This window comes from Sphingomonas suaedae, from assembly GCF_007833215.1.
GTDB lineage: Bacteria > Pseudomonadota > Alphaproteobacteria > Sphingomonadales > Sphingomonadaceae > Sphingomonas > Sphingomonas suaedae.
In genome coordinates this window covers 2,417,178-2,473,044 of the sequence record NZ_CP042239.1, presented here as the reverse complement: position 1 = coordinate 2,473,044, position 55,867 = coordinate 2,417,178, and the positions used below count along the sequence as shown (strand labels likewise).

Here is a 55,867-nt window from a genome sequence, read left to right as displayed (position 1 = left end):
TTGCTCACGCCATAGGTCGAGGCGAGCCCCGGTACGCCCGATTGCAGCCGGATCGCCTTGTACCCCTGCCGCTGGTACTCGAGCGCGGCCTCGATCGTATCCTCGATCGTCGCGCCATTGGCATGGCCATAGACCATACACCCTTCGCGCATCGCCCCGCCCAGCAGCTGGTAGAGCGGCAGCCCGGCGATCTTGCCCTTGATGTCCCACAGCGCGGTGTCGACGGCGGCGATCGCGCTCATCGTCACCGGCCCGCGCCGCCAATAGGCGCCCTTATAGAGATACTGCCAGATATCCTCGATCCGCTGCGCGTCGCGGCCGATCAGGCACGGGATCACATGGTCTGTGAGATAGCTCGCGACCGCCAGCTCGCGCCCGTTGAGCGTCGCATCACCCAGCCCGGTGCTGCCGTCGTCGCAATCAATCTTCAACGTGACGAAATTGCGCCCGGGGCAGGTGACGATGACGCGTGCGGAAACGATCCTGGGCATGGAACCTCAGATGATGGTGAGCAGGGTGGACTTGAGCGATACAGAATTGTTGCCGACGCGGATATCAACGTCGCCGGGCTCGACCGTCTCGCGCATTTCCGCATCCCATAGCGCGAAAGTTTCGGCGGGAAGGGTGAAGCGAACGGCGCGCGTCTCGCCCGGCTGGAGTGACACCCGCTCGAATCCCTTGAGCTGCAGCACCGGCTGCGTCACCGATGCAGTGCGGCGGCTGATATAGAGCTGCACCACTTCGTCGCCCACGCGCTCGCCCGTGTTGCGCACCGCGACCTCGACCGTGACGCTGCCATCACGTGCCATCGTCGGCGAAGACAGCGCCGGCGTCCCGATGTCGAAGCTGGTGTAGCTCAGGCCGTGGCCGAACGCGAACAGGGGCGACTTGTCGGCGAAGAGATAGCCCCGCCGAGCCGAAGGCTTGTGATTGTAGAAATAGGGCACCTGTCCTGAATCGCGGATCACCGTGACCGGCAGCTTGGCGCCGGGATTGACTCGACCGAACAGCGCCTCGGCCATTGCGGCGCCACCCTCTTGCCCGGGATACCAGCATTCGAGCACGGCGTTGGCCTTGCCGACCACTGCGGGCCAGCTTGGCGGGCGGCCGTTGATCGCGGCGATCACCAGCGGCTTGCCCAGCGCGGCCATCGCCGCGACCAGTTCATTCTGCTCGCCGACGAGATCGACGCCGGTGCGATCGCCGAGATGGGTCTTGGCGAAACCCTCGCGGCTGGTCTGTTCGGTATCGCCGATCGCCAGCACGATCGCGTCCGCGCCCTTCGCGATCTCGACCGCCTGCGCGATCAGCTCGCGGTTCTTCACGGGATCGGCGAGCAGGATCTCGTCCGCCGACCGGTCTTCGCTCTGCGTGATGAACACGCCCTGCGCGGTGAGCAGTTCGACGCGGTCGCCGACCAGCGTGCGCAGCCCCTCGATCAGGCTGACGGTCTGTTTCGGCACGCTCGAATAGCCGCCCAGCCGCGCGATCGCGTGGTTGGGGCCGATCACGGCGAGCTTGCGGACCTTGTCTTCCGCGAACGGCAGCGTCCCGTCATTGGTGAGCAGGCACAGCGACTTGCGCGCCGCCTCGAGCGCCAGCGCGCGGGCTTGCGGGTTGCCGGTGATGCGCTCGGCGAGCGTCGCGTCGCCATAGGGATTTTCGAACAGCCCGGCGCGGAACTTGAGGGCGAGCATCCGCGCCACCGCGCGGTCGATCGCCGCGACCGCGACCTTGCCTGCCTTCACCTGATCGACCAGCGTGCGATAGGCCGCGCCGTCGGGCAGCTCGCTGTCGACGCCGGCCGCCAGCGCGAGTCGCGCCGTCTGTTCGAGATCGGCGGCGATATGGTGGATCGTTTCCAGCTCGTTGACCGCGCCATAATCGCTCGAGATCAGCCCGTCGAAGCCCCACTCGCCGCGCAGGATGTCGCCGAGCAGCCAGGTGTTGGCATGGCTCGGCACGCCGTCGATCTCGTTATAGCTCGGCATCACCGCGGCGATCGACGTGCGCTTCACGATCTCGCGGAACGGCGGGAAGAAATATTCGCGCAGCTCGCGCTCGGACAGTTGCGCCGGGCCGACATTGACGCCGCTCTCGGGCTGGCCGTGGCCGGTCATGTGCTTGAGCGTCGCATAGACCTTGCCGGGGGCGAGGCGATCGAACTTGCCCGGCCCTTGCAGCCCCTCGACCGCCGCAACGCCCATCTCCGCGACGAGATAGGGGCATTCGCCGAACGTCTCCTCGATCCGTCCCCAGCGCGGGTCGCGCACGATATCGACCACGGGGGAGAGGACGTAGGGGACGCCGCGCGCGCGTGTCTCGCGCGCGATCACCGATTGCACGCGGCGCATCAGGTCGCGGTCGAACGTGCCGGCGAGGGCGATCGCCTGTGGGAACATCGTCGCGTCGGTCGCCATATAGCCGTGCAGCGATTCCTCGTGGAACAGGACCGGAATGCCGAGCCGGGTATCGTTGAGCGCCCAGCGCTGCATCGCGTTGACGAACTCGACCGTCTGGCGCGGGGTGCGCCAGCGCGCGGCGGTGCCGCCCGAAGCACCGGTGATCCCCGGCACGCCGCGCTTGTCCGACGGGCGGGTGACATGGCCGATGCCATGCGGATAGGCGGCGCTCGCCTTGGCGGGGTTGAAGGCGAGCTCGTCGATCACCTCCGCCTTGCGCGCCCAGATGGCGATCATCTGGCCGACCTTCTCCTCCAGCGTCATCCGTCCCAGCAGATCGGCGACGCGCGCCGGGATCGGGGCGCGCGCATCCTTGTAGAGCGGGGCTGCGAGGGCATGGGCAGCGGGGGCGAAGGCGATGGCGACGGTCGCGGCGGAAGCCTGTCCCAGCAGGCGCAGAGCGGCGCGGCGATTCATGGGGCCACCGTGAGCGTCACGGTCTGGAGGTTTGCGGAATCGGCACCGGTCATGATGTCGAACTCCCCGGGTTCGATCACCCGTTTCATATCGATATTCCAGATGCGGAAGGCATCGGCGCCGAGTGTGAGCTTCACCGTGCGCGTCTCGCCGGGCTTCAGCGTGATACGGCGGAATGCCTTCAATTCCTTCACCGGCCGGGTGACCGATGCGATCTTGTCGCGCAGATAGAGCTGCACCACTTCATCGCCCTCACGTGCTCCGCTATTGGTCACATCGACCAGCACATCGACGCTGTCCCCCGCCTTGATCGACGACGCGGAAAGGCGCGGCGGCGACAGAGTAAAGCGGGTGTAGCTCAGCCCAAAGGCGAACGGGTAGAGCGGCGCGGTGGTGTCGAACAGATAGCCGCGCTGTGCGCTCGGCTTGACGTTGTAGGTCATCGGTAGCTGGCCGACATGCCGCGCAACCGTCACCGGCAGCTTGCCGCCCGGATTGACCCGCCCGAACAGCGCGTCGGCAATCGCATGGCCCTGCTGCTCGCCGGCATACCAGGTTTCTAGGATCGCATCGGCCTGCTCGGCGATCCTGGGATAGGAGGGGGGGCGGCCGTTGACGAGGACGACGACCAGCTTCTTGCCCAGCGCCTTCATGGCATCGAACAGTTCGATCTGCTCGCCGACCAGATCGAGGCTGGCGCGGTCGCCGAGATGCGCGTCGGCCCAGGCTTCGCGGCTGGTCTGTTCGGTGTCGCCGATGAACAACAGGATGGTGTCCGCGGCGCGTGCCGTCTCGACCGCCTGGGCGATGCGCTCGCGATTCTCGGCCGGGTCGGCGCGCTTGACCTCGTCGGCCCACCAATCGTCATCCTCGGTGATCTTCACGCCCTGCGCATGGACGATCTTCGCCTTGTCGCCGACCAGCGCGCGGATCCCCTGAAGCGGCGTGATCTTCTCGGGCGGAATGCCGTAATAGCCGCCCAGCCGCGCGACATCCGCATTGGGACCGATCACCGCGATCGTCTGCTGGCTGTCGAGCGCAAGCGGCAGTGCGCCGCCTTCATTCTTGAGCAGCACGAGCGACTTCTCCGCCGCCTTGCGCGCCAGCGCCACCGCCGCAGCATCATGGTTGATCCGGGTATCCTCGACCCGTGCATAGGGATTTTCGAACAGCCCGGCGCGGAACTTGATGCTCAGCATCCGCGCAGTCGCGGTGTCGATCGCCCCTTGGCTCACCTCGCCCTTGCGCACCGCGTCGATCAGGGTCGAATAGGCGGTGGCATTGGGCAGTTCGCTGTCGACGCCCGCGGCAAGCGCCAGCTGGGCGGCGGCGGCATTCGACGGCGCGATCCTGTGGATACTGACCATCTGCTCGATGGCATAATAGTCGCTCACCACCGCGCCGGGAAACTTCCATTCGCCGCGCAGTACGTCGCCCAGCAGCCATTGGTTCGCATGGCTCGGCACGCCGTCGATCTCGTTATAGCTCGCCATCAGCGCCTCGACCCCGGTGCGGGTGACGACCGCCTCGAACGGGGGAAAGAAAATCTCGCGCAGCGTGCGTTCGGCGATCGGCGCGGGGCCGATATTGGTGCCGCTTTCGGGCTGGCCATGGCCGGTCATGTGTTTGAGCGTCGCAAATACCTTGCCCGGTGCCAGCGTGCGGGCACGGTTCGGGCCCTGTAGCCCCTCCACCGCGGCGACGCCCATTTCGGAAACGAGGTGCGGGTCCTCGCCGAACGTCTCTTCGATCCGCCCCCAGCGCGGGTCGCGCGCGACATCGACCACCGGCGAAAGGACGAGATGCACGCCCCGCGTGCGCACTTCGCGCGCGACCATCGCGTTGATCTCGCGGACCAGATCGGGGTCCCAGGTCGAGGCAAGCCCGATCGCCTGGGGGAAACTCGTCGCATCCTGCGCGGCCAGCCCGTGCAGCGCCTCTTCATGGAACAGCACTGGGATGCCGAGCCGCGTGCCCTCGACCGCCCATTTCTGCACCGCATTCACATAATCGATGCTCTCGGCGATGCTGCGCGGTGGCGCGACGCGGGGCGAGACTGGCCCCTGGCGATCCGACGGGCGGGCGAGCTGGCCGATGCCGTGCGGATGTTTCGCCTTCGCCTTCGCCGAATCGAACCGGTCCTGCGCATCCTGGATCTCGACCTTGGTGTCCCAGACCGATGTGATCTGGGCGATCTTTTCCTCCAGCGTCATCCGCGCCAGCAGGTCGGCGACGCGCTGTTCCAGCGGCAGCGCCGCGTTGCGATACGGCGCGTCGGCGGGGGGGCGGGCGGTAGGGTCCGCTTGCGAAGCTGAGAGCCGCGACCCCGCAACGGCATGACCCGCAATCGCATGAGATGTGACGGATACGCTCGCCAGCAACAGGGCGACCCAGGCCTTTCGCATCATTTCATCCCCTCGGGTCGTCAAAACGACACTTTATTGTTAGCGCTAACATGATATGACGGGACGGAGCTTGTCAACCCGCGACCGGCCAGCAATGGGTTTCGCGCGCGGCGAAAGGGTGAGGATGATGATCGCGCGACTTTGCGCCCTGTCGTTGATTGCAACGTCGCTTTTCTGCGCAGCTGCTGCCCATGCGGAGGACGGCTATCGCCTGTGGTTGCGCAATGCGCCGCTCGCCGATGCTGCGCAGCATAAGTCCGCAACCGTCACGCTGATCGGCAGCGATTCACCGACTGCCCGACTGGCGCGCGACGAATTGCAGCGCGGCCTTGCCGAGCTGCGCCTTGCTTCCACCGCCGCAATCACCCTGCGCAAACTGGCGACCCCAGCGCAGCGTGAAGGCGCATTCCGGGTCAATGGCGCAAAGATCAGCTCGGCCAGCGATATCGGGCTGCTCTACGGTGCCTTTGCGCTGCTGCGCGAACTTGGGCAGGGCAAGCCGCTGGCGTCCATCAAACTCGACGAAGCGCCTGCCTACACGCTGCGGATGCTCAACCATTGGGACGATCCCGACGGGCATGTCGAACGCGGCTATGCCGGTCGCTCGATCTTCGACTGGTGGCATCTGCCCGATCGGGTCGATGTGCGGATGACCGATTATGCGCGCGCCAATGCGTCGGTCGGGATCAACGGCGTCGTCATCAACAATGTCAACGCGCGCGCGATGATGCTGGAGCCGCGCTACATCGCCAAGGCAAAGGCGCTGGCGGATAGGTTCCGGCCTTGGGGCATCCGAGTCTATGTGTCGGCCCGCTTCTCCGCGCCGCGCGACATTGGCGGGCTCACCACCGCCGACCCGCTCGACCCGGCGGTGCGCGCCTGGTGGAAGGCGAAGACAGACGAACTCTACGCCGCGATTCCCGATTTCGGCGGCTTTCTGGTCAAGGCGAACTCCGAGGGCCAGCCCGGCCCGCAGGATTATGGCCGCAGCCATGCCGATGGCGCGAACATGCTGGCCGCTGCGATCGGCGCGCGCGGCGTGGTGATCTGGCGCGCCTTCGTCTATGCCGCCGAGAACAAGGAAGACCGCGCGAAACAGGCGTTCACCGAATTCCAGCCGCTCGACGGAAAATTCGCATCCAATGTGATCGTACAGGTCAAGAACGGACCCATCGACTTCCAGCCGCGCGAGCCCTTTCACCCGCTGTTCGGCGCGATGCCGAAGACGCAGCTGGCGATCGAGTTCCAGATCACCAAGGAATATCTCGGCTTTGCCTCCCACCTCGCCTTTCTCGCCCCGCTGTTCGAGGAGGTGCTCGACGCCGATACCGGGCGCGGCGGCACGGTGGCGGAGAAGGTGAGCGCGATCGCCGGAGTCGCCAACACCGGCAGCGACCGCAACTGGACCGGATCGGATTTCGACCAGGCGAACTGGTACGCCTTCGGTCGCCTCGCCTGGAACCCCCGCTTGCCCAGCGATCAAATCGCGCGCGAATGGGCGGCGCTGACCTTCAGCCGCGATCCTGCGTTTCTCCGCGCGGTGGTGCCGATGATGCTCGGCAGCCGTGAGGCGGTGGTCGATTACATGACCCCGCTGGGCCTCGCGCATGTCATGGGGACCGGCCATCATTACGGCCCGGCGCCCTGGGTCGCCGACCTCGACCGACCCGAATGGAACCCGGTCTATTACCACCGCGCGGACCGGGACGGCATCGGCTTCGACCGCACCGGCACCGGCAGCGACGCGCTCGCCCAATATGCGCCTGACGTCGCGAAGCGGCTGCTCGCGGATGAGGAATTGCTCTTGTGGTTCCGCCATGTCCCGTGGGACTATCGCATGTCGAGCGGACGAACCTTGTGGGAGGAGCTTCCGCGCCGCTACGATCGCGGCGTCGCGACGGTCGATCGCATGGGCGTGACCTGGGCCGAACAGGCGCCGCACATCGATGCACAGCGCCACCGCGCCGTGGCGGATTTCCTGAAAATTCAAGCGCATGAGGCACGATGGTGGCGCGACGCCAGCCTCGCCTATTGGTCCGCGATATCCGGCCGCGCGCTGCCCCCCGGCCATGCCGCGCCGACGCATCCGCTCAACTGGTATCAGGCGCAACGTTTTCCCGAGGCGCCGGGCCAATGAGGGGGCCGAAGTTCGAGATGAGTAGCGCTAACATCGCACGCTTGCCGCTGCAGGCAAACGGGGCGTATGTGCGATGACCATGCCTCCTGCCTCATCCGCCAAACCCCGTTCGTCCCGCCGCCGTGGCGGCGCTCCCACCATCGCCGATGTCGCGGCCGAGGCGCGCTGTTCGCCCATGACGGTCAGCCGGGTGATCAACGGCGAAGGCAATGTGCGCGAGACGACCCGGGAGCAGGTGCTGGCGGCGATCGCCAAGCTCAACTTCGCGCCCAACCGCGCGGCGCGCAGCCTGGCCGGCGGCGAACAGCTGCGCATCGCGCTGATGTTCGACAACCCCTCCGCGTCCTATCTCAGCGAATTCCTGATGGGCGCGCTGGAGGAGGCGAGCCGCGCTGACGTCCATCTGGTCGTCCAGAATTGTGAAAATGTCGCGGAAGCCAAGTCGCTCGTCCATCACCTGATCGATGGCGGGATCAAGGGGTTCATCCTTCCGCCGCCCTTGTGCGACGATCAGAGCGTGCTCGATCTCGTCACCAATGCCGGGGCGGTGGCGATTGCGGTGGGACCGGGCAAGGCGAGCGGATCGCACGCTGCGGTGCTGATCGACGATTTCCAGGCCGCGTACGACATGACGCGCCACATCATCGACCTTGGCCACAAGCGTATCGGCTTCATCATCGGCAACCCCGAACAGGTGTCGAGCGGGCGCCGCCTCAACGGCTATAAGGCCGCGCTGGAGGCCGCCGGAATACCGATCCGCGAGGAGCTGATCGCGCAGGGGCGCTTCACCTATCGTTCCGGGATGCAGGCGTCGGAGCAACTGATCTCGGTCGATCCGCGCCCGACCGCGATCTTCGCGTCGAACGACGACATGGCCGCCGCGACGGTGGCGGTCGCGCACCGGCTGCATCTGGATGTCCCCAATGACATCACCGTCTGCGGCTTTGACGATACCGCGATGGCAAGCACGATCTGGCCCGAACTCACCACCATTCGCCAGCCGATCCGCGCGATGACCGCCTGGGCGGTGTCGGCCACGGTGCGCATCCTCAAGGCCAAGCGCACCGGCGAACGGCTCGAGGTCGAGCAGAAAACCCTGCCCTATACGCTGGTCCGTCGCGATTCCGATTCGGCGCCGACGCTGGTCAGCCGCGTTGCGCGCAATCGGAGCCCTGATGACTGACGGTAACTGCGTGCGCCTGCGCTCACGCGACTGGTTCGACAATCCCGAACGCTGGGACATGACCGCGCTCTATCTGGAGCGGTTCATGAATTATGGGGTAACGCCCGAGGAGCTTCAGTCCGGCAAGCCGATCATCGGCATCGCCCAATCGGGCAGCGACCTGTCCCCGTGCAACCGCATCCATCTCGACCTCGCGAAGCGGGTGCGCGACGGGATCCGCGACGCGGGCGGCATCCCGATCGAATTCCCGGTCCATCCGATTTTCGAGAATTGCCGCCGTCCGACCGCCGCGCTCGACCGCAACCTCGCCTATCTCGGTCTGGTCGAACTGCTCAACGGCTATCCGATCGACGGCGTGGTGCTCACGACCGGCTGCGACAAGACCACGCCCAGTCAGGTAATGGCGGCGACCACGGTCGACATCCCCGCCATCGTCCTCTCCGGAGGGCCGATGCTCGATGGCTGGCATGAGGGCGAGCTGGTCGGGTCCGGGACCGTCATCTGGCGCAGCCGCCGCGCGCTGGCGGCGGGCGAGATCGACGAGGCGGAATTCCTGCGCCGCGCGACGAGCAGCGCGCCGTCGGCCGGACATTGCAATTCGATGGGCACCGCCTCGACGATGAACGCGGTGGCGGAGGCTTTGGGCCTGTCTTTAACCGGCTGCGCGGCGATCCCCGCGCCCTATCGCGAACGCGGCCAGATCGCCTATCGCACCGGGCAGCGGATCGTGGACATGGTGCGCGAGGATCTGCGCCCGTCGCGGATCCTGACGCGCGAGGCTTTTCTCAATGCGATCGCAACCGTCACCGTCTGCGGCGGATCGTCCAACGCCCAGCCGCATATCGTCGCGATGGCGCGCCATGCCGGGATCGAGCTGGAGCCGGAGGTCTGGTACGATCACGGCTACCATTTGCCGCTGCTGGTCAACATGCAGCCGGCGGGCAAATATCTCGGCGAGCGCTTCCACCGCGCGGGCGGGGTGCCCGCAGCCATGTGGGAATTGCTGGAGGCGGGGAAGCTCCACGGCGGCTGCCTGACGGTCACAGGGCGCAGCATCGCCGACAATCTGGCGGGAGCGGAGAGCAACGACCGTGAGGTGATCCGGCCCTTTGCCGAGCCGCTTCAGGAGAATGCGGGGTTCCTCGTGCTGCGCGGCAATCTGTTCGATTTCGCAATCATGAAGACATCGGTGATCTCGCCCGAATTCCGCCGCCGCTATCTCTCGCGGCCCGGCGCGGAGAATATCTTCGAGGCGCGCGCGATCGTGTTCGACGGATCGGACGATTACCATCACCGCATCAACGATCCCGCGCTGAACATCGACGCCGACTGCATCCTGGTGATGCGCTCGTCCGGCGTGCTCGGCTGGCCCGGATCTGCGGAGGTGGTCAATATGCAGCCGCCCGACGCATTGATCCGTACGGGCGTGAACTGGCTTCCGACATTGGGCGACGGGCGCCAGTCGGGGACATCGGACAGCCCATCGATCCTCAACGCCTCGCCCGAAAGCGCGGCGGGCGGCGGGCTCGCCTGGCTGCGCACGGGCGACACGATCCGCATCGACTTGAACACGCGCCGCTGCGACATGCTGGTCGACGCTGGCGAGATCGAGCGGCGCCAGGGCGACGGGGTGCCGCAGGTTCCGGCGAGCAACACGCCGTGGGAACAGCTGGCGCGCGAAAAGACCGGGCAGCTGAGCGAGGGCGCGGTGCTCGAATTCGCGCTGGACTATCGCCAGACGTCGAAGACGCTGCCGCGGCATAATCATTGACGTCTGCTCTATCCTCCCCCTGGCGGGGGAGGATTGTTTCGCTACTCCACCGCCAGTTCGAACGAGGTCGGCGTCATGTTCGCCGCGTCGTACAGATTCACCACCGGCGTGTCGGCCCAGCCATAGCGTATCCGCGTCACCGGCTGCCCGTCGCCCAGCACCCGAACGGTCGTGCCTTCGGCGGTGGCGCGCGCGAAGCGACAGCTCTGCGCGCACAGTTCGAACCCGATCGGGGCGCCACTCCACCCCGCCAGCGCGCCCTCCACGCCGTTGAACGATACGACCACATCGCTACCGTCACGCCGCGCCGACACCGCCTGCGGCCCCGGCTTTCCCAACGCCGCGCGGGCAAGCCGCTTGCCGAGTTCGTTCTTGTCCCCCGGATGGATATCGGTGCGCGATCCAAGGTCGATGGCCGACACCAGCGCCGTTCCCGGGGTGGCCGCAACAGCGCGGCGCTGCTCGTCGCGCAACTTCGCCCAGCCGCTCTCGACCGGCATGGGGGCGGGGGCACCATAGCCTGCCAGCCCGACGACCAGCACCTGCAGCGCCGGATCGGAAAACTGGCGGCGATAGCCGTCGATCAGGCCGCGAAGCCGGACATCATAGCCGGTCTGGCCGGAATCGCTTTCGCCCTGATACCAGGCGACGCCCCTCAGCCCGATTCCGCCCAGCGGCGCGACCATCGCATTGCCGATCAGGCCAAGGCCTGCGATCGTATCCCATGGCGGACGGGGCGGCGCGCCCTTTGCGGCCGAAATCCAGTAGTGCCACTGGTCGCCCAGCGGGATGCTCGACCCGTCGGATAGCGTGAGCTTCAGCCGCTCGGCCGGGCCCATGAAGCCGCCGGTGCCATAGCTGTTCCACACCGCGACGACGACCTCGTTCGCCCCGGCCTTCCAGTAGCTTCCCGGAACGATGTAATCGCGCGGGTTGGACCAGCCGAAGCTGTTGCCCACCGGCTTGCCGTTGACGAACGCCTGATCGCCATCGTCGATAATACCCAGCGACAGCGTCGCGCCGCCGCGCGCCTGTTCGGGCGTCAGCGTAACGCTGCGGCGGAACCACACCCAGCCGGTAAAGCCTTGAAGCGGAGCCTCGCCAAGGCTGTCCCATGGTCCCACGCCGGGGACTGGCGACCATTTGACCGCATCGGGCGTACGCCAGGGTTCGACGCTGCCCTGTGTCCGCCACCAGTCGATCCAGCGCGGCGCAAATGCAGTGTTCGCGGCAAGTGGGTCGCGGTCATAGGTTTCGAGCAGCACAGCATCTTCCGGGCCGTAGATGCGGCGTGTCGCAACCGGATCGAGCCAGGCGCGGATCGCGGTGCCGCCCCAGCTTGCATCGATCAGCCCCACCGCGACATCGGGCGCAGCCTTGCGCAAGGCGCGCGCCATATACCAGCAGGCGGCGGAAAATTCGGGCGCGGTCTCGCGCGTCGAGGCCTGCCACGCGGCGGGTTCGCCGAACTTGCGCAGCGGCCGGGTCGATGTTGCCTTTGGCACGGTCAACAGCCGCAGCATCGGATCGGCGGCGCTGTTCATCTGATTGTCGAAATCGAGCGCGCGGCGGACCGGAAATTCCATGTTCGACTGGCCCGAACACAGCCAGACATCGCCGACCATCACGCCATTTGCCTCGACTGCTTCGCCGCCGGTCGCGGCGCGCAGGCGATAGGGGCCGCCTGCCTTCATCGCTGGAAGGATGGCGCGCCATTGACCGCTCTCGTCGGCCTTTGCCTGGGCGATCGTGTCGCTCAGCGTGACGGTCAGGGACGTGCCGGGAGCGGCCTCGCCCTCGATCACGATCGGCTTGTCGCGCTGGAGCACGCCCTGATCGCCGATGGCGGGGGCGAACGCGATCTGCGCGGCGGCGGGCAGGGGGACGAAGGCCGCGGCGGCGAGCAGCGCAGCCACGCCCCTCATGCCCAAGCCCCTCACGCGACGTGCGCCGGGGCGAGCGCGTGGCCGGGCGTATCGGCCTCGAACGCGAACAAATCGCCCGCATGGGGCTGTGCCGCGCGCTGTTCGGCGCTCAGCCCCTTGGCGGCTGTGGTGGCATACAGCGTCTTCAGTCCCTCGCCGCCGAACGCCAGCTTGGTGACATTGGCGACGGGCAGCCGAACGAACTCGATCTCGCGACCGGCGGGGTCGAAGCGTCGCGCGCCATGCCCGGCAAAGAACCCGACCCAGACATTTCCCTCCGCATCGGTGATCGATCCGTCCGGATAGCCTTCGTCGCCGGTAAAGGTCAGATAGGGGCGCGCGTCGCCCAGCGATCCATCCTCATGCAGCGCGGCCTGCCAGATGCGGCGACCGACCGTGTCGGTGAAATAGATGCGATCGCCGCCGGGTGACACTGCCGGGCCGTTGGTGATGCTCACCGGCCCCGGCCCGACCCGGTCGATCTGCCCGGCATCCAGGCGATAGAACCAGCCCGTCGCACCCGCTTCCGAATTGTCCATCGACCCGAACCAGACGCGTCCCTGCGCGTCAGTGCACGCGTCGTTGAGCCGGTTGCCGGGAAGGTCGGGCTCGACCGCGCGCCAGAAGGTGAAGGCGCGGGTGCCGGTATCGAACCAGTGCAGCCCGGTCTGGAGCCCGCACAACAGGCGACCATTGTCGGCGGGGAGTGCCCAGCCGATTTCGCCGGGCGCATCGGTGCTGGCGAGCGCGCCGGTCTCAGGATCGAACCGGTGGAGTTTCTTCCCCTTGATATCGACGAACCACAGGCAGCTGCGCTCCGCGTCCCAGACCGGGCCTTCGCCCAACGTCGCGCCGAGGCGCGCGGCTACCGGTATGTCCTTCATCGCCATCCGGCATCCACCCAATAATTGTGCGCGGTGCACATGCGCGCGTCGTCGGAGGCGAGGAACGTCGCCATCGCGGCGATGTCGGCGGGCTGAATGCGGCCTTTCAGGGCCTGGGCCGCGACGATCTCCGCTTCGCCTTCGGGCGTGTACCAGCGCTCCTGACGGGGCGTCTGGACGTTGCCGGGGACGATGGTGCAGACGCGGATACCGTCGCCGCCCAGGTCGCGCGCGAGGCTGCGCGTCATCCCCTCGATCGCCGCCTTGGCGGTCTGGTACAGGATCAGGTCGGGCAGGCCGAGATGCCAGCTGATCGATCCGAAGTTGATGATGACGCCGCCGCCTGCTTCCTTCATGCCCGGGATCACCGCCTGGGCGGTGAAGAACAGATGGCGCAGATTGACCGCCATCCGCTCATCCCAATAGGTCGGGGTCACATCGCCGATCGCGTGCCGGTCGTCGCTCGCGGCATTGTTGAGCAGGATATCGACCGATCCCTGTTCGGCGATCAGTCCACCGATGCAGGCCTGGAGCGCGGCGATGTCGGTGAGGTCGCACGTGGCAAAGCGCGGAGAATGCGATGCTCCCGGTGTCAACCGCGTGGCGAGTGCCTCGCCCGCCTCGCGCTGGACATCGACGAAGCTGACCCGGCTGCCCTGTGCAACGAATGCCTCGACCAGCCCCTCGCCGATCCCCGAAGCGCCGCCGGTGATCAGGACGTGGCGGTCGCGAAGGCTGGGATAGATGGCGCGCATCGCGGCCGATCCGGTGGACGTCTGCAACAAGCTCAATCCCCCGAATAGACGGTCTTGACGGTGGTGTAGAATTCGACCGCCGCGAACCCCTGTTCGCGCGCGCCATAGCTGGATTTGCGCGTGCCGCCGAAGGGCACGTGATAGTCGACGCCTGCGGTCGGCAGATTGACCATCACCATGCCGGCGCGGATCCGCTTGCGAAAATCGCGCGCGTATTTGTGGCTGGTGGTGACGATGCCGGAGGACAGGCCGAACTCGCCCTGGTTGGCGATCTCCAGCGCGTGCTCATAGTCGCGCGCGCGGACGGTCGAGACGACGGGGCCGAACACTTCCTCGCGGTTGATCGTCATGTCCGGATCGGTGTCCGCGATCAGCGTCGGCGCCATGAAATAGCCGGGCGTGTCGAGCTTGAGCGGGTCGGCGCCGCCGCTGGCGAGACGGCCGCCTTCCTCGACCGCGAGGCGGACATAGCGGAGATTCTGCTCGAACTGGCTCTCGCTCGATGCCGGGCCGACCTGGGTGTCGGAGGCGAGCGCCGCGCCGACCTTGAGCCCCTTCGCGCGCTCGGCGAGCGCTTCGACGAAGCGGTCATGGATCGCATCCTCGACGATCACCCGGCTCGACGCGGTGCAGCGCTGGCCGGTCTGGAAGAAGCCGCCGTCGAGCGCGATGGCCACGGCCTTGTCGAGATCGGCGTCGGCGAGCACGACCAGCGGGTTCTTGCCGCCCATCTCGAGCTGAACGCGGGCCTGCCGCGTCATCGCGCCCATGCCGACCTTGGCGCCGACGCCCTGCGAGCCGGTGAAGCTGATCGCGTCGATGCCCGGGTGATCGACGATCGCCTGGCCGACGCCGCCCTGGCCCAGCACCATGTTGAACACGCCGGGAGGCGCGCCGCATTCCTGGATGATGTCGGCGAGCGCGCTCGCGACCGCCGGGGTGACATTGGCGGGCTTGATCACGACGGTGTTGCCAAAGGCGAGCGCGGGCGCGGCCTTCCAGGCGGGGATCGCGATCGGGAAGTTCCACGGGGTGATCAGGCCGACGACGCCCACCGCCTCGCGATAGGTGGCGACGTCGAGACCCGGCCGCGTCGATTCGAGCGTCAGCCCATGGCGGCGCAGCGCTTCCCCACCGAAATAGCGGAAGATGCGCGCGGCGCGCATCACCTCGCCCATGCCCTCGGCGCGGGTCTTGCCTTCCTCACGCGCGAGCAGTTCGCCGAGCTCGGCGGCGCGCGCCATGATCGTGGCGGCAACCTTGTCGAGCAGATCGGCGCGGACTTCGGGCGAGGCGGACGCCCAGCCGGGCTGCGCGGCACGCGCGGCCTGAACCGCCTGGTCGACGGTTGCAGCATCGCCTGCGGCAAAGGTCGCAACGACCTCGTCGGTGTTGGACGGGTTGCGGCTTTCCAGCGGCGCGTCGACGGCGACGCGCTCGCCATTGATGAGGTGGGTCAGCTTCATGATGCGCAATTCCTGCAATTCAGAGTTCAGATCCGGTCGGCGAGTCCACGACGGACGAGGTCACGAACAAAAACGCTGATTCCAATTTCCCATATGGGCGCATTTTTCGATGTCGTCACCGTATTGGCGAGCGTGCCGAGCCGGGGCGAGGCGATGGTCACCCGATCGCCGATCTTGTGCGTGAACCCGCCGCCCACAACATCGCGATCCTGCGTCGGCGCGAACAGCGTGCCGAGGAACAGCACGAACCCGTCGGGATAGTGATGCTCGCTCATCGCCTGGGCGGCGATGTCGAGCGGGTCGCGGCTGATCTCGCTCATCCGGCTGGTGCCGGTGAGCCGGAAGCCGTCCGTGCCCTCGATCGTCAATCCGACGTCGGCGCTGCGCACGTCGTCGATGGTGAAGTCGTCGTCGAACAGGCGGATGAAGGGACCCAGCGCGCAGGACGCGGTATTGTCCTTGGCCTTGCCCAGCAACAGCGCCGAACGCCCCTCGAAATCGCGCAGATTGACGTCGTTGCCCAGCATCGCCCCGACCGTTTCACCGCGGCTCGATACGGCAAGGACGATTTCCGGTTCGGGGTTGTTCCAGCTCGAATCCGATCGCACCCCGATCGGTGCGCCGTGCCCCACCCCCGACAGAACGGGGGACTTGGTAAAGACTTCCGCATCCGGGCCGATCGCGACCTCCAGATATTGCGACCACATGCCGTCTTCGATCAGCGCGCGCTTGAGTTCGGCGGCTTCGGGCGAACCGGGGACGACCGCGCGGATGCCGCTGCCGACCCGCTCCTCCAGCCGCCCGCGGATCGCCGCCGCCTGGCTGGCGTCCCCGCGCGCGCGCTCTTCGATCACCCGCTCGATCGCAGAAACGGCGAAGGTGACGCCCGCCGCCTTGATGCACTGAAGATCGATCGGGGCGAGCAATGTCGCGCCGTCGGGAAGCTGCGGGTCGCGGGCGTCGAGGTCCGCGATGCGGCGTCCATGCTGCGGGGTCGTGTGGCCGCGTTCGATCGCGCCCGAGACGCTCGCGCTGCTGGGGGTAAGGTCGTGCAGCGCACCATCGGCGATCAGAACCGGTACCGGACCATCGCCCAGATCGATACGGCCGAGGAAGTTCCCCATGTGCCAATCGTCCGGCAAGAGACCCGCAAGCGAGACGGCCATCGTCAGAACCCCTCCGTCCTCATTCTTCTTGATAGCGCTAACATCATGCTCCTATGAAGGTGTCAAGGCCGTCCGCGAAAAAGGGCGGTGCGGATCGGGAAAGAACCGGCACGATAGGTGAGAGGGAGCAGGATGAAGGGTTTTTGCGCGCTGTTGTCGATGCTGATCGCTGCTGCACCGGTTGCTGCGCAGCAGGGAAGCGCACGATTCGACTATGTCGCTTATGCGGCAGAGGCAGAGCCGCGTGAGCTTCCGCCGGGGCATTTCGCGAATCCGGTGCTGCCCGGCTTCCGCCCCGACCCGTCGATCGTGAAGGTGGGGCAGGATTTCTACCTCGTCACATCGACCTTTGCCTGGTTCCCGGGAATTCCGGTCTATCATAGCCGCGACCTCGTCAACTGGCGTCAGATCGGCAACGCGATCGACCGTCCGGAGATGCTCGATTTTAGCGGGCTGGCGCTGGATCGCGGGGTCTTCGCGCCGACGATCGAATATCATGACGGTACCTATTACATCCTCAACACCTGCGTCGGGTGCAGCGACAATTTCATGCTGACCGCAAAGGATCCGGTCGGGCCGTGGAGCGGACCACATTGGCTCAGTTTTGGCGGGATCGATCCGTCGATCTATTTCGAGAACGGCCGCGCCTGGATCGTCAACAACGACGCGCCACCAGGAAAGCCCGAATATGACGGACACCGGGCCTTGTGGCTGCAGGAGATCGACCTCGCGACCTACAAGATGAAGGGGCCGCGCCACCTGCTGGTGGACAAGGGGGTCGACCCGTCAACCAAGCCGATCTGGGCGGAGGGGCCGCATATCTACAAGGTCGATGGCTGGTATTACCTGTCGGCTGCCGAGGGCGGGACGGCGGATCAGCACGCGCAGACCATCTATCGCGCGCGCACGCTGACCGGCCCCTACACGCCAGGCCCGGTCAACCCGATCCTGACCCAGCGCGACCTGCCCGACGATCGCCCGAACCCGGTACAGGCAACCGGTCACGCCGATTTCGTGAAGCTGGACGACGGCAGCTGGTGGGCGGTATTCCTCGCCACGCGCCCGTTCCGCGGGCAGGAGACGTTGCTGGGCCGTGAGACCTTCCTGCTGCCGGTGACCTGGAAGGACGGCTGGCCATCGATCCTGCCGCCCCGCACGCCGCTTCCCGCCAGCGTCGCGCGACCGAAACTCCCCGCCTCGCGCGGCGAGGCGCGCGACTGGCGCGAGGAGTTCGATGCGCCGAAGCTCACCGATGACTGGCTGATGCTGCGCACGCCAAAGGGCGCGCCATGGTGGCGGATCGCGAATGGGTCGCTGACGCTCGACGCACGCCCGGTCGCGGCTGGGGCGCTCGCCCAGCCGAGTTATATCGGCAAGCGTATGCGCCACGCGGAGGCCAGCTGGACGACGCGTGTGGCCTTCGATCCCAAGGGGGCGTCGGATCGCGCGGGGTTGCTTGCGGTCGCCGACGAGAATCACTTGATGTTCGTGGGGCTTGAAGGCGACAAGCTGGTCGTGCGGCGCCGAATCTCAAAGGACGAACCGGAGAATGGCGTGACGATCGCCTCGGTTCCGCGTGGCGGGGCGAGCGAGGTCGAGCTGAAACTGAGCTTCGACAAGGGCGTCGCACAGGCCGACTGGCGCCCGGTCGGCGAAACCGCATGGCGCAGCATCGCGCGCAACATCGACGTGTCGCGGCTCGCCACCATTCATGCCGGGCTGTTCATGGGACTGGTCGTCGGCCCGCACGCGGCATCGGGAACGCCATGATCGATCCGGTGCGCGTCGTCATCGTCGGGGGCGGAACCGCAGGGTGGATGACCGCATCCGCCCTCGCGCGGTTCCTGCCCGGCGTGGCGGACGTGCGCCTGATCGAATCCGAGGAGATCGGCATCGTCGGGGTGGGGGAGGCGACGCTGCCCCACCTGCGCGCGTTTCTCCAGCGGCTCGGCATCGACGAGGCCGAGATGATGCGCGCCACCAACGCCACCTTCAAGCTGGGGATCGACTTCCGCGATTTCGGTGCGATCGGCGACCGCTATGTTCACCCGTTCGGCGCCTATGGCGTCGATCTGGCGGGGGTCGGGTTTCACCATTACTGGCTGCGCGCGCGGGAAGAAGGATCGCGGCGGAGCCTTGAGGACTATTCGCTCCCCATCGTGGCGGCGCGGGCCAATCGTTTCGCCTTCCCCCCCGCCGATGGTGACTTTCTCGCGACCAGCTATGGCTGGGCGTACCAGTTCGACGCGACCAAGTTGGCGCCGATGCTGCGCGGCTATAGCGAGGCGCGCGGCGCGGTTCGCACCGAGGGGCGGGTCATCGGCGTCGAACGCGCCGGCGAAAGCGGCGACGTCACGGAGCTGGTGCTCGACAGCGGCGAGCGGATTGCGGGCGACCTGTTCATCGATTGCTCGGGTTTCCGCGCATTGCTGATCGGGGGGGCGATGGACGCGGCGTGGGAGGATTGGTCGCACTGGCTGCCCTGCGACCGCGCCGCGGCGCTTCCGACGCAGAGTATGCCAGGACCGATCGAGCCCTATACCCGCGCCACCGCGATGAGCGCGGGCTGGCGCTGGCGCATCCCGCTGCAGCATCGCGTCGGCAATGGCTATGTTTTTTCGAGCGCCTTCCTGCCGGAGGATGCGGCGTGCGACGCGATCCTGGGCGCGGTCGAGGGCGCGCGACAAGCCGAGCCGCGCATCCTGCGCTTCCGCGCCGGGCGGCGGGCCCAAAGCTGGGTCGGCAATGTCGTCAGTATCGGCCTTGCCAGCGGCTTCCTGGAACCGCTCGAATCGACGAGCATCCACCTTGCGCAAATGGCGGTGATGCGGCTGATCGAATTGTTTCCGGAGCGCCGGATCGACCCCGCCGACCGCGTCGCATTCAATGCCACGGTCGATTATGAATATGACCGCGTCCGCGACTTTCTGATCCTCCATTATCACGCGACGACCCGCGATGATTCGGACTTCTGGAACCATGTCCGCACCATGGCGGTGCCAGACAGCCTCGCCGAAAAGCTGGAGCTGTGGCGCGAGAGCGGCCGGATCGAGAAATATGGAGAAGGCCTGTTCCTCGAACCCAGTTGGGTCGCGGTCTATCTGGGGCAGGGGCAGCTGCCGGAGCGCTACGATCCCCGCGCGGACAATCCGACCGCCCCGGCCCTGACCCGCACGCTTGACGAGATTGCGGGCAGTATCGCGCAGCGTGTGGCGGCAATGCCCGATCATGCAACTGCCTTGCGCGCGCATGGCGCCTGGAGCGGCGTATGAGCGCGGTCGCGCGCGTCGCGGTCCTGGGCAGCGGCGTGATCGCGCTGTCGGCCGCCATCGCCTTTCGCCGCGCTCTGCCCGCTGCCCGCATCACATTGGTCGAGCGCCCCGTCAGTCCCAACGCGCTGCTCGATCGGATCGGCGCGGCGACGCTGACGATCGACGGCTTTCACCGCGCGATCGGGCTGGACCAGGCGCTGTTCATCCGCCGCACCGGCGCGGTGGCGATCCGGCGGGTGGAGCTCGACGGCGTCCAACTCGCCCCGCCCGGTGCGATCCCGCATGTCGATGGCGTCGCGCTGCACCAGCTATGGCTGCGCAGCGAACGCGAACGCACTGGCCGGACAATGCCATGGCCGACGCTGGCTGCGCGCGACGCGGAACCGTTCGGAGTACGTTTCGACATGGCGGCCTATTCGGCGCTGCTCGCCGAGATGGCGGCGGCGCTGGATATCGCGCGGGCGTCGGACGTGCCGGAGGCGGACCTGCTCCTCGATTGCGCCGCGCCCGGCGACGACTGGACCGACTGGTCCGCCCACCTGCCATCGCTGGTCGCCCAGCCGATCTCGAGCGGCGCGCCCGAGGGCGAGACGATCGCGACCGGCGCCGGGGCAGTCGAGTGGCGCAGCCCGCCCTGGGGCTGGCGCCTGTCTCGGGGGGCCGGCTTGCCGCCGGGGCGTCATCCCGCGCCGCGCGCCGGCAACCGCATCGCGCTGGGCGAAGCTACGCTGGTGGCCGAGCCATTCGACGGCCATGCTCTTTCTGCCGCGCACGGCGATATCCTGCGCGCGATCGAGTTCATGCCGCATGCCGAGCCCTCACCGCGCGAGGCCGCGGAATATAATCGCCGCACCGCCATCGCGCACGGGCGGCTGCTGGACTGGGCGACCGAGCGGTGGAACGGCCTGGCGACGCCCGATCTCGCGAACTTGCGCACCGGCTTTGCCGCGCGGGGGCGTATGCCCTATCGCGACTGGGACCCGGTGACGCCGGGCGAGTGGATCGGCTGGTGGCTTGCCCAGGGGGTGCGCCCCGAGCGCATCGATCCAACCGCCCGCGCAGTCGCCGAAACGAAGATCATCCGTATGATGGAGGGGATTTGATGAAGAAGCTGTTGGTTCTGGCGCTCGGCGCCGCGCTCGCCGCGCCGGTCGCCGCGCAAGAGAGCAAGGTCAATCCCGAGATCTGGCCGTCGCCGACCTGGCCGCAGCAGACCGACAACGCTGTCGAGGCGCGCATCAAGGCGCTCATCGCCAAGATGAGCGTGGAGGAGAAGGTCGGGCAGGTGGTTCAGGCCGACATCTCCGCCGTCACGCCGGAGGATGTGCGTACCTATCATCTAGGTTCGGTGCTCAATGGCGGCAGCAGCGGCCCCTATGGCGACGACTTCGCCCTCGCACCCAAATGGCTGCAGCTCGCCGACGAATTCTACGAAGCGTCGATCGACAAGAGCGGCGGGCGCGTCGGCATTCCGGTGATCTGGGGCACCGACGCGGTCCATGGCCACAGCAACATCATCGGCGCGACGCTGTTCCCGCACAATATCGGCCTGGGCGCGATGCGCGACCCGGACCTGATCGAGAAAATTGCGCAGGCGACCGCGCTGGAAATCCGCGCGACCGGCCAGGAATGGACCTTCGCCCCCACCGTCACCGTCCCGCGCGATTTCCGCTGGGGCCGCGCCTATGAAGGCTATTCCTCCGACCCGAAACTGGTCGCTTCCTATGTCGAGCGGATGGTGCGCGGGTTGCAGGGGCCGGGCAATGGCACCAACCTGCTGTCGGGTCCGTACGTCATCGCATCGACCAAGCATTTCCTCGCGGATGGCGGCACGCATGAAGGACGCGATCAGGGCGATGCGCGGATCAGCGAAGCGGAACTGCGCGACGTCCACGGTGCCCCCTATATCCCCGCGATCGAGCAGGGCGTGGCGACGGTGATGGTCAGCTTCTCGAGCTGGAACGGCACCAAGATGACGGGCCACAAGGGGCTGCTCACCGATGTGCTCAAGGATCGCATGAATTTCGGCGGCTTCCTCGTCTCCGACTGGAACGCACACGGCCAGGTCGAAGGCTGCACCAACGCGTCCTGCCCCAAGGCGATCAACGCCGGGCTCGACATATACATGGCGCCCGACAGCTGGAAGCCGCTGTGGAACTCGCTGCTGGCGCAGGTGAAGTCGGGCGAGGTGCCGATGGCGCGCCTCGACGATGCGGTCGCGCGCATCCTGCGCGTCAAGATGCGGCTGGGACTGTTCGAAGCGGGCAAGCCCTCCTCACGCAAATATGCCGGTGACTGGTCGCTGCTCGGCCATGCCGATCACCGTGCGATCGCGCGCGACGCGGTGCGCAAGTCGCTGGTGCTGCTCAAGAACAGCGGATCGGTGCTGCCGGTGAAGGCGGGCGCGCATGTGCTGGTCGCCGGGGACGCGGCGGACGATATCGGCCGCCAGTCGGGCGGCTGGACGCTGACCTGGCAGGGCACCGACGTCACCAACGCCAACTTCCCTGGCGCGACCTCGATCTGGAAGGGGCTCGAGAATGCGGTTACCGCCACTGGCGGCAGCGCCGAACTGGCGCCCGACGGCAAGTTCGCGAAGAAGCCCGATGTCGCGATCGTCGTGTTCGGCGAGACGCCCTATGCCGAGTTTCAGGGCGACCTCAAGACGCTCCAGCTGCGCCCCGAACTGCGCAAGCCGTATGAGACGATGAAGGCGCTCAAGGCGCAGGGCATCCCGGTCGTCGCGGTGATGGTCACCGGCCGCCCGCTGTTCATGAACCCGGAGCTCAACGTCGCCGATGCGTTCGTCGTCGCCTGGCTGCCGGGATCGGAAGGGGCGGGCATCGCCGACCTGCTGGTCCAGCGCAGAGATCGCCGCGCGCCCTATGACTTCGTCGGCAAGCTGCCCGCAGCCTGGCCCGCGACCGCGCGCGCGGACGGCCCGGTGCTGTTCCCGTTCGGCCACGGCCTGACGCTGGCAGGCGGCGCCATGCCGTGGAAGCCGCTGTCCGAGGAATCGGGCGTGGCGGACGAGGACGCCGGCAACGTCTATTTCGCCAATGGCGTGCCGTCGGCGTCCTGGTCGCTCCAGGTGCTGGGCGGAACCGGCGATTCGACGCGGATCACCGCGGTCCCGGCGGACGCCGCCAGCGGGCGCGTGCGGGTGACGGCGGTCAACCATGTGGTGCAGGAAGGCGCGCGCCGCTTCGCGATCGCATCCGGCCCAGCCGATGTCGCGCTCGCGACGCAAGCGCCGCTCGACCTGACGCGTGAGGTCAATGGCGACGTCCTGCTGGTCGCGACGATGCGCGTGGATGCCAAGCCTGCTGGTTCGGTGCAGTTCCGTATGGGCGATGCCGCTGTGCGCGCGACCCCGATCGAGACGGCGGCGCCGGGCGAATGGACCAGCTATGGCGTGCCGCTCAAATGCTTTGCCAAGGGCGGCGCGAACCTCGGCCGCGTCGCTTCCCCATTCACGCTGCGCAGCGAGGGTGCCTTCACCTTCAGTCTTGCCCGCGTCGCGCTCGGCAATGCGGCGGACAAGGTCATCGCCTGCCCGTAAGCTAACGGATCATCGCCGCGATCTGGTCGGCATGGCCGGGAAGCTCCCCGGCCACCTCGGCATAGGTCGCGGCGATGTGCCGCATCGCGGAAGTGACGCGGCCATCGTCCATCGAATCGACCAGCGGGTCGTGCCCCTGCGGCTCGATCCGCTGGCCTAGCAGTACCGCGACCCAGCTCGGCACGCCGAACAGGTCATGGTCGAAGCGCCGCACCCGCCCGCGCTCGCGCCACAATTCCAGCTTTCCGGCAAGACTGTCCGGGATCGCCATCTCCCCGACATGGCGCCAGAACGCCGTGTCGCGGCGCTCCGTCGCCTTGTAGTGCAGCACGATGAAGTCCCGGACATATTCATAGGCTTCATGCATCAGCCGGTTATATTCGTCGCGCCCGCGCGGCCCCATGTCGCGGTCGGGGAACAGCCACATCAGTTTGGCGATGCCGGTCTGAATGAGATGGATGCTGGTCGATTCGAGCGGCTCGATGAACCCCGCCGAAAGCCCCAATGAAACGACATTTCCCTCCCACTGACGCTCGCGCACCCCGGCGGTGAAGGACAGGCTGCGCGGCGCATCGGTCGCGGGCGCATCGAGATTGGCGAGCAAGGTCTCGCGCGTGTCGTCCTCGCTTCCGAACGCACTCGCATAGACGATCCCGTTGCCGGTGCGATGCTGCAGAGGGATGCGCCATTGCCAGCCAAAGCCATGCGCGGTCGATCGCGTCAGCGGCGTCAGCGGATCGACCCGTTCGCACGGCACCGCGATCGCGCGGTCGCAGGGCAGCCAGTGCGACCAGTCGCAATAGCCGACCCCAAGCGCGTCGCCGAGCAACAGGCTGCGAAAGCCCGAACAATCGATAAAGAAATCGCCCGCGACGCACCGTCCATCGTCGAGCACCACCGCCGTGACATGGCCGCTCTCGCCATCCCGCTCGACGCTGGCGATCCGCCCCTCGACCCGACGGACGCCGCCCGCCTCGGCCCGGCGGCGCAGAAAGGCGGCATAGAGTCCGGCGTCGAAATGATAGGCATAGGCCAGCCCGCCCAGCGGCGAGCGCGGGTCGGCGGCAGGGTGGGTGAAGCGGTCCCGCCGCGCCATCTGCGCCGACATCCAATAGTCTTCGAGCGCGCCGATCCGGTGCTTCAGCCAGAATTGGTGAAAGGCGACGCCCTCGAAGTCGTGGCCGACGTCGCCGAACGGGTGGAGGTAGTGGTCGCCCTGCCGCGCCCAGTTCACGAACTCGATACCCAGCTTGATCGTTGCGCCGGTCTCGCGGATGAAGTCGCGCTCGCCGATGCCCAGCCGGTGGTTGAACTCGCGGATCGGCGGGATCGTCGCTTCGCCGACGCCGACCGTTCCGATCGCGTCGGATTCGATCAGAGTGACGGTGCGCCTGCCATCGTTGAGAAAGCGTGCTGCGGCAGCTGCCGCCATCCATCCGGCGGTGCCCCCACCGACGATGACGATGCTGGCGACGGGTGCGTTCATGGCTTCTCGCTAGCAGGTTGCACGGTCGTCCGCACCGTCGCGATCGACGCGCCGGGCGAGCGCTTCAGTTCGCCGGCACCAGCACCGGTTCTTCGCGGATGACATAAACGGGTCCGATCTCGATCTCCTGGCGCGCGGCCCCGGTATGCAGCGTCAGCTGTGCGGTGCCCTCGGCGATGTCCATGCCGGACTGCGTCCGAAACTGGTAGAGCCTCCAGTTCGGCCCGACCTTGACCTGCTTGTCGAGGAAACCGTCATAGGGCGCGGCGTTCTTCTGGATGCGGACCGACAACAGCCCATGACCGTCCGGCGTCGCCGCGGACAGTGTGCGGGCGAGCACCGCGATGGTCAGGATGTCGCCCTCCTTGATCCCGTTGTTCAGTGCGATGCTGGCACCCGAGACATGCGGTGCGCTTCCCGCGGCGGATACGCTGAACAGCGTCCCCACCCGGCCATAGACGTTGGTGACGGTGGGCTTGGTCGTCTGCCCCTCCCCATAGATCCCCCAGTCGCGATTGGCCGGATCGTTGAGCATCCGCCCCTTGTCCTTCAGCTGCGGCGGAAGTTCGGGGTCGGGGGCGGCGGCGGTCTCGACGCGCTTGACCGTGCGGATGCTGGTCGCGCCCTCGACGATGATCGCCTGGCCGATCTCGATCACCTGCTTGGCGCCGGCGAGCTGAAGCCCGACGATCGCCTGCCCGGCCGGGATCGCCTTGTCGGCACGCGTGGTCACCTCGTAAAGCGCCCAGTCGCTCCCGACCTCCAGCGTCTGATCGCCAAAGCCGGGATAGGGGGCGGCGTTTTGCTGGAATCGCACGCCGATCCGGCCCTTGCCGTCCGCCGCTTCGGATTTCAGCGTCCGGGCATAGAAGGCCACGGTATAGTCGCGCCCGGCCACGATCCCGGTGCGTATCGGCACATTGGCGCCGCTGTCATAGATATTGGCGCCGGCGCGCGCGACGGTCACCTGCACCGCCGCGCCCCCGCCTGGAATGGCAGGGTCCTTCACGTTCCTGGTCGTCTGGTCGGTGCCGTAGAAGTTCCAGTCCATCCGCGACGGATCGTTGATCAAGGTTCCCGGCAACGCATCGTCCAGCGCCTGAAGTTCCGGCGTCGGCTGTGCTTGCTGCGCCTGAGCAGCGCCCGGGACGAGCGCGGCCAGCGCCACTGCGGCGATCAGAGCGCGCTTCATTCGGGCAACCCCATCGCACCGCGAAGACCCGGCAGCCATTGCTTCTTCTCCTTGTCGTAAAAGGGGAAGGTGTTGCTGTACGCCCAGGCGCACATGCCGATGTCCAGCGGGCCGAACGCAGCGGTAACCGCGCGGTGATAGTCGACGCGCTGATCGAGGCTGGTGGTCGTATGCGCGCCGGTTTCGCCCATGAAGGGCGTCTTGCCGGTGCGCGCGACATAGGCGCGGATCTTCGCGACATCGCGCTTCAGCCGTTCCGCGTCCTCGGCACTGCCATAGCTTCGCCCCAGCGGCGGCGCGGGGTTGACCCAGCTCGCGCCCTGATGGGTGAAGTCGAACGGCTCATAATAGTGAAAGGTCGGGACGATATGGGGATCGTCGGGCAGCGGCAGCGTCGCCAGACTGTCGATTCCGCTCCAGAATTCGCCGCCGATGATGACCGGTCGGTCGGGATTGGTCTCGCGAATGGCCTTCAGGGCCGGGGTGAGTACGGCGAGCAAATTGCTGTGGTTGAACTTGTCGTGCGGCTCGTTCTCGATCTCGAACCAGACATGCTCGCGCGGCATGTCGGCGAACCGCGCCGCGATCTGGCGCCACATCGCCGCCAGCTGCGGCGCGCTGCCCAGCGGGTCCTTGTGGATCGCATCGAAATGATGGCTGTTGAGGATCACGTTCAGCCCCGCCGCGCGCGCTTGTTCCACCGCGGTGCGGATGCGCTTCATATAGGCTTCGTCGATCTTGAAGTCCGGCCCCTTCCCGGCATGGGTGTCCCACCGCACCGGCAGGCGCACCGTCTTGAACCCCGCCTTGGCAATGATCGCCATATCGTCACCGGCCAGCGGCTTGCCGCCCCAGGCCGATTCGGCCGGCGGCTCGAACGTGTTGCCGATGTTGATACAGGTGCCGACCGGCAATTTGTCGGTGCGGGCGGGTGCCGCCTGCGGTCCGGCGGCAAGCATCGCGGCAAGCGCAATAAGCCCGATCATAGCTCTCTCCATCTCTGCTCCGGCCACTGGCGGGCGGTCGCGACTCGATTGGTAGCGCTATCAGACAACGCTGGTCAATCGGGTTGATTGTAGGAGCGGGCCAGCGCCGCCGTTCAGCACAGCTGAACCGAACTAGGGCAGCCGCCGTGCTCCCGCCGCGCGCAACGCCGCGATGTTCGGAAATCCGTCGACCGCCATCAGCAGATCGGCCTCGGCCAGGATCGATCGCAGGACATGCGCCGCGCCCTCCGCGCCGCCAAGCGCCAGGCCGTAACAATAGGGGCGGCCCACGCCGACCGCAGTCGCGCCGAGCGCCAGCGCCTTGGCAACATCGCTTCCCGACCGGATGCCCGAATCGAACAGCACCGGCACGTCGCCCGCCGCTGCGACGACATCGGGCAACAGGTCGATCGCGGCGATCCCGCCATTGGCCTGACGCCCGCCATGGTTGGAGCAATAGATGCCGTCGGCGCCCTCATCGATCGCGCGGCGCGCATCGTCTGGGTGGCAGATGCCCTTGAGGACGAGCGGCAATTTGGTCAGCGAGCGCAGCCACTTCATGTCGGCCCAGCTCAGTACGCGGCCGAAGGTCGCGGCCCAGGTCATCACCGCCGCGCGCGGGTCCTCAGCCACGGGCTTGGCCAGCATCTTTTGAAAGCGCGGGTCGGACCAGTAGTTGGACAGGACATGCCCGCGCAGCTGCGGGAAGCTGGCGGTGTTGAGGTCGCGCGGCCGCCACCCGGTGACCCAGGTGTCGAGCGTCACCACGATCGCCTTATACCCTGCCGCCTCGGCGCGACTGACCAGGCTCGCCGCAAGTTCGGGGTCCTTGGGCGTATAGAGCTGGAACATTCCCGGCGTGTCGCCCATCGCCGCCGCGACATCCTCCAGCGGATCGTTGGTCAGCGTCGAGACGGTGAGTGGCACCCCGGTCATCGCCGCTGCGCGCGCGGCGGCGATATCGCCATGCCCGTCCTGCGTGCACATGCCCGTCACGCCGACCGGGGCCATGAACAGCGGGGAGGGGAGCTTCATTCCCAACAGTTCGACTGACAGGTCACGGGTCGCGCAATCGACCATCATCCGCGGCACGATGCCCCAATGGCGAAACGCATCGGCATTGGCCCGCTGCGTCTGCTCGTCCCCGCACCCGCCCTGAACATAGTTCAGCAGCGACGGCGCCATCGCCGCCTCGGCGCGCTTTTCAAGGCTGGCGAAATCGACAGGGGTCGTTGGGAGCACGCCCTGAAGGCCCGCGAAATAGATCTGGTGCTGATAATCGCCAAAGTGCGGCATCGCGTCCTCCCCCCGAAACCCTTCGCTTTGCGCGGCGTGGTTGGCGCCCGCGCAGGATAAACATAACGCGCTTATCTCGCAGTTTGCGCTACCATAAAGCCGCTCGTCGGCGTCGCCCACCTTTCCGTTCGGTCGCAGCCAGACTCCACTGCTACGGCACACTTAGCTCAAGTCGCACCGACCCGTCAGGCAGCGAACGCCTTAACCAGGGTGCGCACCACGGCTCGGGCCATATCCTCGATCGGCAGACCGGCTCGCATGGCGGCTTCGACATGTACCGGGTGCACGAACACCGTGACCGCATCGCGCACCACCCCGGCGGCGGTGGCGACATCGTCGATCCGGAACTCGCCGCGCTGCACGCCGTCGTCGAGGATGCGCTCGACCAGTCCGGTCATGGCGCGCCCATAGGCTGCGATGATCTCTGGCCGCTCCTCCATGATCCGGCGATAGAGCGCGTAGATTTCCGGATCGCCGGCCAGTCGCTCGCGCTTGCGCGTCTGGAGCGCCAGCACCATCGCCTCCAGCCGCTCGGCGGCTGGGCCGTCCGCCTCGACGAAGGCGGATGCCATTGCCGCCTCATCGCGCATGGCCTGCTCGACCACTGCGTCGAAAATCTCGGCCTTTGAGCGGAAGTGGCGATAGAGCGTGGTGTGCGAGGTGCCCATCGCCCGCGCGATGTCGACGACATTTGTCTTCGCTCCGCCATAGCGGCGCAGCTGCTCGACCGCGGCGTCGAGGATGCGGGCGCGAACTGGGTCGTCGGCAATCGGCGCATTGTTCATCCGCCGTACCTAGATCGCAAAAGACAGTGTTGCAATAACGAACAGATTATGAAATTTGTTCGATGTAACGCGGCTCCGCGTTGTCGCCAAAGGAACGCCTGATGGAACAGCCTATCCCAACGATATCCCGTACTGCGTTCGTCACCGGAGGCTCCGGCTTTGTTGGCGTCCGGCTCATCGGTCGGCTTGTCGCCGAAGGATGGTCGGTTCGCGCCCTCGGACGCAGCGAAGGCGCATTGCGCAAGGTAGCTGCGCTCGGCGCTGAGCCGGTACGGGGCGATCTGACCGACGGGCAGGCTTTGGCGGTCGGGATGCACGGTTGCGAGGTCGTTTTCCACGTCGCCGCCCACTTCAAACTATGGGGTCGGAATAAGCTGTTCGAGCGGATCAATGTCGGAGGAACACGCGCGGTCGTCGAAGCGGCGCGCGCGACGCCTGGGGTGCGCCGGGTGGTGATGGTGAGCGCCGCCGCGGTCGTGATGGGCAAGCCGGAACCGATGCACTCGGTTCGCGAAGAGGAGCCTCTCCGCTTCAAACGTTATGCCCCCTATTCGGCATCCAAGGCGCGCGCCGAACGGCTGCTGCTCGATGCGAACGGGTCTCGCGCGGGGTTCGAAACGATCGCGGTCCGTCCGCCCTTCATCTGGGGCGCGGGCATGACGACGCTCGACGAGATGGCGCACACCGTCACCGCAGGCCGGTTCCGATGGGTTGGCGGTGGGGGCCAGGCCATGTCGACTTGTCACGTCGACAATCTGTGCCATGCATTGATGCTCGCAGCCGACCGTGGCCGCGGCGGCGAGGCCTATTTCGTGAGCGACGGGCGCGACCGGACGCTGAAGAGCGTGATCGCGCCGCTTCTGGCGACGCGCGGCGTCGATCCCGGCGAGCGCGCGGTGCCCTTTGGGATCGCCTGGGCGTTGGCGGGGGGCATGGGCTTTTTCTGGCGCACGTTTCGCCTCGAGGGCGAGCCGCCGATCACGCGCCAGATGCTGCGCCTGATCGGCAAGGATTTCACGGTCGACATCGGAAAAGCCCAGTCGGAATTGGGATACGGCGCACGCGTGAGCTGGGAGGACGGCCTCGCCGAGATACGCCGGGCCTGCGATTGAAGAAATGGCGCGCCCGGCAGGATTCGAACCTGCGGCCCCAAGCTTAGAAGGCTCGTGCTCTATCCAACTGAGCTACGGGCGCGCGTTTCGACCCGTTAGCGCGGATTGCGTGGGCGGGGAACCGCGATCATAGTCCATGCGGGCTATCACGGGGTTGGCGATGGGCGAAGAGGCGGCACCGGTACGGATCAATGCGGGGCAGGTCGCAGGCGGGCATTTCCGTTACTACGACTATGTGATGGCCGCGTTCTGCGTCATCCTCGTCCTGTCCAATGTGGTGGGCGCGGCCAAAGTGGCGACGCTGGGCGGCCTTACCTTTGGCGCCGGCATCCTGTTCTTCCCCTTGTCCTATGTCATCGGCGACGTGCTGACCGAAATCTACGGCTACGCGCGCGCGCGCCGCGTCATCTGGGCGGGGTTTGCCGCGACCTTCTTCGCCGCCGTCATGTGCTGGGTGATCGTGGCGATGCCCCCCGCGCCCGGCTGGGAGGGGCAGGAGGTGTATGAGGCTGCGTTCGGGCAGGTGTGGCGGATCGTCGGCGCGTCGATGATCGCCTTTTGGGCAGGCGAGTTCGTCAATTCCTACGTCCTCGCGCGGATGAAGCTGTGGACCGGCGGCAAACATCTGTGGAGCCGCACCATCGGCTCGACCGTGTTCGGCCAGGGCATCGACAGCCTGATCTTCTACCCGCTCGCCTTTCTCGGCGTGTGGACGACCGAGCAGGTGCTGATCGTGATGGTTACCAATTGGGGCCTCAAGGTGCTGTGGGAGGTTGTGCTGACCCCCGTCACCTATGCCGTGGTCGGGTTCCTGAAAAAGCGCGAGGGTGTCGACGTGTTCGACGAGGGAACCGACTTCACGCCGTTCCGTACCCGGGTTTGACGGATCGCAAAGTGCGCGCCGGATGATCGGCGCATCGTCGCTCCATCAACAGGAGACTGACGATGAACATGGCCGTTCGGCAGGAACGCTTCCAGGAAGCCGTCTCAGTGGCGGCGCCCGCTGCACCCCTGCGCCGCAATCGCGGCGAGCATGTATTCGACCTGCACCCGGCGCTCCATATCGGCGTGTTCGCGGGCTTCTTTGCCTATCTCGGCATCATGTGGGCCGCCTTTGGCGAAAAGGGGCTGGCCATCCCCTTCGTCATCTTCGCAGTGTTTCTGGCGGCGGCATTCGTCGTCCCCGCTTGGTGGGCGCGGATTGCGCCGGGCGAGGGGCGCAAGCCGGGCTGGAGCGAATTCATCGCCGAAGGGCTTCCCAGTGGATCGGGGTCCGTGACTGCGGGCGGGGCGATCGTCCAGGTGATGATCATGCCCGCGATGCTGGTGCTCTGGGGTCTTATCGTCGCCGCGATCCGTTTCGCAGTCTGATCAACCAAACCTCCCCCTCCGGCGGGCGAGCCCTCGGGTTCGCCCGCTTTTCTTTTATCCTGCGGCAAGATCGTCCAGCGCGGCGCGGTCGCGAATCGCGATGCCGTGGCTGCCCCGCCGCGCGATCAAGCCAGCGGTTTCGAGGGCGGTCAGCGTACGGCTGACCGTCTCGATCGTCAGCCCAAGCAATTGCGCCATCTCCCCGCGCGTCAGCGGTAGCTCGAAGCTCTCGGCGTCATGGCAGGGCGCGGGGCTAGCTGCCCGCGCGAAAGCGAGGATCAGTGCAGCGACCCGCCCCTTGGCCTGGCGCTTGGAAATCAGGTCGATCAGCGCGCGGCTTTCGTCCAGCTCGCGACTGACCTCATCGGGCAGGCGGCGGGCGAGCGCCGGACGCGCATCGCTGAGCGCGGCAACCCGCGAGGCTGGAAACAGGCACGCCTCGCTGTCGGTCAGCGCGGTGACGTGCAGCGTCGCGGTTGAGGCGAACAACTGGCCCAGCATTCCCGCGGGATGGACCAGTGCGACGATCCGCTCGGTCCCGTCGCGATCGATGGTCGACATCTTCGCCGCGCCCCGGGTCAGAGTCGCGCAGACCGTCGCCGAATCGCCTGCCGCGATGATTGTCTCACCACGCACATAGCGGCGATGATGGCCGATCCGGGCCAGCTCGCCGCGATCCTCGGGCGACAAAGCCGAACAGACCGCGCGATCGGCGACCGGGCAGGTATCGCAAACGATCGGTGCGTTCATATGAGGTGCTGCGGGTCCAGCCCCCTCCCCCACCCGGCCATCCATAGAATAGACTGGCGCCGGGTGGCCGGGTGGGGGAGCGGGCTGGTACCGTTCATCACAGTCAAGCCACCGCTTCGAGCAGCCCTTCGAACAGGCGGCGTCCGTCGGTGCCGCCATGCGCGGCTTCGATCTTGCGTTCGGGATGCGGCATCATGCCCAGCACATTGCCGCTGGCATTGACGATGCCTGCGATTTGCCGTGCGCTGCCGTTGACGCTGCCCGCATAGCGGAAGGCAACGCGGCCCTCGCCCTCGATCCGGTCGAGCGTATCCGCATCGGCGAAGTAATTGCCGTCATGATGCGCGACCGGGATCGAGATCGTCTCACCCGCATCATAGCGGCTGGTGAAGATCGACTGGCTGTTCTCGACGGTCAGATCGACATCACGGCAGACGAAGTTCAGTCCCTCGTTGCGCATCAGCGCGCCCGGCAACAGCCCGGTTTCGGTCAGCACCTGAAACCCGTTGCAGATGCCGATGACCGGCACGCCGCGATTCGCCGCCTCGACCACCGCGCGCACCACCGGAGATCGCGCCGCGATCGCGCCGCAGCGCAGATAGTCGCCATAGGAAAAGCCCCCGGGCAGCGCGATCAGGCCAAGGCCGTCTGGAAGGTCGCTCTCGCCATGCCAGACCATCTCCGGCTTGCGGCCGGTCACGCTCTCGATCGCCACCGCCAGGTCGCGGTCGCAATTCGATCCGGGAAAGACGATGACGGCGGTCTTCACTGTTTTTCTACCCGGTAATTCTCGATCACGGTGTTGGCGAGCAGTTTGGTGCACATCGCATCGATATCCGTGTCGGTGATGCCGTCGGCAACGTCGAGTTCGATCAGCTTGCCGACCCGCACTTCGCCCACGCCAGAAAAGCCGAGTGAGCCGAGTGCGTGTTCGATCGCCTTGCCCTGCGGGTCCAGCACGCCGTTCTTCAGGGTGACGACGATGCGCAGCTTCATGGAATTTCCTCCGGGGATTTGCCGCGCCCTATGGGCCTAACGCCACGCGGGTTCAAGATTTCATCGCCCATTTACCGGCTTCGGCGACACTCGGCAGTGCCGAGTCGCCGCCGCAGGGGCGGGGCGCGGTCCTGGAGGTTGGCGAGATGGCATTTCTGGCGATCACCCTGTTCGTCGCGCTGGCGGCGTTCGGCAGGGACTATTTCGGGTGGAGCGACCCGAGCGGGCAGGTTCAGATCGCGCTGATCTGTTCCTTCATCTTCGGGATCATCGCCGGTCTGAAGGCGAAGGGGTAAGCGGCGCGTAGCATCCCACCGTCATCCCCGCGAAAGCGGGGACCCATCTCGTGCGCTGGTCCTCCAACGCAACAGTTGTGCTGGTGGAACGTCCGGGAGATGGGTCCCCGCGTTCGCGGGGATGACGTGCCAAAGACTACTTCCCGCGCTTCTTGCGATGGGTTTCCAGGTCGAGCACCGCCGAATCGGCGCCCTCCGGCAACAGGCCCAGCCGGCGCGCGACTTCCTGATAGGCTTCGACCTCGCCGCCCAGGTCGCGGCGGAACCGGTCCTTGTCCAGCTTCTCGCCGCTCGCCATGTCCCACAAGCGGCAGCCATCGGGACTGATCTCGTCGGCCAGGATGATCCGGGCATAGTCATTGTCCCAGATCCGCCCGAACTCCAGCTTGAAGTCGACCAGCCGGATGCCGATCCCGGCGAACAGGCCCGACATGAAGTCGTTCACGCGGATCGCCATGTCGGCCATGTCGTGCAGCTCTTCCTGGCTCGCCCAGCCGAAGCACAGGATGTGCTCGTCGGTGACCAGCGGATCGCCCAGCGCATCGTCCTTGAAATAATATTCGATGATCGTGCGCGGCAGCGGCGTGCCTTCCTCGATCCCCAGCTTCTTGGCCAGCGACCCGGCGACGACGTTGCGCACCACCACCTCGATCGGGACGATCTCGACCTGGCGGATCAGCTGCTCGCGCATGTTCAGGCGGCGGATAAAGTGGGTCGGGATGCCGATATTGCCGAGCAGCGTGAAGATATGCTCGGAAATCCGGTTGTTCAGGACGCCCTTGCCGTTGATCGTGCCCTTTTTCTGGGCGTTGAACGCGGTCGCGTCGTCCTTGAAATACTGGATCAGCGTGCCGGGTTCGGGGCCTTCGTAGAGGATCTTGGCCTTGCCCTCATAGATCTGGCGGCGGCGTGCCATGGCGGGTCGGGTCCTTCAAAAACGCGGTGCCCCGGCGGCGCGGTCTCCGCGCGGCGCCGGGGCTTCGGTCCGGGCCTATATCGAAACCTGGTCGAGCGCGCAATCAATCGCTCGGCGGCGGAACGACCCGGTTACGCCGCCGCCGCCAGCGCAAGGCCAGCCAGATCAGCGGACCGAACACCAGCACCCATGGGGCGAGTACAATCAGGACGGTGAGCAGCCCGCGAAGCCCGATCAGGAACAGGCTGCCCGAATCGGCCAGCGTATCCCCGATCTGCGCGCCGAACCCGCCGGCATCGGCGGCCTGCGCGTTATAGCCGATCTCGATCGTCGAGAAGGCGACCCGTCCGCGAAGCTCGGTCAGCCATCCCTTCGCCTGATCCAGCTCCTCCTGCGCCTCCGCCACCGCGCGTTCGGCGGCGACCAGATCGCCGACGCCGCCCTGACGGGTGCGCAGAATTTCGGTCAGGCGGCCGACGAGCAGTTCGCGCTGACGGATGCGCGCTTCGGCGTCGACCATCTGCTTGGACACGTCCTCCGCCTCGATCGCCGTATCGACCGGGCGACCGCCCTTGTCCGACGCGACCTTGTTGAGGGTGTCGAGAAAGGCGCGCGCACTCTTGCTCTCGACCCGCAGCTTCAGCGTGCCATTGCCGTAATCGGCCTCGCCGCCGGACCGCTGCAGCCCGGCGACCTGACAGCGCGCTGCGCCCATCTTGTCGCACAGCGCGACATGCGCCTGTTGCAGTGCGGGGATCGCATCGCCCGGCAGGCGATAGCCGACGCGATAGATATAGGCGATGCGGGGCAGGGTGACTGCGACTGGCGCGGTGGTGGCGACGGCATCGCCTTCACCCGCCTTGGGCGCCGCGGTCTCGGCCATCGGCGCCTCCATCGCGGCCTCCTCCGCCACGGCGACATCCTGCTGCTGATCCGCCTGCCCGCAGGCGCTGAGCAGCGCGAGGCCAATCAGCATTGGCGATCCTGTTATCCAGCGCATGGCATCCCCTCCGGCAACCGCGTAAGCCCCCGATATCGGGGCACCGCGACATCACATCACAGCGCCGCGGATGGGGCAATGCCCCATTTCTGCCACAATCTGACGTCGACAGATCAGCTTTCGTCGCGATTGAACCAGCGACTGATGGCGTTTCGTCGTTCAGGCTCCCCGTCGTCATCGCGATAGGAGTCGATTTCGCCACCGGCGGCGATGGGCGCTGCGGTCCGATTGATCAACACACGCAGGCCCAGCGCCCCGATGAGCAGCAACAGCAATAGCAACAACAACGGGCTGACTGCCGCCAGCCCCTGGGCGAGTGCGGCGGTCGAGGTGACCAGCGTGTTCCCGGCATCGCGAAAGCTGGCATCTGCGGAGCCATTGAGTCCTGGCGCGGGCGTGCCGGAACTGTAGGTGATGAGTACCGGCGCGGTCGCCATCGTCTCGCCCACATCGGCCTCCGATTCGGCGATCACGTCGAGCGCGGTCTGGAGCCGCTGCGCGCGGGTCCGCTGTACCGGATCGTCGGAAACGCGCGCATTCGCGAGCTGTTCGCGGAGCCGGTTGACCAGCATGTTCGACCGGGCAGAAGCGGTCGCATCGGCGCCCGCAATCTCGGTCTCGACCAGCGCGCCGCCACCCCCCACAACAACCTTGGTCGCCGCCTCGCCGAAATTGCGCGCGACCGCGGGGTCGATCCGGAAGGTGAGCGTCGCAGCGATCTTGTTCGCATCGTCGACACGATAGCGCATCGCCAGAATGCGGCACCGCGCGGGACCCAGCTTGTCGCAGCCCTTGGCGTGCGATTCGACCACTGCCTTAACCTGAGCGGGCGGCACCTTATAGGCATAGCGATAGTCGAACGCCCCGCCGGTCGCGGTCAGCGCGGCGACCGCCTCGCCGCTGATCTTCTCCTGCCCCTTTTGCTTGGGCGCGCTGTCGCACCCGGCCAGCGCCAACAGCCCCAGCAATCCTGCAACGACTCGCATTCGATTCCCCCCGCGGTTCGCAGGCGAAACGATAGGGGAAATGGTTAACGCCCGGAAGGGAGAGTCTGCGCGGCTGTGCCGAATCGGGAAGGCGCGGCGCCGACCGTTTCTGATTTGTCCCCGGGCGGCGGCATTGCTATCGCCCTCGGGATGGCCACCGACCTTACCGATCCCTTCGACCAGATCGTCGATGCTCCCTTCGACAGCGCACTCTCCGAACGCTATCTCGTCTATGCGATGTCGACGATCACCGCGCGGTCGCTTCCGGATGTGCGCGACGGGCTGAAGCCGGTGCATCGCCGCCTGCTCTGGGCGATGCGGCTGCTGAAGCTGGACCCGAGCCAGGGCTACAAGAAATGCGCGCGCGTCGTCGGCGATGTGATCGGCAAATATCATCCGCATGGCGACCAGTCGGTCTATGACGCGATGGTCCGTTTGGCCCAGACCTTTGCGCTGCGCTACCCGCTGGTCGACGGGCAGGGTAATTTCGGCAATATCGACGGCGATAACGCCGCCGCCTATCGCTATACCGAGGCGCGGCTGACGCAGGTCGCGATCGACCTGATGGACGGTCTCGACGAGAACGCGGTCGATTTTCGCCCGACGTACAATGGCGAGGACGAGGAACCGGAGCTGTTTCCGGGCCTGTTCCCGAACCTGCTGGCGAACGGCGCGAGCGGCATCGCGGTCGGCATGGCGACCAGCATCCCGCCGCACAATGCCGCCGAATTGCTCGACGCCGCGATTCTGCTGATCGAACAGCCCGCCGCGAGCGACGAACAGGTGCTCGAACTGGTTCGTGGCCCCGATTTCCCGACCGGTGGAATCGTGGTCGACAGCCCGGCCTCGATCGCCGAATCCTATGCCACCGGGCGCGGATCCTTCCGCGTGCGTGCCAAATGGGCGCTCGAGGATCAGGGCCGTGGCACGTGGCAGATCGTCGTCACCGAGATTCCCTATGGGGTGCAGAAGGGCAAGCTGATCGAACAGATCGCCGCGCTCATCAACGACAAGAAATTGCCGATCCTCGCCGATATCCGCGACGAATCGGATGCGGAGATCCGCATCGTCCTGGAACCGCGCGCGCGCACCGTCGATCCCCAGACGCTGATCGATAGTCTGTTCCGCCTCTCCGATCTCGAAACGCGGGTGTCGCTCAACCTCAACGTGCTCGATCACACCCGCACGCCCCGGGTGATGAGCCTCAAACAGGCGCTATCTGCCTGGGTCGATCACCAGTTCATCGTCCTGCGCCGCCGTAGCGAGCATCGGCTGCAGAAGATCGCGGATCGGGTGGAGCTGCTCGACGGCTATATCATCGCCTTCCTCAATCTCGACCGGGTGATCGCGATCATCCGCACCGAGGATGAGCCAAAGCCGGTGATGATGGCGGAGTTCGACCTCACCGACCGGCAGGCGGAAGCGATCCTCAACATGCGGCTGCGCGCATTGCGCAAGCTCGAGGAAATGGAGCTGCGCAAGGAGCGTGAGGCGCTGGCCAAGGAACAGGCCGAGCTTCAGGCGCTGCTGTCGAGCGAGGCGCGACAGCGCACCCGGATGAAGCGCGACCTGGCCAAGATCCGCGACCGCTATGGCCCAGAAACCGCGCTGGGCGCGCGGCGGACATTGGTGGCGGAGGCGGCGCCCGCGCGCGAAATCCCGCTCGAAGCGATGATCGAGCGGGAACCGATCACGGTGATCCTCTCCCAGCGCGGCTGGATCCGCGCGATGAAGGGCCATGCCGATCTGGCGAGCGCCGATACGGCGAAGTTCAAGGAAGGCGACGGTCCGTTCATCGCCTTCCACGCCCAGACGACAGACAAGCTGCTGCTCGCGGCGGAAAATGGCCGCTTCTACACGCTGGCGGCGGACAAATTGCCCGGCGGGCGTGGCTTTGGCGAGCCGGTGCGGCTGATGATCGATCTCGACGGCGGCACGGGTATTGTCGGACTGCTGCCCGCAAGTGCCGCCGAACGGCTGCTGGTCGCGGCCAACGACGGGCGTGGCTTCCTCGTCAAGACGGCCGATGTGATCGCCGAAACGCGCAAGGGCAAACAGGTCGTTAATCCGCGCGCGGGTGCGTCACTGCGCATCGTCCGGCCGGTCAGGACAGAGGATGACTATGTCGCGGTGATCGGCGACAACCGCAAGATGCTGGTCTTTCCGATGGCCGAACTCGCCGAACTGGCGCGGGGGCAGGGGGTGCAGCTTCAGCGCTATCGCGACGGCGGCCTGTCCGATGCGATCACGTTCCGCTTCGCCGACGGGTTGAGTTGGCGGATGGGCGGCGAACAGGGGCGAATGCGCAGTGAGACGGACCTTGCCCCTTGGCGCGCAGCACGTGGCGCGGCTGGACGGATGCCGCCAATGGGGTTCCCGCGCGATAATCGCTTTTAGAGGCGTTTTGAGCCAGCCGGTGCCGGTCCAGCCCGGGCTGAAAATCCCAACCACGCGTCGACTGCGTAGAATTACGCAACGCCTTTAGTCGCGCTTAACCAAATGTCCCTAATGCGGGAGCGATGTTTCTGTCGCGCCGCCGCCGCAAGGATAAGTCCGCCCCCGCGCCCGCCTTGCCCGCAGGCGAGACCGGGCGCGTGTGTGCAGCGCTGACGCTTGGCCCGGCAAGCACGGCGCAGGCCCTCAACCTGCTTCCGATCCCGGCTGCGATCGTCGAACGGCAAAACGGCCGCTTCTGCTTCGAAACGGTGAACCGCCCCTTCCGGCTCGCGGGCCTCGGCACGACGGTCGATCAATCTCCGGTGATCGGGTTGCTCGGCGACCGGATTGCCGAATTTCTCCAGTCGGACGCGACCGAAAGCGAGTTCGACTGGGAATTGGGCGACGCGGTCGATGCCCGTTTCTTCCGGGTAAGGCTGGCGCGACGCAGCACCGAAAAGCGCGGGAATCGCTGCCTCGTCACGCTCGTCGATCACACCTCCGAACTGCGGACTCAGCGCAGCCTGCGCCGCGAGATGTTGACCGACAGCCTCACCGGTCTGCCTAACAGGGCAGGCTTTGGCGAGGATCTGGAAAATGAGATCGAGCGCGTTGGCGTCGACAAGTTCGCGATCCTGATCATCAATCTCGACCGATTCAGCCGGATCAATGCGTGCATGGGCGGTCTGGCGGGCGACGAGTTGCTGATCTCGGTCGCGCGCCGGGTCAAGGGCGCACTGCGCGGCCATGATGTCCTCGCGCGGACCGGCGGCGACGAGTTCGCGATCCGTCTCGAACTCGATGACGGGCTTCAGGACGCGCTCCATGTCGCCAAGCGTATCCAGAATGCGCTGACCACGCCGTTCCGCCTTTCGGACTTCGAGATCAGGGTCGATTGCGCGATCGGTATTGCGATCGGCGAAGGCGGGCATGACGATGCCGAGGAGCTGATCCGTCACGCGCAATTCGCGATGAAGCGCAGCAAGGCGTCGGGCCGGACCGAAGTCTATCAGACCCGCGCCTTCGATGTCGTCCGCCAGGAATTCAGCATCGAAACCGAATTGCGGCGCGCGATCGACAATGGCGCCCTGTCGCTCAACTTCCAGCCGATCTGCGATCTCGCTACCGGCCGGATCGTTTCGTTCGAGGCGCTGGCGCGCTGGACCACCGAACAGGGCGTCGCGCTGTCCCCGGTCGAGTTCATACCGGTTGCCGAGGAATCGGGGCTGATCGTTCCGCTGGGCCGCTGGGCGATGCACGAGGCTGCGCGCACGGTCGCGCAATGGGACCGGCTGGCGGGCGGCGATTGCGGCGCCAAGGTCGCGGTCAACCTGTCCGCAATTCAGCTTCAGCGCGACCAGATCGCGCCGATGGTGGAGGCGGCGCTGGCGGCAAATGGCGTCGACGGACGCAAGATCACGCTCGAACTCACCGAAAGCGCACTGGTCACCGATCCCGACCGCATCGCGCGGACGATGCACGCGCTCAAAGCGCTCGGCACGACGCTGGCGATGGACGATTTCGGCACCGGCTATTCCAACCTCGCCTATCTTCAGAAGCTGCCGATCGACGTGCTGAAGATCGACCGCAGCTTCGTGTCGGGGATGCTCGCCGACCGCGACAAGGTGGCGATCGTCCGCGCGATCCTCAGCCTTGCCCAGGCGCTGGGGATGCAGACCACGGCGGAGGGGATCGAGACCAACGAGCTCGCCCAGACGCTCGCCGCGCTCGGCTGCAACTATGGTCAGGGCTTTCTCTATTCGCGTCCGCTGAGCGGCGAAGAGGCTTACGCGCTGCTGTCCGAACGCAACGCCTGAGCCACCACCTCATCCGCGATGTCGCCCGCTCGCGCCGCATCGGGAAAGCGCTCGGCGATCCAGCGTTCCTCGATTTGCCTCAGCGCCCGCGCGACTTCGGGACCTTTTGAAAGCCCGCGCGCGATCAAAGCGCCGCCCGACATGGGCAAAATCGGCACCACCCAGTCGCGCAGATGGATCAGCGCGGCGCGGCGCTCCTCTTCGCTCAGTCCGGGCGTCAGCGCGATCCGGTCGATCGCCGCTTCGCGCCCCGCCCGATAGGCCAGCGATTCCGGGTTCTCTGCCGGATCGATGAGCGCGGACCCGGTGCGCTTGCGTTGGACATTGGAGAGTTTGAGCCGCGCGGCGACCTGTTCGCCCAGCGCCGGATCGCGCGGCAGCAGCGCGGCGAGCCGGCGGATCGGGTCGGCGCCGATCCCGGTCGCCGCCTCCAGCGCCGCCAGCGCCGCCATCCGCGCGACGCCGTCCGCAGTGATCTCGGGCAATACCGGGCGGAAGATCCCCCGCTCCACCATCAGCGCGACGATCCGCACCGCATCGCGCGCGACCAGCAGCTTGAGCAGCTCGTCAGCGATCCGCTCGCGTGAGAGCGCCATGAGGTCGTTGGCGCGCGCGGTACAGGCGTCGAGCGATGCCGGGTCGGGCGTGTCTCCGAACCGCGCCAGGAAGCGGAAGAAGCGCAGGATGCGCAGATGATCCTCGGCAATGCGCTGCAACGGATCGCCGATGAAGCGGACATGGCGCGCCTCGAGATCGGCGAGGCCGCCGAAATAGTCGAAGATCTCGCCCGTCACAGGGTCGGCATAGAGCGCGTTGATCGTGAAGTCGCGCCGCGCCGCATCCTCGCGCCAGTCGTCGGTAAAGGCGACCGTGGCGCGGCGCCCGTCGGTGGAAACGTCGCGGCGCAATGTCGTTACCTCGACCACCGTGCCGCTGCTGACCGCGGTGATCGTGCCATGGGCGATACCGGTGGGGACGGCTTTGATGCCCGCAGCCTCAAGCTGCCGCATCACCTCCTGTGGATCGAGCGGCGTGGCGATATCCACGTCGGAGACGGCGATGCCGAGCAGCGTGTCGCGCACCGCGCCGCCCACGAACCGCGCATTGCCATCGCCCAATGCTGCCGTCAGCCGGTCCAGGCCGGGACGCGCGCGCCAGTCGGCGGCGGGGAGCCTCATGCCGACCCCCAATCGCTCAGGCGCAGCCGCCGCGACAGATTGACCAGCATCGCCGCCGTCGCCCCCCAGATCCTAAAGTCCTGCCACATGATCTCGTAATAATGCCGCTCGCGTCCCTGCCATTCGACGCTCGCCTCGACATGATTTGCGGGGTCGAGCAGATAGGCGAGCGGCGCTTCGAAGATCGCCGCCACCTCCTCCGGCTGCGGGCGAAGCGCCAGGTCCGGCGGGATCACTCCCAGCACCGGCTGAACCTCGAACCCGGTGACGGTGCGGTAGCGGTCGGCGGTGCCGACCAGCTGCACCGCATCGCGGGCAAGGCCGATCTCCTCCTCAGCCTCGCGCAGTGCGGCGGCGATCGCGCCATCGTCCTGCGGATCGATCCGCCCGCCGGGAAAGGCGATCTGGCCGGCATGGCGGCGCAGCGTATCGGTGCGCTGGGTCAGGATCAGCCCCGGCTCGGCGCGGTCGGTCACCGCGACCAGCACTGCGGCCGGGGTCGGCACGCCATTCGCTTCCGGCCCGGGGTCCCGCTCGTCGCCCGCCAGCAGGACCGGCGCGGTCTCATGCTCGGCATCGAGCGCGGTACGCAGTCGGTCGGCCAGCGTCATGCCGGCGCGATCGGAAAGAACGCGCCGTTGCTCCAGATGCCCGGTGGATCGGAGCCATTGTCGAGGGCGAGCGTGGCGAGCTCATAATAGACCGGGCGTGCGATCAGCGCCTCCAGCCCCGCGCGAACCCGCAGATAGGGGTGGGGGCCATCTTCGCGCTCCTCGAAGCGTATGGGATGATCCGGCCCGGCGGCAACGAGATCCCCGGTATTCAGTCGGAACGCCAGCCTTGCGGTCGCGCCTGCGCCCTCGCGCTTCATCTCGACCGCCAGAAAGGGGGCGTCCTCGACGTCGATGTCGAGCTTCTCGACGGGGGTCACCAGCACGTGGCGGCCATCGGCCTCGCGCCGCAGGATCGATGCGAACAACCGCACCATCGCCTCGCGCCCGATCGGCGACCCCTGATGATACCAGGTCCCGTCGCGCGCGATCCGCATGTCGCTATGCCCGCAATGTGCCGGGTTCCAGCTTTCGACCGGCGGCAGTTTCTGCGCCTCGGCCAGTCGCGCGATCTCGGCGAGCGACAGGCTGGCAAGGTCGGGCGGGGGCGTCATCGGCATGGCTTTGGCGTTAAGCGCTTTTCGACCTCTGAGCAAAGGGGCGACGCGGGCCGACCAGCCCCGCAACGTCCGGCACCACACCCCGCGCGAGCAGACGGTGCCGCTCGAACGGCCCCGGAAGCCGCCAGTCGGTCGTATGGCTCGCGTCGAACCCGAACTGGTCGTAATAATCGGGGTCGCCGATCAGCATCAGCGCCTCCCCGCCGTCGATCCGCGTGACGCCCTCCTCGCCGCCCGCGCGGCGGATCGCACGCCACATCAGCGCGCGGCCGATGCCGATATTCTGGTGTGCGGGTGATACCGCGACCGGGCCGACCATCACCATCGGCGTCTCGCTGCCGTCATCCCCGTGCAGCGCCACCGGCCAGCACTGGATGCTGCCGACCAACGCATCGCCCGCGACTGCGGCGAAGCACAGACCGGCCTCGGCATCGACCCCGTCGCGCACGCGATAGGCGGTGCGGCCATGCCGGTCGGCGCCGAACGCCGCGTCGAGCAGGCGCTCGACCGCATCGGCGGGGACAGCGGACAGGGGGGCAAGCTCGAACACGCGGCGGGTCTCCAGCCATCCGGCAACGCAATGCCGGGCGCGCGCCTTTAGCGGGCGGTCGCCATCGCGCAAAGCCGAATCGGCGCGCGTGTGCCGGCACAAGGCTTTCCGCCGCCGCGCGTTCTGCTATGGGCGCGCGATCAATTTTCGCCGGAAGGGCATGGTTCGTTGCACGATCTTCTTCAGCTTCAGGTTCGCGATCTCGAAGTCCAGGTCCTCACCGGCGTCTATTCCGAAGAGACGCACCTGCCCCAGCCGCTGCGCATCTCGATCACCGTCGATCTGCTCCCGATCGACCAGTTCGCTCCCGATACGCCGCTCAGCGCGTCGAAATCCTATCTCGATCTCAAACACGCTGCGACCGGCGCGCTGCCGCCCGGCGTGCATTTCACCCTGATCGAGGGCGTTGCCGACCATATCGTGGAAACGCTCATGACCGGCGACGCGCGGATCAGCCGTGTCGAGGTGGAGATCGTCAAGCTCGCCATAGCCGAAGCGGATGAGAAGATCGGCATCCGCATGGTGCGCCACCGGAAATAGTTCGGCGCAGACCAGGCCGGCACCTGCCCGCTCCCCGCCCGGCCACAAACCCAACTCAGTGTGCCGTTTGTGCTGAGCCTGGCGAAGCACCGATCCCGCGCTCAGTGACGACCGGGTACAGCCCTTCGACAAGCCCAGGGCAAACGACCGGAGAGCGAGTCAGATAAAACGCCCGACGGTCGCAATACGAACGCCCTAACCCCGGCAGTTGCCCAGCTGGTCGAGCACGAAGCGGTAATCCTCCCGCGCAACGCGGGCATTCTCCGGATCCTCGGCTGACAGGCTCTCGGCAGGCAGGGTGCGCGGCAGGCCGCAGGCGAGCCGGTACCACAGCAAGGTGTCGCGCGGCGGCGGGCCTGCGCCCTCATCGACGATCTCGCCCAGCGAGACCGACCAGCGCCGGTCCTGTCCCGGCCGTCGCAGGATCGACAGCGAAATCGGGTCGCCGGTCGCGGTCTGGACGAAGATCTGCGTCTCCCCCTCGCCCGGCAATGTGCCGGGAACGTGAAAGGCATTGCCGAGGCCGGTGACCGCCGGAGGCGCGTCGGGCGCCACCACCTCGCGCACGATACGGCGAACCATCGCGTCCAGCTCCGCGGACCAGTCGCGCTGCGAATCGAGGGTGGTGAGCTGCACCATTGTCGGCCGTCCCGCGACGGGGCGGGCAAAGGCGAGCACGCGCCGCTTGTTGAGCCGGGGTGCCCGTCCGCGCGCGTCTAGTGGCACATCGACGACATAGCCGATCCGTGCGGGCATCGGCGAACCGGCGCGAATCAGCGCCAGCACGTCCGCCTCGACATAATAGCGGACATGCCCCGGCGCGACGTCCGCCGCCTCCGCGCCCTTGATTCGCGCCGCGCTGCGAATCTGTCCGTCGACCACGACCGGCGAACCGAGCACCAGGTCGGCGACCTCCGCATAGCGCGGCACCACGACGCCGGATTCGGCAATCCGCTGGGCCGCCACCGGCGTTAACATATGAGGCGAAGCCGCACAGAATGCGGCGGAAAGCAAAACAATACGGGTCCGAAACATGGCGCACAGCCTATCGGATTGTCCCATCGGCATACAGAAATATTTCTGCCACGCGCCGATTATACGTTTATTGCGTCCGACAAAGCGTTTGCGTCACGCAAATCGCCGCGATAGGACTCGCGCCGCACTTGGACCGGAAGCGCGTGCTTCCGACAGGTCGAGCCACGCCGATAAAGATGCCAAGGTGCCGGGCAACGGCGCGGCGAACGAAGGAGTTTAGTTGCTGAATGGCCTACGCAGATCGTGATGTAGGAGGCAGTCGGATCGTGGCGATCGTTGTCGTCTCGGTCATCCTCGCCATTCTCGGTTACGCATTTGTAACCGGGCTCGCCTACAAATTTGTCAAGGAAGCCGCGGAAGAGATGGAAGTCTTCGAGGTTCTCGAGCCTCCGCCTCCGCCCGAGGAAGTTCCACCGCCGCCGCCGCCGCCCGACACGCCGGTTCCGCCGCCGCCCACCACTGTGGTTGTGCAGAAGCCGATCGTTCAGGTCCCGGCGCCCCCGCCGCCGATCAGCCTGTCCGACGTGATCCCGCCCCGCCAGCCGCCGACGCCGCCCGCGCCGCCGGCTCCGCCCGCGCCGCCGCCCCCGCCGCCCCCGCCTGTCATCAGCCAGGCAGCGGCAGCACGCGGCAACCCGGGTTCGTGGGTCACGCCCGACGATTATCCGCCCGCCGCGCGCCGCGCAGGGGACGAAGGATCGGTTGGCATCACCTTCACGATCAACACCCAGGGTCGGATCGAAGGGTGTCGCGTCACGTCAGGCTCGGGATCGTCCGCGCTCGACAATGCGACGTGCAGCCTGGTGACCCGTCGCGGTCGCTATGCCCCAGCGAAGGACGCAGCCGGCAACCCGATCGCCAGCACCAAGTCGCTGCGCTTCCGCTGGCAGCTCGAAGACTGACGGGTTCGGGCGCGCCAGGCGCGCCCACCCGGTGACCTGAACAACATCCGCTTTATCTCAAGGGAAAGAAACCGCACATGCTCACCACCATCCTCGCCGCCGGTGCCGCTGCCCCGGCCGCGTCTCCCGCGAACTTCGACATCCTCCATGCGATGAACGAAGGCGGCGTGATCGCCTGGAGCACCGCCATCATCCTGACCGGCATGCTCTTCTTCTCGCTCTACATCCTGTTCACCAAGGTGTTCGAGCAGCAGAAGGTGCTCAACCAGTATAAGCGCGTGCGCAACGTGTTCTGGCAGTCGGGCAGCCTGCGCGAAGGCGCGGCGAAGCTCGAGAAGAACTCGGCCTATCGCCAGATCGTCGACGACGCGCTGCTGGCGCAGGACCAGTATAAGGAACTGACCGATCCGATCGAAGCGCATGACTGGCTGCACGGCTCGCTCCAGCGCTCGCAGGACTCGATCAACTCGCAGCTGGGTAGCGGTCTCGCTTTTCTCGCAACCGTCGGTTCGACGGCTCCGTTCATCGGTCTGTTCGGTACCGTCGTCGGCATCTTCCGCGCGCTGATCAAGATCGGTGCGGCGGGCGACGCGTCGATCGGCACCGTTGCCGGCCCGGTCGGTGAAGCGCTGATCATGACCGCGCTCGGCCTCGTCGTCGCGGTTCCCGCAGTGCTCGCCTACAACTGGCTCCAGCGCCGCAACAAGTCGATCGCCGAAGACCTCAGCGGCTTCTCGAACGACGTGCTCGGCTATCTGGCGTCGGACGGCCGCGTCCGTCCCGCCGTCAAGGGCGCCAAGCCCGCGCCGAAGGCGCCGCCGGTCGCGACCACTGCCAAGGCCTGAAGGTTCGACTGAGGGCCGTGCGGTGGCGGCGCGTCGCGCCGCACGGTCACCCGCCGGACCGGATGGGTCCGGGGACAGGATGCGAAAGATAGGATTGCGCCAATGGCGATGAGTGTAGGCGGCGGTGGCGCCGAAGAAAAACCGATGTCGGACATCAACACGACGCCCCTGGTGGACGTCATGTTGGTTCTCCTCATCATCTTTCTGATCGCGATTCCGGTGGCGATTCAGTCGGTCGAGCTGGAACTGCCCAAGGTGCAGTTCGAACCGACCGTTACCAAGCCGGAGAATGTGCTGCTCGCGGTTCGCGCCGATGAGAACGGGACGTGTCAGGTATTCTGGCAGATGAGCCCGATCACCAGCACCGAACTGCTGGATCGCGCGAGCGATACGCTGAAGGCGGTGGTCGATCGGCTGGGCGACAACATCAAGCCCGACGACATTCCCGAAGTGCATATCCGCGGCGACATCAACACGCCGTACAAGTGCATCGGCGGCGTGATCTACACGATGCAGAATGCAGGCTTCGTGAAGGTCGGCTTCATTTCGCAGCCGTCGGTCGCCCCGCAATAAGTCAGAAGTTCAGGAGTAAGACGCCATGGCAATGAGCGCCGGCCAAGAAGACGGCCAGCCGATGATGGAGATGAACACGACGCCGCTGATCGACGTCATGCTCGTTCTCCTCATCATGCTGATCGTGACCATTCCTGCCCAGACCCACGCGGTGAAGGTGGATCTGCCGCAGAACATCGGCCAACCGAATCCGCCTCCGATCGAGCCGCAGAAGAACAAGATCACGATCGAGCCCGATGGCCGCGTCTATTGGAACGGCAGCGAGATCGACCTTGTGACGCTGCGTCAGTATCTGGACCAGAGCGTCCAGATCTCGCCCGAGCCGGAACTGCACTTCCAGCCCAATCCGGACGCCCGCTACGAGCGTGTGGACGAGGTGCTGGCGGTCATCAAGCGGTCCTCGGTCACGAAGCTCGGCTTCGTCGGCAACGAGCAGTATCGCAACGACTTCTGATCGGGTCTTGGGACCCGGATCGAATGGGGGCGGCTTTCGGGCCGCCCCTTTTTTGTGCCTGGCGCAGACGATTGCGCAGCGGATTGCAGCATTCGCACTTGTCCATATGACATATTAGTGACACGTATATGTCACTGAACTGTAATAAATGGAGATGGATGCAATGCGTAAGATTCTCGCTTCAATTGTCCTCGCTGTGCCGCTGGCGCTGGTGCCCGCGGTGCAGGCCGAAACCGTCGAACAGCCGGCAGCGCATTTGGCGATCGCGGCAGGCGATTATGACAGCGCCGAACGCGCGCTGCTCGCCGAGCGCAAAATCTATCGCGACCGGCCAGAGCTGCTGCTCAACCTCGCCGCCGTCTATGCACGCACCGGCCGCGCGACCGAGGCGCGGGCGCTGTATCAGCAGGTTCTGAATCAGAAATCGGTTGCGATGGACGTCAGCGACGGCGCCGTCGCCGGATCGCACCTGGTCGCGAAGCGCGGCCTGCGCCAGCTCGACGCGGCGCGGATGGCGGTCCGCTAAACCGCTTTGCGGCTGAATTTTCATCGCCCTGTTCCCCGGCGCAGGCCGGGGTCCAGTATCGACGATTATGAGGCGGCATCCCGCTCCCGCAACCGCTCGGAACTGGAGCCCGGCCTACGCCGGGGAGGCGTTCAGTTGGGCCCGCTCACGCTCCAGAATATGGGGCCCCTCCCCCTCAACCCCCATTCGCGGCGGAGGGCAGATCGGACCTTATAACCGCGGCAGCGTGACCCCGCGCTGCCCCATATATTTGCCCGCGCGATCGGCGTAGCTCGTCTCGCACGGCTCGTTGCCGTGCAAGAACAGGAACTGGCACGCGCCTTCATTCGCATAGATTTTCGCGGGCAGGGGGGTGGTGTTCGAAAACTCCAGCGTGACATGCCCCTCCCATTCGGGCTCGAGCGGCGTCACGTTGACGATGATTCCGCACCGCGCATAGGTCGACTTGCCAAGGCAGATGACCAGCACATCACGCGGCACACGAAAATACTCCACCGTGCGCGCCAGCGCGAAGCTGTTCGGCGGGATGATGCAGCAATCGGTCTGGCGATCGACAAAACTCGTGGACGAGAAGTCCTTCGGGTCCACCACTGCGCTGTCGATATTGGTGAAGATCTTGAACTCGTCCGCCACCCGCGCGTCATAGCCGTACGACGACAGGCCGTACGAGATACACCCCTCCCGCCGCTGCGCCTCGACAAACGGCTCGATCATGCCGTGGTTGAGGGCCTGATCGCGAATCCAGATGTCGGAAAGAATGCTCATAGCTCAGCCTCTAATGCGGATTTCCGGCCGACGGAACGATTGAGTCGCACGAATACGCGAAGCGATGAAGATTACGGATCGAGCCGCACATCACATCCATTTGCCCTGAGCCTGTCGAAGGGCGGAAGGCTGTCGTTCGAGGCGCGCGTGAAGGTGCTTCGACAGGCTCAGCACAAACGGGCGGCGGGGTCTACTCGATCCCCAGATCCCCCGGCCCGAAGGCGTGCGGCAACAGCTCGCTCAGCCGATGCGTCTCATACGCATCGCCCTCCGCCCCGGCGCAGTACACCGCCAGGTCGCGCCCACCCATCTGCGCCGCTTCGTTGAGCACCTGGCGGCATCGCCCGCACGGCCGGATCGGGTCGCCGCCGTGCGCCACGCCGTCCTGCATCATCCCGCCGATAATCCCGACGGCGACCACCTCGCGCAGCCGGCCTTCCGAACTTGCCTTTGCCGTCGCCACCGTCTCGGCGCATAGCGACAGGCCATAGCTCGCATTCTCGAAATTGCAGCCGGTGACGATGCTCCCGTCGGTCATCAGCAGCGCCGCGCCTACGGCGAAGTTGGAATAGGGCGCATGGGCATGGCGCGCAGCCTCCCGCGCGGCGGCGATCAGGCGGAGGGCTTCGGCTTCACTCATGGTGCGACGACATTCCAGTTGACGGGGCGATCCACCCCTTCGATTCGGCGGATCGTACTGGCCTGCCACATCCGCCAGGGCCGGGCGAGATAGGTCGGCGGAAAGAACAGGCCCGTGCTCCACAGCGGGCGCGGGATCGCGCCGCTGATCCGATACTGCGCCTCGAACTCGGGGTCGATTCGTAGCACCACCGGCTTGCCGCTGTGCGTTTCCAGGATCGCGGCGAGCGTCCGGATTTCGCCCAGCACCACGTCGCGCTCGGGGCGTGCGGGGCAGTCGTCGCGAAACGACAGGTCGATCGCGGCGGGCAATGCGTCGGGATCGCGCGGTACTGTCGCGACGAACGCGCCCGCCTGATCCCGCGCCAGTTGGCACAGCGAGAAACCATGGATCGCCCCGCGCCGCAGCCCGGCCTCGTAAATCCCGGCCCAATTGTCCGCGAACAGCGCATCGCGCACATCGGCGCCGATCGTCGCGCGCGCATAGGCAAAGCCGACATCGCCCGCCTTGACCGTGAACCAGTCGACCGCGCCGTCCTCGTCCGATACGTCGATGCCCTGGATGGCATAGTCGGCGCGCGGCGGGGCCCAGGCGATGGCGAACATCCACCCGCACACGCCGACCAGCGCCAGCGCAAGGAGGATCCCCGCCCAGATCCGCACCCATTTCATGCCTTTATGTGCAGCACGCAGATTAGCGTGAACAGCCGTCGCGCGGTGGGGTGATCGATCGCGATCTTCCCCTCCAGCCGCTCCATCAGCACGCGCGCCGCATCGTCATGGATGCCGCGCCGCGCCATGTCGATCGTCTCGATCTGCGCCGGGGTCGCGCTGCGGATCGCCTGGAAATAGCTGTCGCAGATCGCGAAATAGTCGCGGATCGGCCGCCGGAATGCGGCGAGGCCAAGGATCAGCGTTTCGAGCGCGCTATCATCCTCGCGCTTGATCTCGATCCCCAGCCGCCCTTCCTGCACCGTCAGGTGCACGCGATACGGCCCGGCATAGCCGTCGGGATAGGCGCGCTGCGGCGCGAAGCTGTTCTCCTCGATCAGGTCGAAGATCGCGATTCGCCGCTCCTGCTCGATATCCGCCGAACGCCACAAGATGGTGCGCTCGTCCAGCGTGACGTCGATGATCCGGGGATCGGCCATGCGCCGCATCTAGTGGGCAGGTCGCCCCCTCGTCCACAGAATTGAAGGTAATCCACAGTTGAGATGCGCCGCGCGGGGTGGGAAAGGGGGGCATGGCCACGATCGCAACCCTGCCCGCCGCATCGGCGGATGCCGCCCCGCGCCTGCCCCAGAATGTGGAGGCGGAGGCCGCGCTGCTCGGCGCGATGATGATCGACAACCGCCTGGCGGACGACATTGTCGAGGTGATCCAGGACCAGCATTTCTTCGAGCCGGTGCACGGCCGAATCTTCCGCGCGATTAAGACACTGCGCAAGCAGGACATGCTGGCGACCCCGGTGACGCTGAAGCCGCTGTTCGAAAAGGATGAGGGGATGGCCCAGCTCGGCGGGCCCGCCTATCTCGCGCAGCTCACCGGATCGGGTGCGGGCCTGATCGGCGCGCGGCAGTTCGCCCGGCAGATCTACGATCTCGCGCTGCTCCGCGAACTGGTCGTGGTCGGTCGCGACATGGTCGAAAAGGCGCTCGACACCAGCGAGGACGTCAACCCGCGCGAACAGATCGACCGCGCCGAAGAGGCGTTGTTCAAGGTCGCGGCGGATGGCGGCACCGCCAACAACGTCAAATCGTTCAACGAAGCGACCAAGATCGCGCTCGAAAACGCCAAGCGTGCGCAGAGCGCGGGCGGCGGCGTCGCGGGCGTCACCACCGGCTTCGATTCGGTCAACAGCCGGATCGGCGGCCTGCACCACAGCGATCTCATCATCCTCGCCGGGCGTCCCGGCATGGGCAAGACCTCGCTCGCCACCAACATCGCCTACAACGCCGCGCGCCGCATGATGGACGATGTCCGCCTGGGGATCAGCCCCAAGGAATCGATCGGCGCCAAGGTCGCGTTCTTCAGCCTCGAAATGTCGGCAGACCAGCTGGCGCTGCGCATCCTGTCCGAATCGTCGAAGATCCCGTCCGAAGCGCTGCGCATGGGCAATATCAGCAAGGCGGAGTTCGCCCAGCTGGCGCAGGCCGCCGCCGACCTCGAACAGCTCCCGCTCTATATCGACGATACCGCCGGCCTGACGATCAGCGCGCTGCACAGCCGCGTGCGCCGCCTCCAGTCCAAGCATGACGGCGAGCTCGGCCTCGTCATCGTCGACTATCTCCAGCTGCTCCAGGGCAGCGGCAACAACCGCGACGGCAACCGCGTGCAGGAAATCTCGGAGATCAGCCGCGGTCTCAAGACGCTGGCCAAAGACATCAACGTTCCCGTCATCGCGCTCTCGCAGCTCAGCCGTGCCGTCGAAAGCCGCGAGGACAAGCGCCCGATGCTGTCGGACCTGCGCGAATCGGGCTCGATCGAGCAGGACGCCGACATGGTCTGGTTCGTGTTCCGCGAGGATTATTACGTCGCCGCGCGCGAGCCCAAGCGCCCGCGCGAGGGCGACGACCCCAAGACGTTCGAGGATCACGCCAAATGGGCGCTCGACATGGAGCGCGTCTATGGCCTCGCCGAACTGATCATCGCCAAGCAACGCCACGGCGCGACCGGCAAGACGCTGCTCAAGTTCGAACCGAGTTATACCCGCTTCAGCGACTATGCCGGCGACATGGTGGTCGAGCCGTACGAGTAAGCCAAGCTAAGCCCCTCCCCTTCAGGGGAGGGGTTGGGGGTGGGGCCTATCCTCCGGGCGAACGGTCTCGGTGAGACTGAGACGCCCCACCCCAACCCCTCCCCAGAAGGGGAGGGGCTTGGAGAAGCTCAGAACACCGGCAGGTCCGGGTCGCCGTCATTCACCGGCGTATGGATGCCGCATTCGGTCTTGTCCCACCCGGCCCAGCGGCCCGAGCGGGGGTCCTCGCCCGGCTTTACCTTGCTGGTGCACGGCGCGCAGCCGATCGACAGATAGCCCTGCTCGACCAGTGGATGGCGGGGCAGGTCGTGGCGCACGAACCAGGCTTCGATATCGTCCTTGGTCCAGTCGGCCAGCGGATTCACCTTAAGCTTGCCGGCGGCATCCACCTCGAACCGGGGAAGCGCGTTGCGCGTGCTCGCCTGGAACGCCTTGCGCCCGGTGATGCTGGCGTCGAACCCGGCCATCGCGGCGTCGAGCGGGAGCACCTTGCGAATCTCGCAGCAGCCGTCGGGGTCATAGGACCAACGCAAGCCGCTCTCGTCCTTCTTCGCCAGCACGTCGGCATCGGGCGTCAGGATGCGCAGGTCGCGCAGCCCCAGCCGCTCCGCCACCGTGTCGCGATAGGCGAGCGTCTCGGGAAAATGCTTGCCGGTATCGAGGAACAGGACCGGCACCGTGGGGTCGATCGACGCGACGAGGTGCAGCAATGCCGCGCTCTCCGCGCCGAACGACGAGACCAGGGCGACGTCGCCGACCATCGACTCGGCTAGGACCGTGCGCAGCATCTCCTCCGTCGGCACGCCGCGGAACAGGTTGTTCAGCCGAATCGCGTCGCGCTCGCCAAAGCGTGGCGCGACATCGATCCGATCGATCCGGCGTGCGCTCGCTTCAGCCATGCCGCCGTTTCCAGACCGGCACCTGCCCGTCCGCCGCGATCTGATAGACGGCGTCGTAGCGCGCGAGGCTCGCGGCCAGCACCGCTTCGTCCACCGGCGCTTCGGGCGCGAAACTGTCGAAGCCGCAGCGGCGCATCAGCGGAATCTGGTCGACCAGCACGTCGCCCTGTGCGCGCAGTTCGCCCGTATAGCCGGCTTCGCGCAGGATGCGCGCCGACGAATAGCCGCGCCCGTCGCGGAATTTGGGAAAGCTCACCTCGACCAGCGACAACCGGTCCAGATAGGGCAGGAGCGCGCGCGCATCCTCACCCGATTCCAGCCGCACGGCGGTCGCGTTCGACTGATCGAGAAACGCGTCGAGCGTCACCGCCGGCTCGTCATGCGGCGCGTCGTCGCGATAGCGCAGCTCAACCATAGATCGCCTCCTTGAACGGCGCCATGCCGATGCGGCGATAGGTGTCGAGGAAGCGCTCGCCCTCGGCGCGTTCGCGCAGATAGACGTCGGTGGCGCGTTCGACCGCGTCGACGATGCCGTCCTCGCTGAACCCCGGCCCGGTGATCTGGCCGAGCGAGACATCCTCTGCGCCCGATCCGCCGAGTGACAGCTGGTAATTCTCCACGCCCTTACGGTCGACGCCCAGGATCCCGATATGCCCGGCATGGTGGTGGCCGCAGGCGTTGATGCAGCCGCTGATCTTGAGCTTCAATTCACCCAGTTCGCGCTGGCGTCCCAGATCGGAAAAGCGCGTCGCGATCTTCTGCGCGACGGGGATCGAGCGCGCATTGGCGAGGCTGCAATAATCCAGGCCGGGGCAGGCGATGATGTCGCTGATCAGGTCGAGATTGGCGTCGGCCAGCTGCGCTTCGACCAGCGCCTGCCACACCGCATAGAGGTCCGCCTTGCGGACATGCGGCAGCACGATGTTCTGCGCATGGGTCACGCGCAGTTCGTCGAAACTGTAGCGCTCGGCCAGGTCGGCCATCACGTCGATCTGCGCCGACGATGCGTCGCCGGGAATGCCACCGGTCGGCTTCAGGCTGATATTGACGATCGCATAGCCGGGCGCCTTGTGCGCAGCCACATTCTGGTCGAGCCAGACCGCGAAATCGGGGTCGCTGCGGTCGAGATCGTCGCTCAGGCCGGTTTCGAATGCAGGATCGGCGAAATATGCCGCGATCCGGTCGAACTCCGCCTTGGGCGGGTCGATCCCCAGCTTCTTGACCGCGACGAACTCGTCCTCGACCTGCGCGCGATAGCTGTCGGCGCCGATCTCATGGACCAGGATCTTGATCCGCGCCTTGTACATATTGTCGCGGCGGCCATAGCGATTGTACACGCGCAGGCACGCCTCGATATAGCTCAGCAGGTCTTCGAGCGGCACGAAATCCTTGATCAGCGGCGCGATCATCGGGGTGCGCCCCATGCCACCGCCGACATAGACCGCCGCGCCGTGCACGCCGTCGCGCTCGACGATCTGGATGCCGATATCGTGCAGCCGCATCGCCGCGCGATCCGCGTCCGCCGCGATCACCGCAATCTTGAACTTGCGCGGCAGATAGCTGAATTCGGGGTGGAAGGTGCTCCACTGGCGCAGAAGCTCCGCCCAAGGGCGCGGATCGGTCACCTCGTCCGCCGCCGCGCCCGCCCATTGGTCGCTGCTGATGTTGCGGATGCAGTTGCCGCTGGTCTGGATCGCGTGCATTTCGACCGTCGCCAGTTCGGCGAGGATGTCGGGCGCGTCCTCCAGCTTGATCCAGTTATACTGGATATTCTGGCGCGTCGTGAAATGGCCGTAGTCGCGGTCATATTTGCGCGCGATATGCGCCAGCATCCGCATCTGGCGGCTGTCCAGCGTGCCATAGGGCACCGCGACGCGCAGCATGTATGCGTGCAGCTGAAGATACAGCCCGTTCATCAGCCTGAGCGGCTTGAACTGGTCCTCGGTGATCTGCCCCGCCAGCCGGCGCTGCACCTGATCGCGAAACTCCTCGACGCGCGATGCGACGATCGAATGGTCATAGTCGTCATATTTGTACATGGCTTACCTCGTCACCCCAGCGAAAGCCGGGGTCTCGTGCCGCGCGCGATTTGCCTGAGGATGGAGGCCCCAGCGTTCGCTGGGGCGCCGGATCGGGGTCATATCACCCAGCTCCCCGCATTCGGATCGGCGGGCTTCAGCGTCAGGTCCGGGCGCACGGTCG

The 55,867-nt window shown here is 66.5% G+C and carries 52 protein-coding genes and 1 tRNA gene (2 of these 53 only partly in view); 20 read left to right on the top strand and 33 right to left on the bottom strand.

Going from position 1 to position 55,867, the window contains the following annotated elements; all coding sequences use genetic code 11:
- The 3 genes in view from manD to FPZ54_RS11770 are tightly spaced (at most 6 nt apart) and all read right to left on the bottom strand, a layout consistent with a single transcriptional unit that may run on beyond the window.
- Positions 1-491 carry the 5' end (the start) of a D-mannonate dehydratase ManD gene (gene manD, locus FPZ54_RS11780; protein WP_145847450.1) on the bottom strand. Its footprint begins 721 nt before the window's first position, so 491 of the gene's 1,212 nt are visible here — the first part of the coding sequence; it begins with the start codon at positions 489-491; its stop codon lies beyond the left edge, outside the window.
- A 6-nt stretch (positions 492-497) separates the two neighbouring features.
- On the bottom strand, positions 498-2,879 hold the full coding sequence (locus FPZ54_RS11775; RefSeq protein WP_145847448.1) for a glycoside hydrolase family 3 N-terminal domain-containing protein: 2,382 nt from the start codon (positions 2,877-2,879) through the stop codon (positions 498-500).
- Positions 2,876-5,287: a glycoside hydrolase family 3 N-terminal domain-containing protein gene (locus FPZ54_RS11770; RefSeq protein WP_145847446.1), complete on the bottom strand. Its 2,412-nt coding sequence runs from the start codon at positions 5,285-5,287 to the stop codon at positions 2,876-2,878. Before FPZ54_RS11770 ends, FPZ54_RS11775 begins: the two co-directional genes overlap by 4 nt.
- A gap of 124 nt (positions 5,288-5,411) precedes the next feature.
- Here FPZ54_RS11770 and FPZ54_RS11765 point away from each other — a divergent pair, with 124 nt between their 5' ends.
- From FPZ54_RS11765 to FPZ54_RS11755, 3 genes are all read left to right on the top strand, one after another.
- On the top strand, positions 5,412-7,421 hold the full coding sequence (locus tag FPZ54_RS11765) for an alpha-glucuronidase (RefSeq protein ID WP_222428382.1): 2,010 nt from the start codon (positions 5,412-5,414) through the stop codon (positions 7,419-7,421).
- Positions 7,422-7,494: 73 nt separating this feature from the next.
- Complete coding sequence (locus FPZ54_RS11760; RefSeq protein WP_239019555.1) at positions 7,495-8,604, top strand: LacI family DNA-binding transcriptional regulator; 1,110 nt, start codon at positions 7,495-7,497, stop codon at positions 8,602-8,604.
- The gene (locus FPZ54_RS11755) at positions 8,597-10,375 is read left to right on the top strand and encodes an IlvD/Edd family dehydratase (protein ID WP_145847442.1); all 1,779 of its coding nucleotides are present in this window, start codon (positions 8,597-8,599) and stop codon (positions 10,373-10,375) included. Before FPZ54_RS11760 ends, FPZ54_RS11755 begins: the two co-directional genes overlap by 8 nt.
- Positions 10,376-10,416: 41 nt before the next feature.
- Here FPZ54_RS11755 and FPZ54_RS11750 read toward each other — a convergent pair whose 3' ends face one another.
- Genes FPZ54_RS11750 through FPZ54_RS11730 form a run of 5 tightly spaced genes read right to left on the bottom strand, consistent with a single transcriptional unit; the run spans position 10,417 to position 16,571 of the window.
- Positions 10,417-12,300, bottom strand: coding sequence for a sialate O-acetylesterase (locus tag FPZ54_RS11750; protein ID WP_145847440.1), 1,884 nt, complete (start codon positions 12,298-12,300; stop codon positions 10,417-10,419).
- Positions 12,301-12,311: 11 nt separating this feature from the next.
- A complete protein-coding gene (locus tag FPZ54_RS11745) occupies positions 12,312-13,184 on the bottom strand; it encodes an SMP-30/gluconolactonase/LRE family protein (protein WP_145849769.1) in 873 nt (290 codons plus the stop codon).
- A complete protein-coding gene (gene xylB / locus FPZ54_RS11740; protein WP_145847439.1) occupies positions 13,181-13,939 on the bottom strand; it encodes a D-xylose 1-dehydrogenase in 759 nt (252 codons plus the stop codon). The genes FPZ54_RS11745 and xylB overlap by 4 nt, the downstream gene beginning before the upstream one ends.
- A gap of 32 nt (positions 13,940-13,971) precedes the next feature.
- A complete protein-coding gene (locus tag FPZ54_RS11735; RefSeq protein WP_145847437.1) occupies positions 13,972-15,405 on the bottom strand; it encodes an aldehyde dehydrogenase family protein in 1,434 nt (477 codons plus the stop codon).
- A gap of 26 nt (positions 15,406-15,431) precedes the next feature.
- Positions 15,432-16,571, bottom strand: a complete 1,140-nt coding sequence (locus tag FPZ54_RS11730; protein WP_145847435.1) for a fumarylacetoacetate hydrolase family protein — start codon at positions 16,569-16,571, stop codon at positions 15,432-15,434.
- A 132-nt stretch (positions 16,572-16,703) separates the two neighbouring features.
- Here FPZ54_RS11730 and FPZ54_RS11725 point away from each other — a divergent pair, with 132 nt between their 5' ends.
- Genes FPZ54_RS11725 through FPZ54_RS11710 form a run of 4 tightly spaced genes read left to right on the top strand, consistent with a single transcriptional unit; the run spans position 16,704 to position 23,405 of the window.
- Complete coding sequence (locus FPZ54_RS11725) at positions 16,704-18,341, top strand: glycoside hydrolase family 43 protein (protein ID WP_145847433.1); 1,638 nt, start codon at positions 16,704-16,706, stop codon at positions 18,339-18,341.
- Positions 18,338-19,843 carry a tryptophan halogenase family protein gene (locus FPZ54_RS11720; protein ID WP_145847431.1) on the top strand — a complete coding sequence of 502 codons (1,506 nt, stop codon included), beginning with the start codon at positions 18,338-18,340 and terminating at the stop codon, positions 19,841-19,843. Before FPZ54_RS11725 ends, FPZ54_RS11720 begins: the two co-directional genes overlap by 4 nt.
- The gene (locus FPZ54_RS11715; protein WP_145847429.1) at positions 19,840-20,946 is read left to right on the top strand and encodes a tryptophan 7-halogenase; all 1,107 of its coding nucleotides are present in this window, start codon (positions 19,840-19,842) and stop codon (positions 20,944-20,946) included. Before FPZ54_RS11720 ends, FPZ54_RS11715 begins: the two co-directional genes overlap by 4 nt.
- A complete protein-coding gene (locus FPZ54_RS11710; RefSeq protein ID WP_145847427.1) occupies positions 20,946-23,405 on the top strand; it encodes a glycoside hydrolase family 3 protein in 2,460 nt (819 codons plus the stop codon). The genes FPZ54_RS11715 and FPZ54_RS11710 overlap by 1 nt, the downstream gene beginning before the upstream one ends.
- Position 23,406: 1 nt before the next feature.
- On the opposite strand, the gene FPZ54_RS11705 is transcribed toward FPZ54_RS11710, so the two are convergent.
- The 5 genes from FPZ54_RS11705 to FPZ54_RS11685 all read right to left on the bottom strand — a co-directional run bounded on the left by FPZ54_RS11705 (position 23,407) and on the right by FPZ54_RS11685 (position 29,150).
- Complete coding sequence (locus tag FPZ54_RS11705) at positions 23,407-24,891, bottom strand: tryptophan halogenase family protein (protein ID WP_145847425.1); 1,485 nt, start codon at positions 24,889-24,891, stop codon at positions 23,407-23,409.
- 64 nt (positions 24,892-24,955) lie between these two features.
- The gene (locus FPZ54_RS11700; protein WP_145847423.1) at positions 24,956-26,083 is read right to left on the bottom strand and encodes a hypothetical protein; all 1,128 of its coding nucleotides are present in this window, start codon (positions 26,081-26,083) and stop codon (positions 24,956-24,958) included.
- Positions 26,080-27,069 carry a glycoside hydrolase family 5 protein gene (locus FPZ54_RS11695; protein WP_239019553.1) on the bottom strand — a complete coding sequence of 330 codons (990 nt, stop codon included), beginning with the start codon at positions 27,067-27,069 and terminating at the stop codon, positions 26,080-26,082. The genes FPZ54_RS11700 and FPZ54_RS11695 overlap by 4 nt, the downstream gene beginning before the upstream one ends.
- 132 nt (positions 27,070-27,201) lie before the next feature.
- Positions 27,202-28,365, bottom strand: coding sequence for an alpha-hydroxy-acid oxidizing protein (locus FPZ54_RS11690; RefSeq protein ID WP_145847422.1), 1,164 nt, complete (start codon positions 28,363-28,365; stop codon positions 27,202-27,204).
- A 185-nt stretch (positions 28,366-28,550) separates the two neighbouring features.
- Complete coding sequence (locus FPZ54_RS11685; RefSeq protein WP_145847420.1) at positions 28,551-29,150, bottom strand: TetR/AcrR family transcriptional regulator; 600 nt, start codon at positions 29,148-29,150, stop codon at positions 28,551-28,553.
- Positions 29,151-29,251: 101 nt separating this feature from the next.
- On the opposite strand from FPZ54_RS11685, the gene FPZ54_RS11680 reads away from it, so the two are divergent.
- Positions 29,252-30,262 carry an NAD-dependent epimerase/dehydratase family protein gene (locus FPZ54_RS11680; RefSeq protein WP_145847418.1) on the top strand — a complete coding sequence of 337 codons (1,011 nt, stop codon included), beginning with the start codon at positions 29,252-29,254 and terminating at the stop codon, positions 30,260-30,262.
- A gap of 5 nt (positions 30,263-30,267) precedes the next feature.
- On the opposite strand, the gene FPZ54_RS11675 is transcribed toward FPZ54_RS11680, so the two are convergent.
- Positions 30,268-30,344 (bottom strand) — tRNA-Arg (locus FPZ54_RS11675).
- Positions 30,345-30,422: 78 nt separating this feature from the next.
- Here FPZ54_RS11675 and FPZ54_RS11670 point away from each other — a divergent pair.
- Together FPZ54_RS11670 and FPZ54_RS11665 are read left to right on the top strand one after the other, a co-directional pair.
- Positions 30,423-31,145: a queuosine precursor transporter gene (locus tag FPZ54_RS11670; protein ID WP_145849766.1), complete on the top strand. Its 723-nt coding sequence runs from the start codon at positions 30,423-30,425 to the stop codon at positions 31,143-31,145.
- Between the two features lie 62 nt (positions 31,146-31,207).
- The gene (locus tag FPZ54_RS11665; protein ID WP_145847416.1) at positions 31,208-31,633 is read left to right on the top strand and encodes a hypothetical protein; all 426 of its coding nucleotides are present in this window, start codon (positions 31,208-31,210) and stop codon (positions 31,631-31,633) included.
- A 54-nt stretch (positions 31,634-31,687) separates the two neighbouring features.
- On the opposite strand, the gene FPZ54_RS11660 is transcribed toward FPZ54_RS11665, so the two are convergent.
- The 3 genes from FPZ54_RS11660 to purS form a co-directional block, all read right to left on the bottom strand.
- The gene (locus tag FPZ54_RS11660; RefSeq protein WP_145847414.1) at positions 31,688-32,383 is read right to left on the bottom strand and encodes a Crp/Fnr family transcriptional regulator; all 696 of its coding nucleotides are present in this window, start codon (positions 32,381-32,383) and stop codon (positions 31,688-31,690) included.
- 103 nt (positions 32,384-32,486) lie between these two features.
- Positions 32,487-33,152, bottom strand: coding sequence for a phosphoribosylformylglycinamidine synthase subunit PurQ (purQ, locus tag FPZ54_RS11655; protein ID WP_145847412.1), 666 nt, complete (start codon positions 33,150-33,152; stop codon positions 32,487-32,489).
- Complete coding sequence (gene purS / locus FPZ54_RS11650) at positions 33,149-33,379, bottom strand: phosphoribosylformylglycinamidine synthase subunit PurS (protein WP_145847409.1); 231 nt, start codon at positions 33,377-33,379, stop codon at positions 33,149-33,151. The genes purQ and purS overlap by 4 nt, the downstream gene beginning before the upstream one ends.
- Positions 33,380-33,525: 146 nt before the next feature.
- Between purS and FPZ54_RS19875 the strand changes: the two genes are divergently transcribed.
- Positions 33,526-33,675 carry a hypothetical protein gene (locus tag FPZ54_RS19875; RefSeq protein ID WP_186456746.1) on the top strand — a complete coding sequence of 50 codons (150 nt, stop codon included), beginning with the start codon at positions 33,526-33,528 and terminating at the stop codon, positions 33,673-33,675.
- 136 nt (positions 33,676-33,811) lie between these two features.
- Here the strand turns inward: FPZ54_RS19875 and purC are convergent, their stop codons facing one another.
- The 3 genes from purC to FPZ54_RS11635 all read right to left on the bottom strand — a co-directional run bounded on the left by purC (position 33,812) and on the right by FPZ54_RS11635 (position 36,577).
- Complete coding sequence (gene purC / locus FPZ54_RS11645; protein WP_145847407.1) at positions 33,812-34,591, bottom strand: phosphoribosylaminoimidazolesuccinocarboxamide synthase; 780 nt, start codon at positions 34,589-34,591, stop codon at positions 33,812-33,814.
- Positions 34,592-34,694: 103 nt separating this feature from the next.
- Positions 34,695-35,567, bottom strand: a complete 873-nt coding sequence (locus tag FPZ54_RS11640) for a DUF4349 domain-containing protein (protein WP_186456745.1) — start codon at positions 35,565-35,567, stop codon at positions 34,695-34,697.
- Positions 35,568-35,704: 137 nt separating this feature from the next.
- The gene (locus FPZ54_RS11635; RefSeq protein ID WP_145847403.1) at positions 35,705-36,577 is read right to left on the bottom strand and encodes a hypothetical protein; all 873 of its coding nucleotides are present in this window, start codon (positions 36,575-36,577) and stop codon (positions 35,705-35,707) included.
- 150 nt (positions 36,578-36,727) lie between these two features.
- On the opposite strand from FPZ54_RS11635, the gene parC reads away from it, so the two are divergent.
- Complete coding sequence (gene parC / locus FPZ54_RS11630) at positions 36,728-38,974, top strand: DNA topoisomerase IV subunit A (protein WP_145847401.1); 2,247 nt, start codon at positions 36,728-36,730, stop codon at positions 38,972-38,974.
- A 122-nt stretch (positions 38,975-39,096) separates the two neighbouring features.
- Entirely contained in the window at positions 39,097-40,830 is a 1,734-nt protein-coding gene (locus FPZ54_RS11625; protein ID WP_145847399.1) for a putative bifunctional diguanylate cyclase/phosphodiesterase, read from the top strand.
- On the opposite strand, the gene FPZ54_RS11620 is transcribed toward FPZ54_RS11625, so the two are convergent.
- Genes FPZ54_RS11620 through FPZ54_RS11605 form a run of 4 tightly spaced genes read right to left on the bottom strand, consistent with a single transcriptional unit; the run spans position 40,800 to position 43,831 of the window.
- Positions 40,800-42,008: a CCA tRNA nucleotidyltransferase gene (locus tag FPZ54_RS11620; protein ID WP_145847396.1), complete on the bottom strand. Its 1,209-nt coding sequence runs from the start codon at positions 42,006-42,008 to the stop codon at positions 40,800-40,802. The two genes, FPZ54_RS11625 and FPZ54_RS11620, sit on opposite strands and share 31 nt — an antisense overlap.
- Positions 42,005-42,619: a CoA pyrophosphatase gene (locus FPZ54_RS11615; RefSeq protein ID WP_145847394.1), complete on the bottom strand. Its 615-nt coding sequence runs from the start codon at positions 42,617-42,619 to the stop codon at positions 42,005-42,007. Before FPZ54_RS11615 ends, FPZ54_RS11620 begins: the two co-directional genes overlap by 4 nt.
- A complete protein-coding gene (locus FPZ54_RS11610) occupies positions 42,616-43,179 on the bottom strand; it encodes a DUF1285 domain-containing protein (protein ID WP_145847393.1) in 564 nt (187 codons plus the stop codon). The genes FPZ54_RS11615 and FPZ54_RS11610 overlap by 4 nt, the downstream gene beginning before the upstream one ends.
- Before the next feature lie 10 nt (positions 43,180-43,189).
- Positions 43,190-43,831 (bottom strand): GNAT family N-acetyltransferase, encoded by a 642-nt coding sequence (locus FPZ54_RS11605; RefSeq protein ID WP_338419511.1) that lies wholly within the window; start codon positions 43,829-43,831, stop codon positions 43,190-43,192.
- Positions 43,832-43,897: 66 nt separating this feature from the next.
- Between FPZ54_RS11605 and FPZ54_RS11600 the strand changes: the two genes are divergently transcribed.
- Positions 43,898-44,269: a dihydroneopterin aldolase gene (locus FPZ54_RS11600; RefSeq protein WP_145847391.1), complete on the top strand. Its 372-nt coding sequence runs from the start codon at positions 43,898-43,900 to the stop codon at positions 44,267-44,269.
- 195 nt (positions 44,270-44,464) lie between these two features.
- Here the strand turns inward: FPZ54_RS11600 and FPZ54_RS11595 are convergent, their stop codons facing one another.
- The gene (locus FPZ54_RS11595) at positions 44,465-45,247 is read right to left on the bottom strand and encodes a hypothetical protein (protein WP_239019552.1); all 783 of its coding nucleotides are present in this window, start codon (positions 45,245-45,247) and stop codon (positions 44,465-44,467) included.
- 323 nt (positions 45,248-45,570) lie between these two features.
- On the opposite strand from FPZ54_RS11595, the gene FPZ54_RS11590 reads away from it, so the two are divergent.
- The 5 genes from FPZ54_RS11590 (at position 45,571) to FPZ54_RS11570 (ending at position 48,604) form a co-directional block, all read left to right on the top strand.
- Positions 45,571-46,206: an energy transducer TonB gene (locus FPZ54_RS11590; RefSeq protein ID WP_479685469.1), complete on the top strand. Its 636-nt coding sequence runs from the start codon at positions 45,571-45,573 to the stop codon at positions 46,204-46,206.
- Positions 46,207-46,283: 77 nt separating this feature from the next.
- Complete coding sequence (locus FPZ54_RS11585) at positions 46,284-47,051, top strand: MotA/TolQ/ExbB proton channel family protein (protein WP_145847386.1); 768 nt, start codon at positions 46,284-46,286, stop codon at positions 47,049-47,051.
- Positions 47,052-47,153: 102 nt separating this feature from the next.
- Entirely contained in the window at positions 47,154-47,624 is a 471-nt protein-coding gene (locus tag FPZ54_RS11580) for an ExbD/TolR family protein (RefSeq protein WP_145847384.1), read from the top strand.
- Positions 47,625-47,649: 25 nt separating this feature from the next.
- Entirely contained in the window at positions 47,650-48,078 is a 429-nt protein-coding gene (locus tag FPZ54_RS11575; protein ID WP_145847382.1) for an ExbD/TolR family protein, read from the top strand.
- A gap of 163 nt (positions 48,079-48,241) precedes the next feature.
- On the top strand, positions 48,242-48,604 hold the full coding sequence (locus tag FPZ54_RS11570; RefSeq protein ID WP_145847380.1) for a tetratricopeptide repeat protein: 363 nt from the start codon (positions 48,242-48,244) through the stop codon (positions 48,602-48,604).
- A 210-nt stretch (positions 48,605-48,814) separates the two neighbouring features.
- On the opposite strand, the gene dcd is transcribed toward FPZ54_RS11570, so the two are convergent.
- From dcd to FPZ54_RS11550, 4 genes are all read right to left on the bottom strand, one after another.
- Positions 48,815-49,369, bottom strand: a complete 555-nt coding sequence (dcd, locus tag FPZ54_RS11565; protein WP_145847378.1) for a dCTP deaminase — start codon at positions 49,367-49,369, stop codon at positions 48,815-48,817.
- Positions 49,370-49,559: 190 nt separating this feature from the next.
- Positions 49,560-50,009 carry a cytidine deaminase gene (locus FPZ54_RS20055; protein WP_145847376.1) on the bottom strand — a complete coding sequence of 150 codons (450 nt, stop codon included), beginning with the start codon at positions 50,007-50,009 and terminating at the stop codon, positions 49,560-49,562.
- Entirely contained in the window at positions 50,006-50,680 is a 675-nt protein-coding gene (locus tag FPZ54_RS20050; protein WP_145847374.1) for a GH25 family lysozyme, read from the bottom strand. Before FPZ54_RS20050 ends, FPZ54_RS20055 begins: the two co-directional genes overlap by 4 nt.
- On the bottom strand, positions 50,677-51,159 hold the full coding sequence (locus FPZ54_RS11550; protein ID WP_145847372.1) for a UPF0262 family protein: 483 nt from the start codon (positions 51,157-51,159) through the stop codon (positions 50,677-50,679). The genes FPZ54_RS20050 and FPZ54_RS11550 overlap by 4 nt, the downstream gene beginning before the upstream one ends.
- A 92-nt stretch (positions 51,160-51,251) precedes the next feature.
- On the opposite strand from FPZ54_RS11550, the gene FPZ54_RS11545 reads away from it, so the two are divergent.
- A complete protein-coding gene (locus FPZ54_RS11545; protein WP_145847370.1) occupies positions 51,252-52,766 on the top strand; it encodes a replicative DNA helicase in 1,515 nt (504 codons plus the stop codon).
- Positions 52,767-52,894: 128 nt separating this feature from the next.
- Here the strand turns inward: FPZ54_RS11545 and FPZ54_RS11540 are convergent, their stop codons facing one another.
- The 4 genes from FPZ54_RS11540 to FPZ54_RS11525 form a co-directional block, all read right to left on the bottom strand.
- Positions 52,895-53,665: a phosphoadenylyl-sulfate reductase gene (locus FPZ54_RS11540; protein ID WP_145847368.1), complete on the bottom strand. Its 771-nt coding sequence runs from the start codon at positions 53,663-53,665 to the stop codon at positions 52,895-52,897.
- Positions 53,658-54,080, bottom strand: a complete 423-nt coding sequence (locus tag FPZ54_RS11535) for a DUF934 domain-containing protein (RefSeq protein WP_145847367.1) — start codon at positions 54,078-54,080, stop codon at positions 53,658-53,660. Before FPZ54_RS11535 ends, FPZ54_RS11540 begins: the two co-directional genes overlap by 8 nt.
- Positions 54,073-55,704, bottom strand: coding sequence for a nitrite/sulfite reductase (locus FPZ54_RS11530; protein WP_145847365.1), 1,632 nt, complete (start codon positions 55,702-55,704; stop codon positions 54,073-54,075). The genes FPZ54_RS11535 and FPZ54_RS11530 overlap by 8 nt, the downstream gene beginning before the upstream one ends.
- A gap of 98 nt (positions 55,705-55,802) precedes the next feature.
- Positions 55,803-55,867, bottom strand: partial view of a DUF2849 domain-containing protein gene (locus FPZ54_RS11525; protein ID WP_145847363.1) — the 3' end only. The gene runs 232 nt beyond the window's last position; only the last 65 of its 297 coding nucleotides appear in the window; its start codon lies off the right edge, out of view; its stop codon occupies positions 55,803-55,805.

Bases quoted from the DNA above. Each gene is read 5' to 3' on its own strand.
- FPZ54_RS11775 (WP_145847448.1), bottom strand. From the start codon at position 2,879: ATGAATCGCCGCGCCGCTCTGCGCCTGCTGGGACAGGCTTCCGCCGCG.
- FPZ54_RS11770 (WP_145847446.1), bottom strand. From the start codon at position 5,287: ATGATGCGAAAGGCCTGGGTCGCCCTGTTGCTGGCGAGCGTATCCGTC.
- FPZ54_RS11765 (WP_222428382.1), top strand. From the start codon at position 5,412: ATGATCGCGCGACTTTGCGCCCTGTCGTTGATTGCAACGTCGCTTTTC.
- FPZ54_RS11760 (WP_239019555.1), top strand. From the start codon at position 7,495: ATGACCATGCCTCCTGCCTCATCCGCCAAACCCCGTTCGTCCCGCCGC.
- FPZ54_RS11755 (WP_145847442.1), top strand. From the start codon at position 8,597: ATGACTGACGGTAACTGCGTGCGCCTGCGCTCACGCGACTGGTTCGAC.
- FPZ54_RS11750 (WP_145847440.1), bottom strand. From the start codon at position 12,300: ATGAGGGGCGTGGCTGCGCTGCTCGCCGCCGCGGCCTTCGTCCCCCTG.
- FPZ54_RS11745 (WP_145849769.1), bottom strand. From the start codon at position 13,184: ATGAAGGACATACCGGTAGCCGCGCGCCTCGGCGCGACGTTGGGCGAA.
- xylB (WP_145847439.1), bottom strand. From the start codon at position 13,939: ATGCGCGCCATCTATCCCAGCCTTCGCGACCGCCACGTCCTGATCACC.
- FPZ54_RS11735 (WP_145847437.1), bottom strand. From the start codon at position 15,405: ATGAAGCTGACCCACCTCATCAATGGCGAGCGCGTCGCCGTCGACGCG.
- FPZ54_RS11730 (WP_145847435.1), bottom strand. From the start codon at position 16,571: ATGGCCGTCTCGCTTGCGGGTCTCTTGCCGGACGATTGGCACATGGGG.
- FPZ54_RS11725 (WP_145847433.1), top strand. From the start codon at position 16,704: ATGAAGGGTTTTTGCGCGCTGTTGTCGATGCTGATCGCTGCTGCACCG.
- FPZ54_RS11720 (WP_145847431.1), top strand. From the start codon at position 18,338: ATGATCGATCCGGTGCGCGTCGTCATCGTCGGGGGCGGAACCGCAGGG.
- FPZ54_RS11715 (WP_145847429.1), top strand. From the start codon at position 19,840: ATGAGCGCGGTCGCGCGCGTCGCGGTCCTGGGCAGCGGCGTGATCGCG.
- FPZ54_RS11710 (WP_145847427.1), top strand. From the start codon at position 20,946: ATGAAGAAGCTGTTGGTTCTGGCGCTCGGCGCCGCGCTCGCCGCGCCG.
- FPZ54_RS11705 (WP_145847425.1), bottom strand. From the start codon at position 24,891: ATGAACGCACCCGTCGCCAGCATCGTCATCGTCGGTGGGGGCACCGCC.
- FPZ54_RS11700 (WP_145847423.1), bottom strand. From the start codon at position 26,083: ATGAAGCGCGCTCTGATCGCCGCAGTGGCGCTGGCCGCGCTCGTCCCG.
- FPZ54_RS11695 (WP_239019553.1), bottom strand. From the start codon at position 27,069: ATGATCGGGCTTATTGCGCTTGCCGCGATGCTTGCCGCCGGACCGCAG.
- FPZ54_RS11690 (WP_145847422.1), bottom strand. From the start codon at position 28,365: ATGCCGCACTTTGGCGATTATCAGCACCAGATCTATTTCGCGGGCCTT.
- FPZ54_RS11685 (WP_145847420.1), bottom strand. From the start codon at position 29,150: ATGAACAATGCGCCGATTGCCGACGACCCAGTTCGCGCCCGCATCCTC.
- FPZ54_RS11680 (WP_145847418.1), top strand. From the start codon at position 29,252: ATGGAACAGCCTATCCCAACGATATCCCGTACTGCGTTCGTCACCGGA.
- FPZ54_RS11670 (WP_145849766.1), top strand. From the start codon at position 30,423: ATGGGCGAAGAGGCGGCACCGGTACGGATCAATGCGGGGCAGGTCGCA.
- FPZ54_RS11665 (WP_145847416.1), top strand. From the start codon at position 31,208: ATGAACATGGCCGTTCGGCAGGAACGCTTCCAGGAAGCCGTCTCAGTG.
- FPZ54_RS11660 (WP_145847414.1), bottom strand. From the start codon at position 32,383: ATGAACGCACCGATCGTTTGCGATACCTGCCCGGTCGCCGATCGCGCG.
- purS (WP_145847409.1), bottom strand. From the start codon at position 33,379: ATGAAGCTGCGCATCGTCGTCACCCTGAAGAACGGCGTGCTGGACCCG.
- FPZ54_RS19875 (WP_186456746.1), top strand. From the start codon at position 33,526: ATGGCATTTCTGGCGATCACCCTGTTCGTCGCGCTGGCGGCGTTCGGC.
- purC (WP_145847407.1), bottom strand. From the start codon at position 34,591: ATGGCACGCCGCCGCCAGATCTATGAGGGCAAGGCCAAGATCCTCTAC.
- FPZ54_RS11640 (WP_186456745.1), bottom strand. From the start codon at position 35,567: ATGCTGATTGGCCTCGCGCTGCTCAGCGCCTGCGGGCAGGCGGATCAG.
- FPZ54_RS11635 (WP_145847403.1), bottom strand. From the start codon at position 36,577: ATGCGAGTCGTTGCAGGATTGCTGGGGCTGTTGGCGCTGGCCGGGTGC.
- parC (WP_145847401.1), top strand. From the start codon at position 36,728: ATGGCCACCGACCTTACCGATCCCTTCGACCAGATCGTCGATGCTCCC.
- FPZ54_RS11625 (WP_145847399.1), top strand. From the start codon at position 39,097: ATGTTTCTGTCGCGCCGCCGCCGCAAGGATAAGTCCGCCCCCGCGCCC.
- FPZ54_RS11620 (WP_145847396.1), bottom strand. From the start codon at position 42,008: ATGAGGCTCCCCGCCGCCGACTGGCGCGCGCGTCCCGGCCTGGACCGG.
- FPZ54_RS11615 (WP_145847394.1), bottom strand. From the start codon at position 42,619: ATGACGCTGGCCGACCGACTGCGTACCGCGCTCGATGCCGAGCATGAG.
- FPZ54_RS11610 (WP_145847393.1), bottom strand. From the start codon at position 43,179: ATGCCGATGACGCCCCCGCCCGACCTTGCCAGCCTGTCGCTCGCCGAG.
- FPZ54_RS11595 (WP_239019552.1), bottom strand. From the start codon at position 45,247: ATGTTAACGCCGGTGGCGGCCCAGCGGATTGCCGAATCCGGCGTCGTG.
- FPZ54_RS11585 (WP_145847386.1), top strand. From the start codon at position 46,284: ATGCTCACCACCATCCTCGCCGCCGGTGCCGCTGCCCCGGCCGCGTCT.
- FPZ54_RS11580 (WP_145847384.1), top strand. From the start codon at position 47,154: ATGGCGATGAGTGTAGGCGGCGGTGGCGCCGAAGAAAAACCGATGTCG.
- FPZ54_RS11575 (WP_145847382.1), top strand. From the start codon at position 47,650: ATGGCAATGAGCGCCGGCCAAGAAGACGGCCAGCCGATGATGGAGATG.
- FPZ54_RS11570 (WP_145847380.1), top strand. From the start codon at position 48,242: ATGCGTAAGATTCTCGCTTCAATTGTCCTCGCTGTGCCGCTGGCGCTG.
- dcd (WP_145847378.1), bottom strand. From the start codon at position 49,369: ATGAGCATTCTTTCCGACATCTGGATTCGCGATCAGGCCCTCAACCAC.
- FPZ54_RS20055 (WP_145847376.1), bottom strand. From the start codon at position 50,009: ATGAGTGAAGCCGAAGCCCTCCGCCTGATCGCCGCCGCGCGGGAGGCT.
- FPZ54_RS20050 (WP_145847374.1), bottom strand. From the start codon at position 50,680: ATGAAATGGGTGCGGATCTGGGCGGGGATCCTCCTTGCGCTGGCGCTG.
- FPZ54_RS11550 (WP_145847372.1), bottom strand. From the start codon at position 51,159: ATGGCCGATCCCCGGATCATCGACGTCACGCTGGACGAGCGCACCATC.
- FPZ54_RS11545 (WP_145847370.1), top strand. From the start codon at position 51,252: ATGGCCACGATCGCAACCCTGCCCGCCGCATCGGCGGATGCCGCCCCG.
- FPZ54_RS11540 (WP_145847368.1), bottom strand. From the start codon at position 53,665: ATGGCTGAAGCGAGCGCACGCCGGATCGATCGGATCGATGTCGCGCCA.
- FPZ54_RS11535 (WP_145847367.1), bottom strand. From the start codon at position 54,080: ATGGTTGAGCTGCGCTATCGCGACGACGCGCCGCATGACGAGCCGGCG.
- FPZ54_RS11530 (WP_145847365.1), bottom strand. From the start codon at position 55,704: ATGTACAAATATGACGACTATGACCATTCGATCGTCGCATCGCGCGTC.